This is a genomic window from Flavobacterium anhuiense, assembly GCF_001705175.1.
Classification (GTDB): domain Bacteria; phylum Bacteroidota; class Bacteroidia; order Flavobacteriales; family Flavobacteriaceae; genus Flavobacterium; species Flavobacterium anhuiense.
On sequence record NZ_CP016907.1, the window covers coordinates 4,613,716 to 4,671,386 of the forward strand.

Consider the following 57,671-nt stretch of genomic DNA (forward strand, 5'->3'; position numbering starts at 1 on the left):
TATTATTTCTACTCAATGTATTTTTTTATAATAGATGCCCATAACAAATAACCTGGCCCTAAAAGATGCAGTCCGTCATTTGTGTAAGATTTGCTCAGCTTTCCATTTTGGTCCAAGAAATATTGAAAAAGGTTTATAAACTCAACCTTATTTTCTTTAGCTAACTTTTCTAATTCAATATTGATTTCCTTTATCATCTGCATTTTTCCTTGATGATTTTTGAATGTATCAAACTCATCATTTGTGGGCAAAATACTCTGAATATAAACTCTCGTTCTAGGGCTATCATTTTTTAGTTTAAGTATTATATTTTGATAATTTTCTAGAATTTTTTCAGGACTTATCTTTTGGGCTATGTCATTTATCCCTATCAGGATAAATACTTTTTTAGGTTTAGATCTTACAATTTCATCCATTCTGTCTAGAACTCCCAACGTAATGTCACCAGAAATTCCTCTGTTTTTTACCTTCTTATCTGGAAAAATTTCTTCCCAATTTGCACAATTAGTTATACTGTCACCTAGTAAAATAATTTCGTTTTTATCTGTTGGCATTGACTCAAAAAATGAACGTCGCTGGTCATAGAAATAATTATGAAAAATCTGTTTGTTTTCTTGAGCAAAAAGTCCCATACAAACAGTTGAAAAGAAAACATAAAAACTTTTGAGCATTTTATTTTTTATTAGTTTTTATACTTCCAGAAAAATCAATTTCTTTCTCAAACGCGTGCAGGCTTTCTTCAATTAAAACTGCTAAATCTCTTTTGTTTATTGGCTTTGCCGAAAAATTTCCTTTCTTGATTTTTGCACCCGCTTTTACCAAAAGATCAACTGCTTCCTGCTCTGTAAGAATTGAAGTGCTTTTTACAACTTTATTCTTTTTATCAAACTGATTTAAGCCTTCTGTAAATTCTTGTACTGAAATGTTTTTCTCTGGATAGAACCAAGTTCTGTTAGCCCATTTATAGCTTTCTCCTTTTGTTTTTAAAATTCCTGTAGCACTAATTTTTTGAATGCTTTCAAATGCTGGATCCGTAGGTTTTACATCATATAGCGGCATGATATACGCTTTCTGATTTAAAAGTGATTGCTGCACTTCTCTCACCGAAACCTTTCTCGGTTCTACTTGATTTTTTATGGCAACTCCAGCCAAAGTACCTGCTGCCTGACCTGTCAATAAAACTACAGGCTGTAAACGTGTTGCACCATTAATTAAATTAGAAACTGAAATTGCTTTATCAGAAACAATAAATCCATCAATTTTTTCAGGAATTAGAGATCCTAGCGGTACATTGTAGGATGGTACTGCCGGAAATCCTAAATCTGGAGCATCAGGATTTTGTTTGTGATGATGATCAACAGGATAATCTCCAACAGAAATTCCCGTTTTGTATAAAGCGTCTTTCTGATTGTATGGATCTGCGACGTGATTATAAGTTAAAAACGAAATGCCTTTTACTCTTCTTCCTTCACGGTAATAAGGAGCATAAGCCAATAAATCTGAAGTATTAAATTCGTCATCAGCTAAACCAAGATTCTTATATCCTAGTTCATTTTGTATATAATAAACAAACTGTAAAGTGTAATTTCTGGCTTTTAATAATTCTTTATTTCGGTCTTCTCTCGATAACTCAACCACATCCAGATAAATATCATTTCCCTTTTTAGGCCAGTTAATCATGTACTTATTATTTGGCAATTTTCCGTAGGACAGCATTTTGTCACAGTCAATTTCTTTGTGATCGACTGTTTCCATGCAAGAACCTATGAAATTTGAAGCTGAATAATTGCTTGGTTTTGCAATAGTTTTGTCAGTTCCTTTGCCATAATCTTTTAAGATAGCAACCCAAGTAAGATCCTGAACAATATTATTGGCTTTTAATGGCGCATTGGCTTCTTTGGTTTCTTTTTGAGAATCCATTCCTAAACGGTATGCCGCTCCTGCCATTTTCAGCGTTTCACCAATATCAGTGGCATCGATTGTAATTTTTGCTTGAACTTCTAAAATTTCATTTTTATCATTTTTGAAAGTGGCACCTTTAACTGCGTTTCCAACTTTCAAGATGCTTGCCACATAATAACCGTGAATAATTTGAAGATTTTTTTCTTTTGCTGCAATTTGATTGAAAATTTTATTTCCAACTGAAGGCTCAAAAAGTGTGTTGCTTACCCAGCCTGTTTCAAGAGCTGCAGCTCCGCCGTAATACTCTCTCAACGCGCCTCTGAATTCATTCCAGATACCAGAATCTAGATTATGGTTGCCATCACACGCACCGACTCCCTGCAAAGTAAACATACCTCCTATCCATGGAGATTCTTCAACAATTAATGTATTAGCTCCTAATCTGGAAGATGCAATACCAGCAGAAGTTCCGCTGGTAGAGCCTCCAATTACTAAAACGTCAACCGTCTTTTTGGTGATATTCTGCGAATATCCGTAACAAAATAAAAAAAATGCAATTATTTGAATTTTCATAATATGTAGTATTTTTAATAGCTATATTGAATTTTTAGGTTCTCCAAAACCATTTCTTTTTGGAGAAAAAAATCGTTATCAAAACGGCAAGCATCGTAAGTAATAAGCCTCTTAGAAATCCCGTAAAGGCATTTTCGTTAAATACATCGAAATACTCTGTAATAGTGAATAGAGTTAAGATTGGCATTATAACCAACGATGTGGCAACGTACGCAATCATAGGATTTTGTCCTGTTAGAATCAAAAATTTTGTAGTCCTTATGCATTTGAAATAATCACAAACCACAGAGAAAAAAAGTATTGCAAAAAAAGCCAATCCTGATGTTACAAAATAGTAACTATAGGTCGAAGAATCTTTACGTATTCCGCCTTCATAAGCTTCTAGAAATAACCCTAACATCAAACAGTACCCTCCTGCCGAAAAAAGATTTTTCCAAAAAACACCAAATTCTGAGGCATTTGGTTTTAAAACAAAATAAATTAAAACCAACAAGCCTAAAGTAACGACAACATTCATTTCTAGTTCACGTACAAATAAAAAATAAACGTTGCTTACAATAATTGCTAAAGAAATCAGACTTGCCACAATTGCCTTTTTATCATTTTCTCGCACTCCATTTTGCGGCGCTACAGTCCATTCTTTTATATATTCTCCGGCAAGAGTTCCTGGAATTACTATAAAGAAATATTTTATGTAATAAAATTTATAAGCCCACGCAAATGGACTAAAATCATATAATTGTTTTACCCAACCTTCATTTGTACTGGCTAAAAAAACAGCCATAATAAATGGCAGAACCAATAATCTGTAAATTGGCTTTTTGAAAGTAAAAATATAAATCAAGCTCGCCAAAAAAGCCATATTAGCAAGCACTACAAGAATAATATCGCTGTAATAAATATCAAAATTATGATTGTCTTTTCCCTGATAATTTGTTAAAAGCATTAACGCAAATCCTAGTGCAAATGCAGCAAATTTTATGTAAGAACTTGTTTTCGGTTTTTTAAAGTATCTCGAAAAAGAATCTGTTGCAAACATTCCAAACATTAAAGCAAAAGAACTCAAAGAAATAATACAGGCTTTAATGTCAACTGGACTACTGATAACAAATGGTTTCATGTGCATAAAGAAAATAGCAAAAAATACTAATTGTATTCCTCTATAAAATGAATCTAGACAAAGGCTCCATTTATGTACACCATTTTCTAATTTGCTTCCTAATGAAAAAGGAAAAGCGGCACCCATTGAAAATAAAAAGAAAGGAAAAACAAGATCTACCCATGTAATTCCGTAAATATTCGGATTAAATGATGAGTTAGGCGGCACTTGAGCGTGTGCCATCCAAGCAGGCAAATATGTAAGGATCATTTGTCCAGAAAGAATCATTGCAATAATAGCAAAGCCTCGTAAAGCATCAATAGATAAAGCTCTTGTTTTCATATACCGATTTTAATCAACTATTTTTGAGACAATTTTACCCTGTCGTTATAACAACAATCTTCTCATTTAGTATTTTTTATATCTACTTTTTGCTATATTCTTTAGAAAAATAATCTGGAAAAGCTTTCAGACCTTCATAAAAAAAGAATGACTCTCCTTTTACTCCAAGCTTTCTGTTTGTATCAATCATTTGCTTTAAAAAATCAGGCTTCGGATTTACGCCATTGACCTGAAGCAAAACCCCAGAAAAGAATTTATCTTTCTGATCTTTTTTAAGGAATTTGATTTGGTCCTCTAAAGTGGCAGTGTAACTCTCAATTGTTTTTCTGTAAACCTGCGGAATTACATAATCACAATATCCTTTGTCAAGCCAAGTTGGCCAATCTTGCAAATATTCTTCTTTTGCCCAAGGGTGAATGCTAGGAGCCATACTTACGATCAATTTAGGTTTGATCGTTTTTAATTCCTTATAAAGTTCTCCAAGAAAAATGGTCAATTTATCAGCGCGCCAAGTAAGCCAATCTGCATTTTTATAATCTTGGGGAGGATTATTGCCGTTGTGTTCTTTTTTATATAGAGATACCGTGTAAGGATCATAACCTCCAAGCGATGGCATTGCTGGCAAACGATCATCGCCTTGAATTCCGTCAACATTATAATTTTTAACAACTTCGACAATCAAAGATTTTATAAAATTCTGAACTTCTGGGTCTATGACATTCATCCATTCAAAACCATTTTTTGTAACCAGGTTTCCTTTATTATCTATTGCTTTCCAATTTGGAAATTTTTTCAGGATAGCACCTCCATTCTCTCCGTAAGAAGAAGCAAAGCCAAACTCAAACCATGCGTGAACTTTAATATTTGCAGTGTGTCCGGCTTCAATCATTTCTTGCAAAGGATCTCGATCACCAAAACGTTCCATAATTGGCTTACCAAATAAATCCTTCATTATCTTGCTTGGATACAAAGTCGTTCCTCTATTCCAAACCACCACATAAATGTCTGTAATACCCGATTTTTTACAAAGCGCTACCGCCTCAATAATATTTTCTTTAGAATCTAAAGCTTTTGACGCAACATTGGTTACCCACACTCCTTTAACTGGAAAAATTGGTGTAGTAGCATTTGTATTTGGAGTTCTCGCACAACAAAAAAGCGAAAACAATGAAATTGGCAATAAGGTTATTTTTAAGATATTCTGCATTGGTTTTAGGTTTTATTTTGGACAAATATATAAAATTTTACTAACCACAACTTAGTTATTAAATTTTTTTATTAATTAATTATTAAATAATTTTAATAATTAGTCGCGACTATATTTGAATTTCTCAGGAAATACAGCTCATGGAACAAAAAAATATATTTGAATTATTTTTATTTATTTAAGGATATATTTTTTCAAAAAGAAAATAATTCGCACAAATAAATTAAATTATTCATTTTAAAATAAAATAAACACGTAATTATCATCAATCGATGAGATAATCGTTATATACATCTGACCTTATCTACAAAGTGAACTAGAAACAAAAGATTTTTAAAAATTTAAAAACTTCAGAGAAATAATTTTGTGTAATTACATTAAAAAGAAGCATAAAAAAAACTCTATAAATATTTATAGAGTTTTTTGAAAGAGTTTCGCAAAAGAATCAGCTATTTAAAGAAAGGAGAAAGCATCTTTTCTTTTACAATGCAACAGGCACCGATTACCCCCACACGATGTCCTAATGTTGATTTTTTTAATTTCATGTCACGATTTACCAAACCAAGCGAGTGTTTTTTAAGTGCAGACTGAATTGGCAAAAGCGCAAAATCTCCAAGCTGAGAGAAATCTCCTCCAATAACAAGCAGATCTGGATTGAATATATTAAGTAAAATTGATAAATAACGTCCCATTTTTTCACTTTGTCTAGTAACCAATTCTATACAAAGACTGTCTTCTAAATTTATTGCTCCAGAAATAATATCTAAATGCTGTAAATCTTCATTTTCATTCAATTCAATTTTAGAATGCTTTCCTTCTTTCAGAGCCTCTTTAAATTGCCTTACCAAAGACCAGCCTGAAATTTCAGTTTCTAGACACCCTAGTTTCCCACATTGGCAAATGATTTCATTTTCAAAAATGGTACTGTGTCCAAATTCGCCAGAATAGCCAGACTTTCCATAATAAAGCTTTCCATCAGTCATTATTCCAATAGCTACTCCCCAACTATAATTTAAGAAAATTATATTTTGTTCGTCATCAACAACACCTTCGCAATATTCACCAAAAGCCATTGCGCGAGTATCATTTTCAAGATGTACAGGAAGCCCAAGTTGTTCAGAAATGATTTCGGTTAGAGGCCTGTTTTCACTAAAGAAATAATTATAACTAAAGCCTTCCATAGAATTAATACGCCCAGAAAAGTTAATACAAATCCCAACAATTAATTTTTTCTCTACAGAACTTTCTTCAATATAATTATTTATAAGTGAGCAGAATTCTAAGAGAGACTCCTGAGAATTTTTTAAAGCAAATGGAACACGCAGATCAAGACTTATAAATTCATTTTTTATATTCTGCAAACCAATAGACATATGAGTTCTTCCAACTTCCACTCCTAAGAAAAAAGCGCAAGTCGGGTTGATACTATATAAAGAGGGTCTTCTACCTCCACTATTGGTTATTTTTCCCATATCGACCACGTTTCCTTCCTGTAAAAGCTCATTGACCGCTTTAGTAACCGTAGGAACGCTGGATTGCAATTCAGAACTTATTTCTGCGATTGTAGCATTTCCCGCAGAAAGCAAGCGTTTTACTATTGACTGTCTTAGCATATGCCACTTTTGTCCTGAAAGACTATTGTCTTTACTAATATCAAGTAAATCTTTTAAATTCATTTATCTTCGATTTTGGTAAATTCTTCTACAAACATAGTTCATTTTTAACTTAACCGCTTCTTTTTTTTATTGTAAAAATCAAAACGCAGGCTTTCAATCTTACTTCTTTAATTTCGAGTCCCTAAAGCACAAAAAAGCGTCTTTTCGTACCCAGATAAGAAAAAACCTCTTAAAAATATGTATATTTTATTTTTAGTCAGCTATTTAAAAAAAATATAACTTAATTAATATTCAGTTATTAAATATTTTTAAAAATAAAAGTAAATATATTAATTTTTTATTATTTTAGCAAACAACTAACTGATTGTCAAACCTATTAAAATTAACCAACCATGAAAACCCAAAAACTATTTTTTATAGTTATTACAGCAATTCTTACTTATGCCTGTTCAAATGAGGATTCTACAGACAAAACCACCGAAAAATTCGTTATTCAGAACGAAGGAAGTAAAACGGCAAAAACGCAATTAGCTTTAAATTCATTAGTTTCTTCTGATTGGACTTCGGGGACATTATCCACTTCTATTGTTCCTCCTCAAGAGTTAAAACATTTAAGCGGTAATTTATCCGAGAAACCTATTTGGAAAAGCAACAATCCTGAAATTATAAGAGGAAATGGATGGCTTATGCAAAATGCAAGAGTTGATTCTAACAGAGGCGGTTCTTCAAACCCACTTTCTGGAACTTTTGGAATTTATTTGTTTCACATTAACCAGTCTGGTTCTACAAAATACCTTCACGTCTTAGTTTCGAATCCACAAACTACAGCACTCACAATTAGCGGAAAAGGATCTACTTACACAAATGCAGAAAAACCTTTAAACGGTAGCGCCACAGGACAGAGCTATTTTGTCTCTAAAGATTGGCTACAAGATACCCCGCGTACGACTTTTAGCAATGTCACTATCAACCCCTCTAAGGTTTATGAAGTGTACAGAGCAACATTATCCAACAATAACATGGTAGATGGGTCTTATGAAATAACCGCTTCGCAAGGCGTTTATGTTTATACTGTTGTAACCTCAACTGGAAATATAAATGATGCTGTAACCGCCACTCAAACTGCCGCCGCGGGCGATATTTATACCGAAGGCACAAACGCTTATGGCCGAGAAGCTGGAATCTACACGCAATCTGGCTGGTCAGGAACTACAGATATAGATTTACCTTCAGGGCCATCATATATGGGATTGTGTCTAAATACGAGTTCGAAATTTGCGGTTGGCGGAGTTTATCTCCAAAATCAAAATGCTCCCTACTCCTATAAATTAAACGGCGCTTCGCAAAATACGTATGGAAATTATGGCCACAAATACACCTTGACTTTAAAGCTGAATAATCCAAATAGCACTGCAAAAAATGTATCGCTTACATTTGCTTCCAACTTTACATCTGGAACAAATTCACCTTCATTTACCTTCAACGGACCTCTTTATTTAAATGGAGCTTTAAAAAACATTTACACTACTCCAACGCAACCAGCTCAGAATCTGGCAACTTGGAGCATTCCTGCAAATTCATTTTTTAATGCTACCATTACATTTTATGTCCCAGGCCTAATTACGACTGGACAGCAATTGATTTTAAAACAAACGAATTAATTTTATTATTTTGCCAGATACTTAAAAATACATTAAACACCATTACGGCAAAGATTTAAAAGAGTTTAAAGCTTGAAGAAATCAAACAGTATACAAATAAAGTAACAATCAATTTTAGACCCATTTTTAATTTCAGGGTTTAAAATATTCTTATCGATTTTTTATTTTAATTAATTTTTAAAGGCTGTCTTGCAGACAGCCTTTTTAGTTTCAAAATCATCTTAAAAAGCCTCCATTCAAATCTTTTCAGTAATGATTTAAATTTTAACCGTACTTAAAAGAAAACTTTTCATTTGGCCACAAACTCCACCACCCCCTTTCATCCGCTAAAAACAAACTAAAAATCTGCAACAATTAGAACAAGCAAGTTTTCGATACGTGAGCAAATATTAACTATTGACTTATGATTTCTTTTCTAAAATGACTACCCCAATTAATCAATTCGTCTAACATTTTTCTCATAGACATTCCTAATGGAGTTAAAGAATATTCAACCGTTAATGGCATACTGTCATAGAGGGTACGCCTAATAATCTTATTCATTTCTAAAGCTTTTAATTCCTGTGATAGCATTTTTGGAGAAATATCGGATATGTCTCTCTGTATTTCGCCGAACCTTTTCTTCCCACTTATCAATGAAATAATAATTGGCAACCTCCATTTTCCTTGGATAATTTCTAATGCATCTCTCGAAACCATTAACTTAAATTGGCAACCTTGCTCTTTTTGACTCATATCTAACTGATTTACAAACCACTTTCCTTTATGTAACTACTTACCAATAGGTAACAGCTATATTTTAGATAGCAAGGTTAATTAATTTTGTGCAATAAATAAAATTAAAAATGGAAAATTCAAAATCTTGGGTAATAGACCCTTTGCACTCTGAAGTGCTTTTCAAAATTAAGCATTTGGCTATTTCAACTGTAACCGGCTCTTTTAGAAAATTTGATGGAACAATCATTACTGAGAAATCCGATTTTAACAACGCTAAAGTATCCTTCTCAATTGATGTAAAAAGCATTGATACTAATCAATCACAACGGGATGAGCACTTACAAAATGATGATTTTTTCTCTTCTGACTTGTATCCCAAAATAAATTTTGAATCCACCTCATTTACAAATGTTAGTGGAAAGAATTATAAAATGAGCGGAAATTTAACAATGAAAGGCGTCACTAAAAATGTAGAATTAGATGTAGAATATGGCGGATCAGAATATAGTGCCCAAGGTCAATTAAAGCATGGTTTTGAAATTACTGGAATTATTGATCGAAAACAATTTGGAGTAGCATGGAATATCCCTATAAGATCAGGTATTTTGGGATTAGGAGAAGATATCAAACTAATAGCAAACATTCAGGTCTCTGAATTGGCTTAATCAAAAATTAATAAAAAACATTAAGACAAATTGACTAATAATCTTTTTGTCTTTTTTTTTATTAATAAACATAAAGCTTACTTGGGGCTTAAATTCAAAGAAAAAGGCCTATTTCTTTAAATCACAGCCAAACTTTTAAAAATACAGCTAATATTTTTTCTGAAAATAAAGATAATTAGTCGTTGCGCCTACATCTCGCAATCGTATCTGCGAATTGTTAAATTCAAACAGCTTCCAATTTAAATTTAATTTAGAAAGCACTCCAGAATTAAAACTTATTTTTACTTCTCTCACACCGTTTTGAATTGAACTTTCCCACTGTCCGGTTTCTGAAACTCCTGCTTTGTTGGCAATTACAGATTTATCGGTTTGAAATATAAAGGTATAGCCACTGTAATTTGAAGTATTAACAGCACCATCATAAAAATAAGGTATTTCCCAAGAACCTTTTGTGATAGCTGCAACAAAATCTAATGTCACAAGATTATTTTCCGGACAGTAATCTATTGCATATTTTATTGCATTTTCGAACTCCGTATTGTTTGAAATCGATTTTATCTGGTTATTGTAATCTACAATTGTAATAGGATATTTTAAAGAAATGTACTGGTTTTCATTTAAATTTTTAATGAAATTAAAAAAGGCCTGATCACTTACTATAGATTGAGAACTCGCTGTTTGGTTAGTGCTGTTATAGCTATTAATTGTTATCGGATAATTAATGTTTAGTCCGTTGATTTTAGACAGAAGATCTGGATAAAGATTCCAGTAATCAATCAAAGTGTCAAAATCTGCTTGATTTGGAATTAATTTTTCGATGTAATTATAATATACCATCGTTACAGGAAAATCTATTTTTACAATATCATCATCGTAATTGCTGGCGTTGATATTATCTAAAACTTTTTGATAATCGGCTGTGGTATTAACCGCAATCTGCTCATTGTTTACTGTAATGGTATACGGGAGTTTTATGGTGCAATAACTCGATCCGTCTATCATATTATCCTGTACGGTTTTAACCATGGCAACTCTTTGCAGATAAGTAGTAAGCGGAGAAACAGTACTAATTGTTCCCTGCGAATTATTGTTTTCTTCCTCCATTTCACTTTGACAGGAAAACAGTAAGAAGAAAAAAACTGCAATTGATAAATATTTTTTTAAAAGTAACATATTTATGTTTTTACAAAGGTAAATAAATTTTAAAAGAAACTATTTTAAATAACCTAACATCAAGCATTTCATAATTTTCTTCTATAATAAATTATCAAAAACCAATAATATTTTATTCTTCTATAGAACAATCCTCTTTACTTTTACCCTACTTAAATTAAAAACAAATACATTTACGTTGAAAAATTGAAACTCTAAATGACAGATCAAAACCAATCCAATACTTGTGATGAAATCATTTTTTCGTCTTTCTTCAAAAGTCATGCAAAAGCACTTCGAAATTTTCTTTTTTACAAATTTGGAAATGCAGCACAAGCAGAAGATATAACTCAGGAAGCATTTGTTAAGCTTTGGCAACATTGTGCTTCTGTCCCTCTAGAAAAAGCCAAATCCTATATATACACCATTGCCAATAATAGCAGTCTAAACCAAATTGCGCACCAAAAAGTGGTTTTAAAATTTGAAAAAAACTTTACTGGTTTGGACAAGACAAATGAAAGCCCGGAATATCTTCTCGAAGAAAAACAATTTCAGACAAAACTTTTAAAAGCAATCGAAAACTTAAACGAAAAACAGCGCATTGCTTTTTTGATGCACAGAATTGATGGAAAAAAATACAGCGAAATTGCTGAGGAGCTAAACATTAGCGTAAAGGCAGTTGAAAAACGCATTCATGTGGCTCTGTTAAGCTTGCGCAAAGAAATTGATTTGTAAAAGGTAGGGTAAATTTAGTTCCAATTGTTTTAATTAAATAATACGATAAAATGAAAAAAGATCGCTTATTAGCAAAATGGCTCAACGACGATTTGTCTCCAGATGAATTGACAGCATTTGAGGCAAGTCCCGATTTTGAAAAATATCAAAAGATAAAAAAATATACCGCTCACCTCGAAGCAGGCGATTTGGATGAAAATACTATGTTGTCTAACATTTTAAGCCAGAAAAAAGCAACGCCAAAAGTAGTGCCTCTATATCAAAAATGGATACTTAAGGCTGCCGCTATACTTGTTCTCGCTCTCGGAATCACTTTTGCGATGAAAGCTTTTATGCCACAAACGGAAACTGCCGATTTTGGAAAAAAGACTGCTTTTTCACTACCCGACAATTCTGAAGTGATTTTAAATTCAGGCTCCGAAATACACTATAAAAAATGGAATTGGGACAACAATAGGCATTTGGAACTAAAAGGAGAAGCCTATTTTAAAGTTGCAAAAGGCAGAAAATTTGAAGTGCAGACCAATCTAGGAAAAGTAACCGTTCTGGGAACCCAATTTAACGTTAAAGCCAGAAAAAACAAGTTTGATGTTGTGTGCTACGAAGGCCGTGTAAAAGTAACTTATTCCAATGCTGAAATTTTATTGACTCACGGACAAAGTGTTCGTTTTGAAAATGGAAAAGAGATTAAAATGACAGTAAGTGCATTAAAGCCAGAGTGGATCGACAACCAGATATGTTTTTATAAAGAAAACATAAGAGCACTTTTAGATGAAGTTGAGAGACAATATAATATTAAAATTGACTTAAACGCCAAAGACACTGTTTCGCTCTTTACAGGAAAATTACCTGCTAAAGATCTAAATACAGCTTTACAGATTATCAGTACAACGTATCATTTGGAAGCAAAAAAAGTTTCGAACAACAAAATAATTTTTGACGAAAAATAAATGTTACGCCCCAAGCAATTTCATTTTTTGTTTTTTCTCTTCTTTCATATCCTGAATCTTTCTGCTCAGGATAAAGGAAAAGCTATGCCTTTCAAAAAAATAATAATTGCTATTGAAGAACAGCATGCTGTAAGTTTTAACTATACTGAAGATAATATTGAAGGTCTCGAAATCAATCCTCCTAAGAAATCACTTTCGTTAGAACAAAAACTAGAATATCTGAGAAAAAAAACCGATTTATCTTTTGAAAATATTGGCAACAAATTTATCAATATCTATAAAAAAGATACAGCCTCAAAAATGATTTGCGGTTATGTTTTATCTGCAACTGATAAAAAACCTATTGAGAATGCTAACATTAGTTTAAATAACAAAAATCACTTTACAACCGATTCAGAAGGATATTTTGAGTGCCATAACGAAAGTAAAAATACATTTGTAATTAGCCACATCGGTTTTGCATCAAAGAGAATTACGGCAGGAAATACAGATGCTAAAGATTGCGTTAAAATTCTATTAGAGCCTGAAATTACCGAATTGCATGAAATAAAAACTAATGCCATTCTGGCTTCGGGCATTTCAAAAAATACTGATGGATCTTTTGAAATTAAACCTAAAAAATTCGGTATTCTTCCTGGCCTTATTGAACCAGATGCGCTACAGACCATGCAGCAGATTCCGGGAGTGAACAGTCTTGATGAGAGTGTATCCAGTATCAATGTTAGAGGCGGTACACACGATCAGAATTTATTTCTGTGGAATGGAATACGAATGTTTCAAACGGGACATTTTTTTGGTTTAATATCCGTTTTCAATCCAAATCTTGCTCATACAATTTCGATCTACAAAAACGGAAGTTCTGCCTTTTATGGGGAAAGCGTTTCAAGTGTAGTCTCGATTTCTTCTACCCCGGAAAAAGCAGAAAAAAATTCATTCAGTGCCGGAATCAATATGATTAATGCTGATGTTTACGCCAAGTATAATCTTTCTAAAAAAAGTTATATCGAGATTTCGGCGCGTAAATCGATTACCGATTTTGTGGAAACGCCTACCTATAAAGAATATTTCAACAAAGTATTTCAGAATACTACTATAACTGATTTTTCGCAAAGCCAAAATCTTAATTATAAAAGCGATAAAAAATTTGGTTTTTATGATGCTACGATAAAATATGCGCAAAAAATAGGAATTAAAGATCAAATAATACTTGATTTGATAACCATAAAAGATAATCTGGAAGTCACTAAAAGCGCCGCTTCATACACTATAAATAAATCACAAAACAATACTTTACGTCAGCAGAATTATGGCGCAAACTTGTCATGGAAAAGAAACTGGAATAACTTCAACACTAGCAAAATTAATGTTTACAATTCTTCGTATGAACTTTTAGCCAATCAAAAGACAACTTATGAAAACCAAAGTGTAATTCAGGAAAATACGGTAAACAACAATGGAGTTAATGTAGAAAACAATCATATTTTAAATTCTAAATTTACTTTTAGCGACGGTTATCAATTTAATGAAATTGGAGTAACCAATTTAGAACAGGTAACGAATCCTGATTTCTATCGTAAAGTAAAAGACGTTTTAAGGACTCATGCTTTAATTTTTGAAGGAAAATATAACGATACCATCACCCGTCTATATTTTAAAGGCGGAATGCGCCTTAATTATATTGAAAAATTCAAGAAATATATTGCAGAACCTAGAATTCAATTGGGGTACGGAATTAACAAAAGTCTAACTTTAGAACTGCTTGGCGAACTAAAAAGCCAAAACTCCCAGCAGATTATTGATCTGCAGAAAGATTATTTTGGCATTGAAAAAAGGCGATGGATTATCTCTAATAACAGCACAATTCCCATACAAAGAAGCAGACAGTTATCATTAAACTTGTTTTATCAAAAAAACAATTGGCTTTTGGACATCGAAAACTTTTATAAAAAAGTGACAGGAATAACAACCTCAAGTCAGGGGTTTCAGAATCAACTGGAATTTGTGAGAACTACTGGCGATTATGAAATCTGGGGAACAGAAATGCTAATTCAGAAAAAAATAAATCACTTTCTTACGTGGTTAAGCTACACCTACAATGAAAACAATTATGATTTTCGCAATTATGAGTACCCTCGTTTTCCAAATAACTTTGAGCTGACCCATACTTTATCTTGGGCGGGAATTTACGAGAAAAACAATTTCAAGATTGCTTTAGGAACAAAATGGTCTTCTGGAAGACCCAAAACATCTCCAGATTTATCCAGAATTGATCTTTCTAATCCAGAATTGGTCTATAACAAACCCAATAACAGTAATCTGCACACGTTTTGGCAGGTTAATCTTTCCTCGACTTACAAATGGGAAACCGCAGAAGGAATTCAATACAAAATAGGAATTTCAATCTTAAATATTCTCAATAGAAAAAATGAAATCAACGAATATTATAGAATAAATTCTTTAACCAATTCTGTAGAAGAAATCAATACTTTTTCATTGCAAAGAACTCCAAATCTGAGCTTTAGAGTCTCATTTTAACATCACCTCCCTTAAGAGTTCTTAAACTCTTATTCCTTCTTTTTATTTTTTTTTTCAAAAAATCACAATTCTTTGGTAGGGTAATCTGCACCAAGGCTGTTTCACTATAGAATCATCATTTGGTTTGAGACAGTTTTAAAACATTCAAATAGAAAAAAAAGCGGACTGATTTTTTACGCATCAAAAACAAAACAAAACAAAACAAAACATGAAAAGAAAAAAAACAATAATTGTAACCGCCGTATTACTAGTAATGATTTCTGCCAGCATTTACTTTTATTATGGAGTCATCTTTAAAGAAGCCCGTAATATAGCATCAGAAGCTCCTGATTATAGTGTAACGGCCAAGAAACTTATTGAAGACTATAATGCAAATCCTAAAAAAGCAGATGCATTGTATCTCAACAAAACTATAGAGATAACAGGCAAAGCAACCAAAGAAACCGATTCTGTAATTGTACTTGAAAACACTGTTTTCTGCCTTTTCAAAGAAAAATTGAAAGACAAGATTATCCGCAACAATATAACAATTAAGGGCAAATGCATTGGTTATGACGAACTATTTATGGAAGTTAAAATAGACCAATGCAGTGTTAAATAAACCAACTCAATAATAATTAATTTATGAAGAAAATTCTAGTTCCGTTCTGCCTGTTTTTAGTAACATTGGCCTATTCTCAGGATGATTTACTAAAGAGCCTTGATTCTACTCAGATAGAAGACAGCTATTCTACAGCAACCTTTAAGGCTTTACAGCTCGTAACCTTACAGACCACAAAAATGCCAGCTAAAAAAGAGTTTTATTTTGTGGTTTCGCACCGTTTTGGGTCTGTAAAAGATGGTTTTGACAGTTTTTTTGGACTTGATAATGCTACCACAAAACTGGGAGGAATTTATGGTGTTACAGACTGGCTCTCGGTCAGCCTTTCGAGACATACTTTAAACAAAATGTATGAGATCGGATTGAAGTACCGCATGGCAAGACAAAATGATAATTTTCCTTTGGATATTGTTGGATATAGCGTTGCAGACATTAATACTTTTTTAGAAAAAGACCAATATCCAGGCTTAGAATTTAAACATCGCATGACGTACGTGCAACAGCTATTAATATCCAGAAAAGTCAGCGAAAAATTCTCATTGGAATTAGTGCCATCCTTTATACACAAAAACCTGTACACTCCAGAAATCGAAAGAGACAATCAGTTTTCTTTTGGCGGCGGCGGGCGCTATAAAATCACGAAAAGATTATCTGTCAATTTAGAATACATGCACAATTTTGACAAACCTGACTTTTACAAAAATCCATTGTCTGTAGGTCTTGATATAGAAACAGGCGGACACGTATTTCAATTAATTTTTACCAATTCACAATCCATGAGTGAGAGCGGATACCTAACTAATGCCTCTGGTGACTGGGGCAAAGGAGATTTCTTTTTCGGCTTTAACTTATACAGAGTATTCTAATAATTAAAACAATAAATCATGAAAAAAACAATCGTACTTACAATTTTAATGGCTGTATTTGCAAGCTGTAGCGATTCTGATACAACTCAGGAGATCGAAACACCAACAACTCCAACGAACCCAACGGATCCCACAGGTACAGTTACGTACAATAAAGATGTAAAATCTATTATTGATGCCAATTGCATAAGCTGCCATTCCAGCGGAAGGTCAGCTAGTTTTAGACCTCTAACTACTTTTGCTCAAGTGAAAGCTGCAGTGGAAAGCGCTGGATTATTAGGAAGAATTCAACTTCAAAACGGCCAGCAAGGAATTATGCCTCAAGGCGGTAGAATGTCTCAGGCGAATATTGATATCATAGTAAAATGGAACACCGATGGTTTAAAAGAAAATTGATTGTTATGAAAAAATCATTCATAAATTTCTTTGCATTATTGCTCGTTATAGCCGCAAACACTGGTGGATTTGCACAAAAACTAATTACAAAAACAGGGAATATTAAATTTCAAGCTTCCATGCCATCTTATGAAGAAGTTGCTGCCGAAAGCAAATCAGTGTCAGCTGTTTTGGATCAGACAACAGGAGATTTTGCCAGTCTCGTTCTCATAAAAGGTTTTCGATTTAAAGTAGCGCTGATGGAAGAACACTTTAATGAAAATTATATGGAGTCTGAAAAATTTCCAAAAGCAACTTTCAAAGGTAAAATAGAAGATTTTGACAGTTCAAAAATTACAGCTTCTCCTAAAAATTTTACATTAAAAGGAGATCTTACCATTCACGGAAAAACAAGACCAGTCTCAGTGATTGTAAAAATCTCCAAAGCTCAAAATGGAGTTAAAACCATTGGCTCATTTGAAGTAAAACCTGAAGACTTTGCTATTGAAATACCGAGTCTTGTAAGAAAGAAAATTGCCGACAAAATCGAGATTGATTACAATTTTTTATTAATTAAATAATCTCCTTTAAGAATCAGCTCTATTCAGATTCGAATGAAACATGACGAATGTTCTGTAGGCCGGTGTGAACTTATAGCGCCGGTCTCTTTTTTTAAACCTTAAAATCAAATTAAAATGATCTGTAGAAATTACATTGTTACCGGAGAAGATGTAAATGATTATATGGTTATGGAAGATACCGCATACATCTCATATACCCTCCGATTGTTATATCATTTTTTGTTCAATAACGGATTTTCAAAAGTAAAACTCAACTATATGCATTTAGATTTACAAGAAGGAAATCATGAGTTAGTCTGCCATAAAGATTTGATGTTTACCCAATCTTTTTTAGTTGAAATGAAATATTGCCATATACAAGACAATATCAATTTCAAAAGTTGCTTTTTTAACTCAAGGAATGAATGTTGTGCAGAAGTTATAAAAGAAGTAAAATGGTTTGATCCTATAAGCAAAGAAGTTATCAGAACTCCAAAAAATATTCTCAAGCAATTCCACTATAAAAATATTTCTGCTTAATTAAAAAATATTTGCCGTGTAATCAAACTTTGCATATCACGGCTTTAAATCTAAACGTTTCAAAATAAGCTCCCTTAAACGCGCCTCATGTTCATCTCCCCAATTTCCGATAGCAGAAATTACTGGAATTAATGTTTTTCCAAAATCAGTGAGACTATATTCAACTTTGGGAGGCACAACAGGGAAAATAACTTTTGAAACCAATTCATGCTCCTCTAATTCTTTCAACTGAATATTTAAAACCCTGCGTGAAGCGTCTGGTATTTTGCGTTGCAATTCACTTGGCCTTTTATGGCCTTCATTGATAAACCAAAGCAAACGTATCTTCCATTTGCCGTAAAGCACTTCCCCTATCAGGTCAAGTCCACAATTCAGGTTCGGGATTATTTTTCTTTCATACATATAACAAAAGTAAGCCTATGTACCGATTTATGCAATAGGGGAAAAATTTGTCCCTATCTGAATCGTAATTCCGTACTTGTGAGAAAGTTACATACTTCTGAAATTTGTACAAAAGAAATTTAAATCGAATTAAGATGGATTATCAAAATGAATTATCAGGCAAAATTGCTTTAGTCACAGGAGGCACTAAAGGAGCTGGACGAGCAATCGCAGAAAGACTTTTGCAAGCTGGCGCAACGGTTATTATTACTGCAAGAAACACACCCGAAAAAGAAAACAGCAAACTGCATTTCATTCCTTCGGATTTAAGTAAGGCAGAGGGAACCCAAAAAGTAATCAATGAAATACTGTCAACTTACGGAAGACTGGACATTCTTGTGAACAATCTTGGCTCTTCTGTAACGCCTGCTGGTGGCTTCGCAGCATTAAGTGATGAAGACTGGGAATCAACTCTGCAGGCTAATCTGCTTGCTCCTGTTAGATTGGACAGAGGATTTTTACCACAAATGATAGAGCGAAAAAGCGGTGTTATCATTCACATAGCATCTATTCAAGGCAAACTCCCTCTCTTTGATTCTACTTTGCCTTATGCGGCAGCAAAAGCAGGCTTAATTAATTACAGCAAGAGTTTATCAAATGAAGTTACACCAAAGGGTGTTCGCGTGCTGGCTGTATCGCCAGGATGGATAAATACAACAGCATCAACAGCGTGGCTAGGTGAAATTGCGAGAAATTCTAATATTACTGTAGAAGAAGCCCAGCAAGGAGTCATGAATGCATTAGGTGGGATTCCGTACGGCAGACCCGCAGAGCCAGAAGAAGTAGCAGAATTAGTCGGTTTTCTTGTTTCACCAAGAGCCAGCTATCTGACAGGAACAGAATTTGTAATCGATGGCGGCACCGTGCCAACAATTTAATAATCTTAAAAACAATAGAAATGAATTTGCCAAAAGTAATAGAAGACTTAGTTAATGCACAGAACAGCTTTGATAGCGTTTCTTATGCCAATTGTTTTTCCGAAAATGCGGTGGTATTTGATGAAGGTAAAACACATAACGGAAGACCTGAGATCTTGGATTGGATTGAAGAATCAAACCAAAAATACAAATCAGTGATGAAGCCTCTTGAGTGCGCTGAAAACGGGACTGGAATTGTCTTATCAGCAGAGTGCTCCGGTACGTTTCCAGGAAGTCCGATTACATTACAATTTCATTTTGATATTACTGATGGATACATTCAGTCTTTAAAAGTAACAGGATAAGAACTAAGAAGCGATTGATTTGCAGAAATCATTAAATAACAAAGCGCCAGTTTTCAGAAGAAAATCGGCGCTTTGTTATTCACGCAAAATTTTGCTGTTTTAAGGTTTTATTTTTATTAATTAATTGCTGTTTTCTAAACTGAAAAATTGAACCGGCAGCAAAGAACAGCAATAAGACAAGAAGCGTATTGCCGATTACAGGATCTTTAATATCCTTCGCTAGCGGATGCCCTAATGGAATTCTAGTAAAAGTTTCATTAACAGTTGGAACCAGAGATAGAAAAAAACTAAAGGACAACCAGAAATTTTCAAAATAACGGGCTCTGGCGCTGTTTTTTCTTTTCGAATTAAGGAAATAGGCTCCCAATACCAAAAAGATTATAAAAATAGAAAAGGCATGCCCTGCATTAAATCCGCCATGTTTGGAGATCCCCAACGAAGTTAATGAGGTGACGATTGTTCCGTAAAAATATATTTTGCCGGATAATGTGTTCAAATTGATTTTACCGTATCTGATAAAATCTACAGCTGCCGCGACTATTGCTGCAACGCCTACGATTGTGTGAAAAATTCCTAAATTTGACAATCCCATTTTTTATGTTTTAAATTTGTTTGAAAATACACAGCAAACTTCCGACAGATCAAGAGGAATGTTTTTGCCAAATAGTCCATTTTTTTGGCAATTTGGTTCACAAAAAAAGCATCCTAGATGAATCCTAAGATGCTTAAAATTTAAAAAAAGACTATATTTTACAATTGCTGACTATTATTTAGTTTCTGCCGATAATTTGTTGGACTGACATGGTATTTGCTGGTAAAGCTTTTTGTAAAATTCGCCAAGTCATTAAATCCACAGTCAAAAGCTATTTCAGTGATACGTTGATCAGAAACCTGAAGTAATTCGGCCGCTTTTTCCAGCTTTTTCATTTTAATATAATTGGCTGGCGTATCGTGGTATATTTTTGCAAATTCACGCTTGAACGATGATACGCTCAAATTATTTTGCTGCGCTAGTTCTTCGATGGTGAGTTGTGAAAATAAATTTGCTTCAATAATTTGCTTGAAAGTATAAGCTGCAGGAGAAAAAAGCTGCGATAATATGAGCTGGATCGATTCTGAATTTTGTGTTTGGGACAAAAGAAGTATAATTTCTTTTACTTTCAGCACCAAAATATCCTCACTAATCAGAGATGGATTTTCAAAATAAAACAATAAACCTTCAATATACTTTTGAATCAAAAAATCACTGTTTATTATTTCACTTGATTTATTGGATATTGCATTCTTAGGTTTTTGAAGCAGCTGCGGAAGTTCCCTTTCGTATATTTTTTTTAATATCTCGGGATAAAACGTAAGGATTACAATTTCACAATTGCCGTTTTGATTTGAATTGCGCATCTGCTTCCCTGAATCTATACAATTCAGCAATAGGGAATAATCGGTTGCAACCTTTATTTGCTCACCATCAATCTGATAATCAACCTCTCCTGCTTTCACATATAAAAAACAAGCCTGTTCCGTTACAGGAAAATCAAATTTAAACGGCGGCGCTAATTCAATTTTCTGAATCAGCGTTTTGCCATATAAATCGTGTTTTTTATAGTCGGTTATCATGATTTTCCCTTTTGACTGATATTTAACTGCTGGCTGCTCACTCTTTTTCAGAGCTATTCTCATTAACTAAGCAATTTTAAATTTTAGATTAACCATCACTTTAGTACATCTACCCACTACTAACAAAAGTAATAAACGACATTATAACTTTTGTCCATCTTAAAATATTTTATTTCATTCGTCCTATGCTGCCAATTTCTAACACATCATTTATTCTTTTCTGCCAAAAAAACTGACTCTGCGTATGCATTTTTTGTTCCATCTGTGAGATTTTTGGCTACGCCGTTTATCCACAATTTTGCTACATATCGATCTACATCATTTTCTTCATATCCAGCTATATAAATGTTATTATTGTGTACCACAACCGCATTGGCATCTGCATTATTTGTGCCATCTGTAATGTTTGTTGCTTTGCCGTTTATCCATAATTTTAGTACACTTTTTTGGTTAATGCTTTCGTTTCCTACCACATAAACATTTCCTTTTTGAACAAATACAGAAGAGGCAACAGAATAATTTGTGCCGTCAGAAAGGTTTTGGACTTTCCCATTTTTCCATAACTTAGCGATATATTTATCGTTTTCAATTTCATAGCCCGCAACATACACGTTGCCATTTTCTACAAATACAGAAAGTGCATATGCATTATTGAGACCGTTTGTAAGGCTTTGTGGCGTTCCATTTTTCCAAACTTTTGCCACGCTTTTACTGCCATTATTTTCATTTCCGCAGATGTACACATTTCCTTTATCAACATAAAATGAGTTGCCATCTGTATCATTTTTCCCATCTGTAATATTAGAAGAAATGCCATTTTTCCAAACTTTTACAATATAATGAGAATCTCCAAACTGCTCTCCTAAAATGTAAATCATCTTATCTTCGACTATTATCGATTGAATGTGAGCCGTTTTTTTGCCATCGGTTAATTTTTGAATTTTCCCGTTTTTCCAAATTGCGGCTACATATTCTTCGCCAGACATAATAGAACCTCCAACATATATATCATCGTTATGCACAAAAACCGAATTTGCATCGGAATAATGTTCTTTCTCTTCTAAGTCTATGTTTTTTCCATTTTTCCATAATTTCGCAACGTGTTTCATGCCCACTTCATCTGCAATTTCTTCTATAGAACTTTCAAACTTGCTGTCATTATATTCGTATCCAGCAACATAAATATCGACCTCATTTGAAATTTTGTCTTTTGCAATTGGAATTTTGCTCGTATTACAGCTTAAAAAAAGTGTCGCAAATAAAGCGGTTATTATAATTTGTATATGATTTAGATTCATTCTTTATTTGATTTAAATAACTATTTTAGAAATATTCCTGATAAAAGCAAATTTTCGTCAAAAACTAGTGATACTTCGTATGATGCATTTTTGATGATGATGTAATTTGCAAAACGTAATTCACCTTCATTTTTTATCGTTTTTACAATTATTTTTTTATCCAGTATTTTTAATGCATCTTCAAATTTCATTCCTGCTTTTAGACCATTTTCAAATGATATTTCAACTTTTTTCAAATCATTTAGCGAATAGCTTTTCATACTGTTTGCTTTTTTATTTTCAAGATCTTTCGAATTGACTTTAAAATAGAAGTAGAAATCATGATATTCATCCTGATACATAATCTGATTCATTTCTCCAGAACTACCATTAATTTCTTCTATCCGCTCAAAATTTTTGCTGATTGGAGATTTCAAAAAATCCTCTTCGCTTGATTTTCCAACGATTAGAGTGTTTAAATGCCAATTTCTATCGATTTTTACAACTGGTTTATTTTGAACATCTTCAGGTTTGGTACTATTTTTAATTAATTCTTTGGTATATTTTTCGTTATCGCAACCTCCAAAATCGATTAACCCATTAAAGATGTCCCAATAGCAAGTTTTGGATAAATTTGTACTGTTTAAAATAATAAGCCGGTCATAATCTGGCGCGAAGAAAATGTATTTGTTTTCTTCTTTTACATTCCAATATAAACCATTATCTGTATTTGGATTTTTTGTACCCTTGCCGTATTTCAGCTCTATTTTCTTTAAGATTTCCGATTTCAAATTCGGATCTTCTATCGCTATCCTTACTCCGTAAATATTACTTTCTGCTTTAAAATTCCTTAAAGCATTCTTTAATTCATTTCCGTTTTTAATTCTCTCTAAATCAATGTGAGCACCACCAAATCTTGAAATGCTATCTGTTCTAAGTTTTTCTGAGTTTATTTGAAAAATAATTTTGTGCTCATTCAGATCGATTCCATCAAAAGTATATTTTTGAGATTTTTCTACTTCAGCAAATAAACAAAACGGATACTCAACCGTTTCAACGCCAACAAGTAAACTATCTTTAAATTCTATCAGATTTATTAAAGGTTCATCCAATTTTAGTTTTAATAAATCTATTTTTTCTGGTTTAGTGCAGGAAATCATAAATGGTAAAATGGCAAGTAAAAATAAATGTCTTTTCATAAACAAATTATAAAGTATAAGAATCAATATCAATCAAAATATTCAAGAAAATCAGAATTCAAAACTGCATCCAAAACAACAACGTATCGAAATTAGATCTTTATTGCTTTTGTTAAGATGTTTTGTTTTATCCTTTATTTTGAATTTCGTAATTCTAGTGTAAAATACTCAGGTTTCATAGCTGTATTTTTATTACGATTAGATTATACGTAAACTAAATCTCACTACAAATTTTCAAAAAAAGATAAAGAGAATTGAAGCAGATATAAATTAGCCAGAAACAATTCGATATTCGTAAAGATATTTTATAAATGCGTATTAGAGGTTCTTAACCTATTAAACTTCGAATTTCCAAATATTATGTCTAAGGAAACTTCAATTATTCTCCAAATTCTTCAGATTGTAACATCCCGTACCCTATAAGCCTACAATTACACTTTTCCTCTAATGCAATGACCTATTTTTCAGTCTCTACAAAGACTTCAATATTATTTTTTTGGGCATATTATATAAATCCAAAATATAATCCTGTAAAATCGCCATTACCTGCTTTGCTACTTTTAGCTTATTAAAAATCTAAAAATCAAAGCAATGGAAAATAAAAACACGATAACTAGACGCTCAGCTATTACAGGAATGGGTGCTATCTGCCTGACTACTGCCTTTACCCCTGTTCTTGGTGCAGATTTCACGGGAGACGAAAAATCAAACATCCTTCCAGAAGACCCTAAGACAAAATATCCTCGTCCGCCTTTCAAAGAACAGAAGCAACCTTGGCCAGGACTTGTGAGCAAAATGGATCCCCGTCCCGACCACGGTGAGAAAAGCTATAAAGGATCTGGCAGACTTAAAGGCCGTAAAGCGCTCATTACAGGAGGAGATTCAGGAATGGGTAGAGCCGCAGCAATTGCTTACGCGAGGGAAGGCGCAGATGTCGCCATCAATTACTATCCAACAGAAGAGGAGGATGCCAAAGAAGTCATCCAGCTCATTAAGGCAGAAGGCAGGAAAGCTATTGCCATTCCTGGGGATTTAAGAGACGAAAGCTTTTGCAAGTCGTTGGTGGAAAAAGCCGTTAAAGAACTTGGAGGATTGGACATCGTTATTAACAATGCTGCCAGACAGCAGACTCATGACTCCATCTTAGACATTTCCACAGAAGATTTTGATGCGACAATGAAAACCAACATCTATGCTCCCTTCTGGATTATAAAAGCGGCACTTCCTCATTTAAAACCAGGCTCGTCAATAATAGGAACAAGCTCCGTTCAGGCTTATGCTCCCACCGAGGACCTCTATGATTACGCACAAACCAAAGCGGCAACCACCAATTACATTAAATCGCTGGCCAAACAGCTTGCTCCAAAAGGAATACGAGTGAATGGCGTCGCTCCAGGCCCTGTATGGACGCCGCTGCAAGTAAGCGGAGGTGCCACAATGGAGAAGCTTAAAAATTTTGGAGGACAAACCCCAATGGGAAGACCAGGACAGCCCGTAGAGCTGGCTTCCATTTATGTGCAACTGGCTGCTGAAGATGCCAGTTACGCCACTGGACAGATCTACGGATCCAGCGGTGGGGAAGGAAATCCTTAATTACACCTACAAGCTGGACATGGCTATAGAATTCAAGCAATCTCAATTGCTACAAAAGAATAAAGTGAATAAAGACTAAAAGTAATCTACTATATCTTAAATACTTATGAAAGCTGTCATACTGCTGGCCACCCTCAAAAACAAAGGCCTTTCCAATACAGAAACGCTTACGGAATTCTTCTGCGGTTTTCTTTCAAAGCAAAAAATCGAATTTGAAATCATTAGACTTGCGAACCATAAAATTCTTCCTGGAACCTACATCCATTTGGAACAGGAGGATGACTGGCCTGCCATTTATGGAAAAATCCTTAAGGCAGAGATTCTGATCTTTGCCACTCCAATCTGGTGGAACAATCATTCCTCCGAACTTCAGCGTTGCATTGAGCGACTCGATGAAGTATTTGACATCATCAATTCTGGAGAAAATTCTCCTCTAGAAGGCAAAATGGGAGCCGTTATTGTAACTGGGGATTCAGATGGCGTGGAGCATATAACTGGAAATATAGCCAATTTTTTCACCTGCACTGGTCTTACCCTTCCTCCCTACGCTTCTTTGGGTGTAATCTGGGAAGGTCACAGCAAGGATTCCAAAAAAACAAAAACCGAGCTCCTAGCCCACTATACTAAAAACTACAGCAAGGATGCTCAATCTATGGCAGAGTCACTGGCAAAAGCCTTAAAATAAAAATGAACTCAAGTCAAATAGCGGTCCGCAACACAGAATATTTAGCAGCATCATATGAAAAAGCATAGCATCCATATTGGAACTTCAGGATGGTCCTATAAACACTGGCATGGTACTTTCTATCCCGAAAACCTAAAGGCAAAGGATGAATTTTCCTATTACCGCAATTACTTCACGGCAGTGGAAATCAACAATACATTCTATAGGATGCCCACCGATGAAACCTTTGAGAACTGGGAGAGACAAGCTCCAGCGGATTTTGTGTATGTCATCAAAGCCAGCCGATACATTACACATATGAAAAGGCTCCATGACCCCAAAGAGAGCCTTCTTATCTTTATGGACAAAGTAAAGCTTTTAGAAAAAAAACTGGGCGCTATACTATTCCAACTGCCTCCATCCCTTGGAGCCGATCTTACTCTATTGGAGGATTTTCTCATAGCGCTTCCCGCCCACAACCGATATGCCTTTGAGTTCCGTAATAAAGAATGGGATATACCTGAAGTATATCAGCTTCTGGAAAAATACAATGCCGGCTTCTGCATATATGAACTTGCCGGCTACAAATCGCCACTGCAGGTCACCGCAGATTTCGTTTATGTCCGGCTGCATGGGCCAGCTGCCGAAAAATATCAGGGCAACTATACCGAGAGTACGCTTGAGCAATGGGCTGAGATATGCCTAGAATGGCTAAAAAACAAAGATGTATTTATTTTTTTTGACAACGACCAGCAGGGATACGCAGCATTTAATGCCCTAAAGCTAAAAGAGCTTGTCGAACAGAAAATGATGTAAAAACAATTGCAGATGATGCAAAGCAATTTGCGCTTCTTTGCCTAAAACTAAAACTATTAATAAACTAAAAAAGAAACTATGGGGAATCTATCGGATTATTTTGGACGAAACATTGACCGCAGAAAAATTGTCATTACAGGCGGAAGCACTGGTATCGGTAAAGCGGCAGCACTTCTGCTTTCTTCCCTTGGTGGAGATGTTTTTATCTTCGGAAGGGATAAGGATGACCTAGATCAGGCACTGGGAGAAATCCAAGCGCAAGCTGAAGGAAAAGTTTATGGCATAACAGCTGATATCGCCCTGAAAGAAGATATTGAAATGGTCTGGAAAGAGATAGACCAGAGATTGGGCGGTGTAGATATACTTATCAATAATGCAGCTCTGGGAGCTGATGGAATTACTGAGGAAGAATACGAAAATATCAGATATATACTAGAGACCAATATACTTGGATACATCTCCTTTGCCAAAGAAGCTGTAAAAAGAATGACTATACAGCAACGAGGACATATTGTCAATATCGGTTCTATGAGTGCAGAAACGCACGAAGAAACTGGAACGGTGTATGTAGCCACAAAGTCAGCTGTAAGAGGCTTCAGTGCAGCACTCCGAAAGGAGGTAAATCCATTGGGTATCAAAGTATCTCTAATTGAACCGGGTGCAGTGAGCAGCGATATGCAGCCAGGAACCAGAGAAGAACACCGCGGGAAAATACAAAAAATGGAAATGCTTGAAGCAGAAGATATCGCGATGAGTATTCTATTCTGCCTATCACAACCTAAACGATGTGATATTGTGAGCCTTCAGGCGCGCCCCCATCTTCAGATCATCTGACCGGACCCTAAAAACAGCCTTATCGAGGCAGGCCTAACTAAGCCTGCCTTTATAAATTAGGATTATAATGCTCTCGAACAAGATTTCTATTCTCATCCAACGCGGCATCAAAGTTAATGGTATTGTCTGCTGCATCAGAGAGTTGGCTGTCAGCATCAAATGCCTGAGCAACAAAACCTTCAAACAGCTCCTTCTCCTCGGCTCTTTCAAGTACTTTTGCTAATATGCTAAGCATACGGCAACTGGCCATATGGCTGTGCAGTATTTTCTGAAGCCAAGCAATCATTGCGGCATCACGCACTGGACCTTTAGAAGTCCGCTCCAATAAAGCAATCCACTCTCTTTGAAAGCCGACCGAAGAAAAATGTTCCTTCTGAAAACTTCCTGCCGAAGACTGTAGTGACTGCTTTACATATTCGACACGCCTCTTGGTCGCTGAGAAATTGCCTAGGAGAAAGGTAAGGCTGCGAGAGGAAGCTTCTTCCTTTAAATTTGCTATCGCCATCACTAGCATATTCATCTCTGAAAGCTCCTGAGATGCCAATGCATCATATAGTTGTTGCATACTTTGATGAGTTTTGCTTTTTTTTCTTTTGACTTTCATTGTGAACTATTTTAATAATTCAAATTTAGTTTCCGCAAAAAACTCATTCTTACAGTTTTACATTTCAAGATTATACAATCTAAAGCACAACTAAGGTTTATTTTATTCATCATTACTTTGAAAACAATCTGCAACATGGGAATTACAAAATATTTTCGAATAATTATATAAGAATCAGTATTGACATAGAGATACTTTAGCTCATACCAAAAACTGTTCAAAGCACCCAATCAAACTGAAAACACTCAGGCGCAATGAATTATTAAATAATAGAAGCCCCTAATCACAGCTTCAATTTAAAAACAAGATCTGTACATTTTATGTGTGGCAAGCTTTTCTGCCATGACAGACTATTTTTATATGATTTGAAATTTATGCGGCTGAGCCTTCTGCGCTTCAGCTAGAAGGTTTGGGTATTAATAGCAGGATTGAACTGCTTAAAAAAATGCAATATGGACAAACTTGACATAAAAACAGATCAAAATAATGAATTTCCAATAATCGGTATTGCCTGCTGTTCGGCCTCCTTAGAAAGTCTTAAAACTTTTGTAGGTTCATTAACAGAGACAACTGGTTCTTTTATCATATTTCAGGACCTATCGCAACCGCAGCAAAAAAACCTTTCAGAAATGTTGCAGCAGACTGCCATACTTCCCGTGCAGGAAATTGTCAATACTGCCGAGATGAAGCCCGGCTATATCTATGTAGTTCCGGAAAACAATTTCTTGATTCTGAATCAAGGCACCTTAAGTCTCAAACGCTTTACCAGAGAGGAAAAACCTTCAGAATCCCTAGACCAATTCTTTGGCGCATTAGCCGAGAAATTTGGCAACGATGCCATAGGCTTGCTCCTAAACTATCCCACAGGAGAAGGAGCTTGGGGGCTTAAAAAAATCAGGGCAAAAGGTGGCGCGACTATTGCTGTAGCTGATCTGACTGTTCTTCCCGTCAGCGATGTGACAGACACCACCTTTGACTATTACATCAGACCCACTCATACAGCCGATTTGCTGGCAACAATTCGTGCTGCCAAACTAGCTGTCCAAGACCAAAGTGCTGAAGCGCAGCAAGCGTATGAGGATATCATAAGACTAGCAGCCATAAAAAACAGAACAACTTTGGAACGCTTTAACCCTGAAATTCTAAAGCGTAAGATTGCCAAACGAATGGTACTCACCAGACAAAAGAGTCTTGCGGGCTATCTAAGAATGCTCAAGGACAGTCCGTCTGAGCAGGATTTGCTATTTTATGAAATCCTAAACAGTCCGACTTTTTTCTTCAACTCAACTGCATTTGATGTACTTGGCAATATAGCATTCTCTGCTCTTCTAGAAAATAGCTCCGGGAAAGAACTCCGATTATGGTCTCCAGGCTGCCGAAGTGGCGAGGAGGTTTATTCTCTTGCCATTGTTTTGCATGAATATCTGCAAAGTAGTGGCCATAATAATCTTAGCTTTAAGATATTCGCAACCGACATTTCCCTTAAAAACATCAAAAAAGCTAGAACAGGCATTTATTCCCAACAGGATATCAAATATGTCGATCAGGTAAGAATGGAGAAATATTTCATAAAAAAAGACAGCAAATGGCAGGTGGGCAGAATCATCCGTGACTGCTGCGTGTTTGCCGTTCACGATATCACAAAAGATTTTCCCTTGTCAGGAATTGATCTGATTTCTTGCCGTAATGCCTTGCCTCTCTTTAGCACAGAACTCCGCTTACAGCTTGCCGCTACGTTTCACTATGCGCTTAATCCAGGAGGCTTTCTGCTTATCGCGGAAGAAGATTCCATTCCACAGAGCGAAGAGCTCTTTCAAGCCACAGAAATAAAAGGGCTTTATATACGAAAAAACACCTATGGATGCATCCAAACCCGCGATTTACTAAATTCTGCTGTAGCTATAACAGAACATCAGAGCGCTACATCTATTAAACATGAGAGTGTGGATGCGGACACAAAAGATTTCAGGAAAATAACTGCCGAACTGCTGGCCGAGCAATATGCCCCAGCCGCAGTGCTGATCAATGAGCATTTTGAAATCGTACATTTTAATGGAGACACAAGCCCTTTTCTGCAGCCACCTGCAGGAACACCAAACTTTAATATTCTGAATATGGCACATCACGAGGTGCGTCTTATTCTTAAAAAAGCCATCTTAGATGCCAGATCTGAAAAAAGAAGCCAGCAACAGAATGCCGTTCTTTCTATTGGTCATAGCACTTACACTGCCTCTTTTGAAGTGGTATATCTGCCCATGCACAGCGAGCTCTTACTGGTGGTTTTCAGTCGCAAGCCAATCCTAAATAGTGACGAAACGCTGAAAGACTCTATAAAGGCAGAAATTCCACCCCATAACACTAATTCAAAAGAGCTTACTAGAAAACAGGAGCTTTATTTCGAAGAATTACAAACGACTAATGAAGAACTCCTACAACGCACCCAAGAGCTTGAGCTTCTTAACGAAGAACTCAAAACCACAGCAGAAGAGCTGCGATCTAATAATGAAGAGTTATCTTGTACAAACGATGAGCTTAAAGACAGACGTAACGAACTTTCTGCCTTACAGCAACTGCATGCCTCAATTATCAAAAATCTGAAAGAACCTCTTATTATTCTGGACCAGAACCTTATTGTACAAAGTGCCAATCCAGCCTTTTACCGCAGCTTTGGAATACAAGACGGCATAATCGAAGGGCTTTCTATCTTTGATGGAGCAAACTCTCAATGGATTTCGCCAGAATTTAAAGAATTAGTATTGCAAAGGATCAACCGCAAGGAAATGGTGCAGGATACCCGAATCCCTTTGGCATCAGGACCAACATTACGCAAATATATGGTTAATGCAATGGCAATTGAAAACGAACTGCAACAGTGCGTAATGCTTACCTTTAGAGACTTCACAGATTTTGAAGAGGCTAAAAAAGAGCTCTCATTCCAAAGACAGCAACAGCTAGAGCGTAGCACACAGTTGGAGCACTTCACCGCATCGGCGACCGATAAGCTGTTGGATCCAGTGCGCAAAATCCACATGTTTGCAAAGAAAATAGTCGACACTGAAAAGTCCCTTACACAGGGAAGCATACATAGTTTGGAGCGAATTTTAAACACCTCCCACAATCTCGAAAGACTCATTGAAGACCTTGTGATCTATTTAAGAGTCCATTTCGAGCAGAAAAAACCTAAAAAGACCGATTTGAATCAGATTTTAAGAAAGGTGCTCAATGAACTAAAGAGTCCCATCAGACAAACCAGTGCTATAATTGAATCCGAAGAGCTGCCGCTGATGCCGGTCATTCCTTGCCAGATTAGGCTGCTCTTTGCCCATCTCATCAGCAATACATTACGCTTTGCCAACGAAGCGTCTGCTCCTATGCTTAAAATCACACTACATCACATCAAGGATATTTCCCATGAGATTTCTGGCGCCTATCCAGAAAACGAATATATCAAACTTTCGTTCACAGATAATGGAAGAGGTTTTGAGCAGAATTATGAAACTCTAGTCTTTAACCCTTTCTATCAGCTGCATCGTAGCGAAAAAAACTATGGCTCTGGACTGGGTCTTGCTTTGGTGCGGCAGATTGCGCTGAATCATCACGGTATGGCAAAGGTCAGCAGCTCTCTGGGACAAGGTACAACAGTCAGCATCTATCTTCCTGTGACCGTTTCTTTTGAAGAACAGTGCAGCCCAAACTAAGATAGAACATTGTATTAGCTTATTTAATTCCAGCCTTATCGTACCGCCGGTCCTGAATTATCGGGCAAACGCACTACACCATTACCCTTACTGCTTTATAAATTAAAAACTTTAAAATTATGAAACCAATAAACACTAAAACCCACGGCTATATGGATTACATTATGGGCGTCTTTCTCATTGCCTCTCCGTCTCTTTTTAATCTGAATCACGAAAAGCCTGAGAGTAGTGTCTTTTATGTGCTTGGTGCAGCGACGATTATTTATAGTCTGATGACCGACTATGAGCTAGGATTTCTAAAAGTCATCCCCATGCCCATCCATCTGATAGTGGATTTTTTATCTGGGCTATTTCTGGCAGCCTCTCCCTGGCTTTTGGGTTTCTCAGAAACAGTTTACGGTCCGCATCTAACTCTTGGAATTATTGAAATTGGTGCCGCGTTGCTCACAAGCACTCAACCTCGAAGACAGATTCTCTAAAATAAATCGAAAGAATCATCAAACAAAAAAGCTGCCTTTTGGGCAGCTTTATTATTTAAATCAATTCGATCTAACTTAAAATCCTTCGGGCTTATCTTGTGCATCATGCCCATGTTGCTTAACCAACTTATTATAGATTCCAAGTAACAGAAATGGAGAGGCCCACTGCCCAACGAAAAGAGCAGCATGTCGCTTGCCTAGGCATTTTAAAGCTAGTGAAGTTCCCATTGCGGCGAGCGAGCCGTAGAGAAACAGATCTGAAGGCAGCTTTGAAGTTTGTTCTTCTATGGCTTTGGCCGCCGTTCCTTCGGTGTTTTCATTTTCAAATGTCATAACTATCAGTTTTTAAAATTAATATCCTGAAAAATACATCTTCATACTAAGGCATATTTACAGAATTCAAATTCAGTTTTACAAACTGAAAATCAATAGTTTTTAATCTTCAGATTAATACCAAACTCATATTGTCCATCAAATGCTCGCCAAAGCCTAAAACTGTAAAATCACGCGTAAAAGATATAACGGCGGCCAAGTAGCATTTCCTAACTTAATTCATATTTATGTTTAATTAAATCCCAAAGCAATGAAATTTAAAAAAGGAGAGCTGGTGCAACAGGAATTTGGAGGACCAGTAATGGAAGTCATTGGCTTTGAGCCGGATCTCATTGAAAACATCATCACTCAATGGGAGGATGAGAAAGGCACTATTATCAAAGCAAAATTTATGCAAGACACTCTTATTCCTGCATCTTCCATAAAAAAGTAAAATGGCAGTCCCAAGGCCATCAGAGAGCGGAATACTTTCCGCTCTTTTTTTTCTCCCTAATAGAGATTTCGCAAACAACAACTAAAATTCAGATCCAAGCTACTGAAAATTATATAATTCCCGTGCCTTTAACTATAAAAATAGGCTATTGGCCTCTGATACATTTGCTTTTCTTTCCAATCTAAACATTAGATCTGAGAGCTTAAAAGTCCCTAATGCAAATTATTAAAATCCATTATTATGATAAACAACTTAAAGAAAATTAGTAGAAGCGCCAGCGTACTAAACCAGCAAAAACCTCAGCAAGTGCAACATTATGATATGATTGTGCTGAGCCACCTTCGGTGGAAATTCGTCTACCAACGCCCTCAACATCTCATTAGCCGAATGGCACAAGATATGAAAGTGCTTTTTATTGAGGAGCCCCTACCCAATCCGGACAATAAAGAACCGGGAACCTTGAGCATCATCAGCGAAAATCTCCATGTACTGCAGCCCAATGTTGAGCGCATTGAAGATATTGCTTTAATTCTTCCCTCCTATACCGGCAGTCGAAATATAGGATCAGCTTGGTTCTATTCACCTGCCTTCTGCCCTATTTTGGAATCTTTCAAATTTGACACTATCATCTATGATTGCATGGATGAACTATCTTTATTTAAAGGAGCACATGAGCAGTTGATGGATCAAGAAAAATATCTGATGGCCAATGCAGACATTATCTTCACAGGAGGCAAATCTCTTTATGAATCCAAAAAAAGGTTCCATCGGAATGTACACTGCTTTCCAAGCTCTGTTGACCGCAGTCATTTTGAAGAGGCAAAAGGCGAGATTTCCATTCCATCAGATATCGGCGATATTCCAATGCCAATTGCGGGCTACTTTGGGGTTATCGATGAAAGGATTGATTTAGAATTGTTGCATGAAGTGGCAAAGAAACTTCCTGATGTATCTTTTGTCATGATTGGACCTCTGGCTAAAATTGAGCACTCTGACCTGCCGCAGACTCCGAATATCCATTATTTGGGAATGAAATGCTACAAGGAACTTCCTAGCTATCTAAAAGCTTTTGACATAGCTCTTATGCCTTTTGCGCTCAATGACGCTACAAAATTCATCAGCCCTACCAAAACGCTCGAATACATGGCCGCCAACAAACCTATTATCTCCACAAAGATTACTGATGTTGTGCGTGACTATGCCCACTGCGTACATCTGGTAGAGAATGCAGATGAATTTGCACAAGCTACCCGAGAACTCACCGATCCCAACAGCGGTTCACAATGGGAGTGCCAGTATAGGGAAATTCTGGATAGGACTTCTTGGGATGCCACGGCTCAAAAAATGAAATCCATCATTAAATCCTTTACCAGATGAAACAGACCGACATTTTAATTATAGGAGCAGGCATTTCAGGTGCAGTTCTAGCCGAACGCTATGCCTCTATTGGCAAAAAAGTGCTTGTAATTGAAAAGCGAAGCCATATCGCAGGGAACTGTTATGACTATACAGATGAAAATGGAATATTGGTCTCCAAGTACGGCGCACATCTATTCCACACCAATGATCAAACCGTATGGCGCTACGTAAACCAATTCTCCGACTGGTATCCTTGGGAACATAAGGTCAAAGCAAGAGTGGACGGAAAATCTGTACCCATTCCAGTGAATATCACCACAGTCAACGAACTTTTTGGGCTTTCCATCGAGGATGAACAGCAGATGAAAGTTTGGCTGGAAGAGAACCGCATACCAATATCTCGTCCGCGCAATGGCAAAGAAGCCGTTTTAAACCGAGTTGGAGCTGTATTATATGAGAAAATGTTTCGGCATTACACTAAAAAACAGTGGGATAAATATCCCGAGGAGCTCGATGCTTCCGTACTGGAGCGCATTCCAGTGAGAACAAATTTTGATGACCGCTATTTCTCTGACGAGTGCCAAGCGCTTCCTGCAGGAGGCTACACGCAACTTTTTGAGAATATGTTGGATCATCCAAATATAGAAATACTCCTTGATACTGACTATCTGGAGACAAAAAAAGAATACAGTGGTTATGAGAAGCTATTTTATACCGGTCCAATTGACCGCTTCTTTGAATTTACTGGACAGCTCACTGAAAAACTTGAATACCGTTCGATCTATTTTGCTAAAGAGACCATTAATGCAGAATATTTTCAGGAAAATTCCGTAGTAAATTACCCTGGAACCGATACCCGCTATACCCGCATTGTGGAATACAAACATTTTGGGAATCAGAAATCCTCAAAGACCACTATAGTCAAGGAGTACACTACCGATGAGGGAGAGCCTTACTACCCAGTTCCCAATCCCAAAAACCAGGAAATCTACAGCAGCTATAAAACGCTGGCTGAACAGCTCCCTGATATCCATTTTGTGGGAAGATTGGCCAACTACAAGTACTTCAATATGGATGAAGCCTTTAAAAACGCGCTGGATCTATTTGAAAATCTGCAAGATAAAAACACTTTAAAAACAGCTGGATAATGGAAAGATTCAATACTTTTTTTATGGCTGGTTTTGAATGCGCTGACCACATCAATAGAAGCGGGGAAAGAATCAACCTTTTGAAGGAGACCCAACACGATATCAGGACAGAAGAAGACTACAGGGCACTCAACGCTATAGATATCAGAACGGTACGCGAGGGCATCTGCTGGAGCGAAGTTGAAAAAGCATCTGGAGATTTTGACTTCTCGAATGTGCTGACTCGCATAAGAGCTGCAGAGAAATACGGCATTCAGCAGATCTGGGATTTAATCCATTTTGGATATCCTGACGGGCTTTACCCTACCCATCCGCTCTTTGCTGAACGTTTTGAAAAGCTCTGCGAGGCCTTTGCCTTGTTTTATAGAGCTAATGCCACCCAGCCCCTGATGGTAGTGCCTATCAATGAGATTAGCTTTCTGGCTTGGCATTCTGGCGATGTGAGAGGTACAGTTCCTTTTGCGACCAACTCTGGATGGGACATGAAATACCATCTCTGCAAGGCGGCTATAGCTGGAATCAAAAAACTTAAAAGTACCGATCCCAACTGCACTGTCATTCTGGTGGAACCTTTGGTTAGAATCCATCCCACACCAGAGCATTATTATGTGCTGGATATCAACGAACACCAGTTTCAAGCCATGGACATCATAGCTGGACGTATGTGCCCAGAACTAGGAGGCTCGGAGGACTATCTGGAAATTCTTGGCTTTAACTACTATTGGGACTGCCAGTGGGAAGCCGGAGGGAAACCACTTCCTTGGCCAGAAGAGCAGGCAAAGGAAAAAAGAACGCCCCTTAGCGAGCTGCTTCAGACTGCTTACTACAGATACCAGAAGCCTATTTTTATTTCCGAAACGGGGCATTTCGGACCGCAAAGAGCCTTGTGGATAAAAGAAATTGCCACTGAATGCCTCAAGGCTCAAGACAACGGTGTGGATCTTCAGGGCATCTGCTTATACCCCGCCACCGACCGTCCTGACTGGGATAATCTACAAAACTACTGCCAGTGTGGTCTTTGGGATCTTGACCATCACAAGGACCGCGTAGCCCATCAGCCCTATATTAATGCGGTTATTCAGGCTCAAAGCAAGTTCCAAAAACCTCAGAACGTACTGAAGCGCCTAGCCAGATTATTTGAATAATTGTCTCATTTAAAACCTAAAAAAATGAAAACCATAAAACCCATAGTAGGCATTACTTTCAGCGCCTTTGACCTGTTACACGCTGGACACGTGAGAATGCTTGAAGAAGCCAAATTGCACTGCGACTACCTCATTGTGGGACTGCAGACCGATCCAACAGTTGACCGTCCTGAAAAGAATAGACCAACACAGTCAGTTGTAGAGCGTTACATTCAGCTTAAAGCGTGTCGCTTTGTAGATGAGATCATTCCCTATACTACCGAGCAGGACCTCGAAGACATCCTACAGGCGTTCCCAATCAATGTGCGAATCATTGGAGAGGAATACCGCGAGAAAGATTTTACAGGAAAAAGCTATTGTGAGAAAATGAAAATCAAACTGATTTATAACAGAAGAAGACATCGCTTTTCCAGCAGCGGATTAAGAAAAGAAGTATACCAGAGAGAATCACTAAAACTAGTATGATATGATACATCCCGATACCGAAGTTCGTTTTATAAGCCCTGAGAAAGGATATGGCGTTGTAGCTACCAAACTGATCCCAAAAGGCACCATCACTTGGGTTCAAGATGATCTGGACCGTGTCTTTAAACGAAGCGAACTCCACAGCTTAAACCCGTTTATCAGAAGCCATCTGCACAAATATTCTTTTACCAACAGGCACGGAGATTTAGTGCTTTGCTGGGACCATGGAAAATTTGTCAACCATAGCTTCAATCCGAGTTGCTTTAGTACACCTTATGACTTTGAAATCGCCATACGAGACATCCATCCCGGCGAGGAACTTACCGATGACTATGGTTATTTAAACCTCGAGGAGCCCTTCAGCTGTATTGATGAAAACACCGATCGTAAGACGGTCTATCCTGACGATATTCTGCGATACCATCAACAGTGGGACGCACTGCTTTTGGAGCATGCGCGGGAAGTCCTTAAACTAGACCAAGCTTTGCTGGATCTGGTTCCAAAGAAAACTTGGTGCGAGTATATCAGTGCGGTGTACAACCCTTCCAAAATGCGCTCCATACTGGAATGCTATTATCAGCCCGAACCTTTGCTAAACGGCATGGCTCAGCGCTAAAGAAAGAGCCAAGAAAAGAACAATAGGAACTGTAAAACAATAAAAAGTATGCCTTCAGAAATTGTAATGAAATGCAGCGCTGCGCTGAAAAGAAAAAAATGGAATGTCTCCTTTGCAGAAAGCGTCACCGCAGGCCGTCTTGCCTCTGAGTTTTCAATGACCAAAAATTCCGGAGCTATCCTTCGCGGAGGAATCGTATGCTATGAGGCATTTGTTAAAGAACAACTTTTGCATGTGCCTCACGAGATGATTCAAAAGCATAGCGCAGAATCTGCCGAAGTCACCAAACTTCTCGCCCAACAGACAGCAAAGCTCTTTAACGCAAAGGTAACGGCCGCCATTACAGGACTTAGCTCTCCAGGAGGAAGCGAAACTCGCCAGAAACCAGTTGGCACCATATTCTTTTATATCATCACTCCTACAGAGCAAATACGCCACCGCGAGCTCTTTCATGGAACCCCAGAGCAGATAGTGATGCAGGCCGTAGACAAGACTGCTCAACTGATACATGACGCCATAGAAAGGTTATAGGAGATAAATATATTAAATAAAAAAGACCTGCAATCACATAGACTGCAGGTCTTTTTTTGCGCGAAAGCTCTTATTGCTCTTGCGATTCCTCTTCTTCCGAAGCGTCAAAATTAATGGTGTTGTAGGCGGCCTCAGTGAGAATGGTATCAGCCTGTTTCTCCTCTTCAAGAGTCTGCTGGAACAATTTTGCTGCCTCCTCTTCATTTAGAGTCAGGGCAAAAGCCGCAAGAGTTCCATAAGAAGCAATTTCATAATGCTCAATTTTTTGGGATCCCGCAATGATTCCCGCATCACGAACTGGACCTAGCTCAGTTTCCTCCATAATGCTTTCCCCTTCTTTAATGAGCCCTTCCATAGCTTCGCATTTTTTAGCGGAAGCCTTGACTCCTAAAATTTCAAAAACCTGCTCAAGCCTCCCCACTTGTTCTTGTGTTACAGCCAAGTGATCGTTTATAGCCGTGATCAAATTCTCCGAAGACGCATTCTTAGCCATTTTTGGAAGCGCTTTAGTAAGCGCTTTTTCCGCCCAGTAGATGTCTTTAAGAGAATCTACAAACAATTCTCTAAGCCCTTCAGCCGCATTGGATTTTGCTGGCACGGCTTTTCCTCTGCTCTGAGCCTGTTTTGCCGGAGCCTTTTTGGCAGGCGCTTTCTTTGCTCCTGTCTTTGCAGTATCTGCTGTTTTCATAATATGCAATTTTTCAATTAAACTATTCCAAATCTAAAGCCCAAAGCCAGCCCGCGCTTACAGAATTCTGTCTTAAGCTTATAAAATAAGCATCCATACCAAAAAGAGCATCATGGCAATTCTATAAAAATAAAACCTTACGTTGAAAAGATATCTTTGGACGACCAGCTACATTTAGCGTTTAACCGCAAAACAAAAAGAAATGATAGAGAAAATTGACGCCCCCGAAAATGTTGCGGCCTTTAGAGCGAAAGGCACTGTAACAGCCGAAGATTACAAAAATGTGTTAGCTCCTGAAGTGTCCAAACTTGCAGAAAGGATCAATGAAATAAACTTTCTATTTGTAATTGACACCGATATCGAAAACTTTACAGCCGCCGCTTGGATGCAGGATGCCCTACTAGGTCTTAAAAATCTGGGAAAATGGAACCGCGCTGCAATCGTCACGGACTCCTCTAGAGCCATATCTTTTACCAATGGCTTCAGCTATCTTGTTCCAGGAGAATTCAGAGGCTATAAAAAAAATGACTTTCATGAAGCGCTAAGGTGGGTAAGCACTGGAGAAGAACCAGAAAATAATTAAAAACAAATCAGTAACATCCTTTCACTAAGAGAGCTAGGCAAATAATTAGGATTGCACTCATCAAAAGATTATTGACTATTCGAACTTTCTAAAACTAAAAAACGTCTTTTCAGACGTTTTTTAGTTTTTATCCTCAATTCTTCTTCTCAGCAGCTCCTTGAAAGACTCCTCTGCCACATGTTGGAGTGTCGAATGGATAATTTCCGTAAAATTCTCCTCACTCCAGCGTGAGGACGCATAGGTTAGCGTGGGCCCCGTATAGACATCTACCACAAAACAGCGTGCGGATGAAATGGAAAAAAATAAGCACGGACAGCGTAACTCCCTAAAGAGTAGATAATCCGTCATTCTTATATTCTGGGCAAGCTGCATCACATTCACAAAAAGTAGAAAGGGATCCGTTCCTGCCTCAGAAAGTCTATACCCAGCCTCCCTTAACGATCCAAAACAGAGCAATACATTTCTCATCTCCAATTTTTTAAAAATCTTTTGGAACAAAACACAGTTTCCTTTGCTCCCATCAACTACTACCACAGGTCCAAGCTTATTCATAACTTCTGATTTTAGAATTGACAATCTAGACAAAACTGCAAAAATTGTCGTAATCATTTTTTTACAATCTACAATGCATTTTTACAGGATCACCATGCACTTTAAAACGCAAAAAATTCTAAAGCAACTTCTCTATGCAACTTCCTAAAAAGAATTGAAGTAACATGGAAATTATATAAATATGAATAAAAATTATGTAAGCAGCACTGTGTAGTGAATTTAAATTTGCCTTACCTAAATCCAACTACCTATGTCTAAAAAACAGCCTACTAAGCTCTTATGCTGCTTGTTAACATTTGGCGTTCATGCGAATGTGCTCCCCAGTACTGCGATGCTGAAGACTATGAAAAACACATTCATCCCCTAATCGATTACACTACTATACAACCCTAAATTACCCTTATGAACCTAAAAAAAACAAGCATCGTTCTGTATTTATTTATTCTTTATTCTTCTGCCCTTGTAGCACAAGGCGGTCCACCTCCCCCAGGGCTTCCCGATGACACTCCTGATCTGCCTATCGATGGGCAGTGCACTTTGCTGCTGGCGGCGGGCATTATATTGGGTCTAATCGTTACCGTAAAACGCCGAAAATCCCACTGAGACTTATTTTTTTTGTATTTAAATCTTAACCCGAAACTGCACATGAAAAAACTGTCTACTCTTTTTTTGATGGCTGTGAACACTAGCTGCTTTTCCCAGCTATATTTGGCAACAGGGGCAAGCCTTTATGCCAAAAACGAAGTGCTTTATGTCAAAGAAAATCTTCAGCTCAATGCTAATTCCAATCTCTATTTAAGAAATGAAGCCCAGCTCATTCAAGGAGCCAGCCTCTCTAACAATGTTGGTCTGGGCTCTCTTTCAGTTTACCAAGAAGGCACATCAGATAATTTTGAATACAACTACTGGTGTGCCCCTGTCGGAATGCCTTCCAATACAACGGGAAACTCCAGTTTTGGCATCACCATGCTCTCACGTCCTGAAACGGCGATTCTTTCGACCTCTGCGTCGATTCTTCCACAGGGAAGCTATGACGGCACTGCATCGCCTCTCGCAATCGCTTCCTCATGGATCTATAAACTTACCAATGCCAGCAGTTATTCACAGTGGAGCGCAGTTGGAGCAGCCACTTCTTTAGCTCCAGGCGAAGGCTTTACCATGAAAGGAACCTCTGGCACAGATCTTTTAGATCCTCTAGGACTCGGAATACCTAACAACCCTGGAGGTGCACAGCGCTATGATTTCAGAGGAAAGCCTAATAGCGGCAATATTAGCGTTACTCTAACAACGGGCAACGCCACACTCACCGGAAACCCCTATCCATCGGCTCTGAATCTGAATGCCTTTCTTTTGGATCCCGATAACCTGGCCATAACTGGAGGAACGGCCTATTTCTGGCAACAGGATAGAACCGTAAACTCCCACTATCTGAGCGCCTACCGTGGGGGCTATGGCTCCTATTCACCTGTGAATGCGAATTCTGAAGGAATCTATGTGCCAGCGGCCTTTAACGCCTATAATCAGGATGGTACTCCAAACGCTGGCCCAGGATCTGGAACAGGAACTATTCTGCAACGAAGATATTCTCCGATCGGTCAGGGATTCTTGCTGAATGGAACTTCCAATGGCACGGCAACCTTTAAAAATGTCCATCGCATATTTTTTAGAGAGGGTACTGGAATCTCACAGTTCGAAAAAAAGACGCCACAATTACAAACGCAAAAGCAGGCCGAGGAGATAGAACCCCTATCCTATTTGAGAATAAATAGCATAATCAATGGCCAATTTACCAGACAACTTGCCTTGGCCTTTCTTTCTCAGGCCACAGATGGACCAGATCCTGGAATTGACGCGTTGAACATGACCACTGATCTGCCTGAAGACGTCAATTTCCGCATTGGCAATGCCTCCTACCTCATACAGGGAATCGCTTTTGATCCATCAAAAAAAATTCCTTTAGCCGTAAAAGCATCCAAAGAGACGACCTTTAAGTTTCTCATAACAGAAACAGCCCATTTTGATTCCTCACAACCGATCTTTCTCTATGACAGCTCTGATGACTCCTACCATGACATCAGAAACATTGCCTATGAAATCAAAGTCCCTGCCGGTAACCACACCAGCCGCTTCTCCATTGCTTTCAAAGATAATCATAACCTAAGTCTGGAAGAAAACCCAGATTCAGAGCATTTTATAGTTTATCAGGACAGATTATCCAAAGCCATTAAGGCATCTAATCCCCAGCTGCTTACTATTCGCTCTATGTCTCTATACAATATGGCTGGAGAAAAGGTTTTTAAAGCAAAAGAGTTACAAACCGAACTCACCTACAGTTTCACTCCTTCTAGACTACCAGCAGGTGTCTACATAATAGAGTTTCTTACCGATGATAATCGCAAGATCACCAAAAAAATCCTGCTCTCTACAGATGGAGATAAATGAGGATAGACGATTAACTAAACAAAAATGAAAACTAAAATAAACGATATGCATACAAAATCTACCCTATACCGAACAGCCCTAGCAATGCTGCTTTTTCTACTTCTGACCGAAGCAAATGCCCAAATAGGAATCGGAACGATAACCCCAGATCCTTCCTCCATACTGGATATCTCCTCCACAGCTCAAGGAATGCTGGCTCCTAGGATGAGCACCGCACAGCGTACTGCTATTGCCAGCCCAGCTGAAAGTCTGCTGGTGTTTGACACCACCGACAAAGCGTTTTATTTCTATAATGTTGCAACTTCGGCTTGGATTAAAATGGCCAATGAAAGCACCTTAAAAAGAACCAATTACAAGCTGGTAAAATCAGCTGCTGATCTTGCGCCCGAGCTTGCTGCAGGAGGCGGAACATCATATTTGCTCAACACCAATACATTATATGAAATCAACGGAACCATTTCTCTTACACGTCCCATCAACATCAACAATGCATATGTCTCAGGCCTTGATGCCAACGAAGATGTGCTTTCCTATGCCGGTGTAATTTTTCAGGGTAATACAGGAGGCAGCATTCGAAACCTGACCTTAAGAGGTGCCACTGCCTTTGCTATTACGGGGCCAGGCGCGGCGACGTCTTCTTCCCTTCTGGTTCAGAATGTCGTTATAGACGGGATGAGTTCTAGTGTGGGTAGCATATCGGGTATCGGACTCTATTTTGGCAATATCATCCAGTTTGTCAACAATGCGAACGGCATTACTTATTCCAATATCGGCAATCTACTCCTAAATAACCAAGCTTGGGCTTCCAGCAACAATGGAACTTTCGAAACCTTCACGGGCACTTTTGGACTGATACAAAAAAACAGTGGTTTCAGCACCCTAAATGGCGCTGATGTAGCCATAGATGTGAGCAGTGCAACACTTAGCGTAGGAACAGGAGTATTACTTGGCACTGTCTTCTCTGGCACTACAACAAATTCTTCAGGCTACATTAATCGATATGCTGCCGCGTCGACCTACCCTGGCTACAACTTTAGCACAGCTTGGACCGTTGATGCGCCTGGCATACCAAGAGAAGGCGATGCCGATGCAACAGGCGATATTAATCTAGATGCCGCAGTTGGAGCCGGAACCACAACTTCCTTTACCGGAACAGGCACGGCCAGCAGGATAAAGCTTAACGGTACCACGACTTCAAACAATCTGTTCCGATTCACTAAAGATGGTAATAACAGAATCACCTATAGAGGAAACAAAACCAGATATTTTCAGGTAAACGCATCGGTATCTTATCAGGGAACAGGCTCTGATATTACCCTTATTCTTTATATAGCCAGAAACGGCGTTGTGCTTACTGACACTAAAGTCTATGGTAGGCCTTCTACGGGATTCTTATCCACTGCCGGCATCCTTGCGCTTCCGGTTGTAGGCACCATGCAACTCAAAAAGGACGATTACATTGAAATATGGGCTGAACGCTACGACGGAACTGGTGGCATGTCCACTGTATCTTTAAACTTAAGCGCCAGATAGGCCTTTCTGCATATCACATTAAAGTAAAAGCTCCGTTATGGGGCTTTTACTGTTCTTGAACCTACATCTGTAAAGCCACGACTTTCCGCATAATGCCAAGAAACTGTCCATAAAACGTAATCTCAGATCTTCCGCTTTAAATATCTTTAAGGAAATCTCAAATCCAAAGAGCAAGGAGAGGCCAAATTTATAAATAGACTCCTAGGTCATTTCTGAGATCAACAGCACGGTTATAAAAGTAATAATAGACAAAACCATTACATTAATTATGGTGTCTTTTCTTTTTCTTGATTTAATGGCAGAGGCGTTTTTATATACTTTGTATTTTTTATCTTTCTTCATTTTATCTTTTTCAATTAAGCATTCGAACACAGAAAAATCTGTTGGTAAGCATCTTTTTCGATATGATACTACTGCCACTTTTTATTAAACTTTGATAAGTTTATTTAAAAGCGAACAATAATAACAATTTCTTCCAATCGTCATTTAAATAAGATCGCTCAGTTCTGAAAGCTAAATTATAACAGCTCAAAAATTGAGACTCACACAATTTCAGGTTATCATTATAAAATTCCCACAACTTTGAAATAGTCTTGCAATAGAAGTCTTCTTCGCTACAAATGTTCTGAGAAGCTAAGCAGTTATCCTTTCATTTTCAAACAAATAGCCCATCAATAAAATCTCATAAAAACAAACTTTAGCGCTTTTGTTCGTATCTAACACAATAAGGTTTGAAAATCAAAACCAAAACACAATAATTTAAAAACCAGTATATTAACTATATAAAAAAGGGGAAAATTCCCCTTTTTTGGTAGCTTCTCATTTATCTAATTTAGTCCAATCTTAAAAGCACCGTTAGAAGCCTAATTTTCTAATTACATTCTCCGCCCTAAATCTTATTTCTTCCAATAAAATTTCATTTAGTATTTATAATAATTTTTATCAAAGATGATTTTTGAAGTAATACAAATAATTACAGAACAAGTAAACAACTATCTCGAAGAAATTGGGTTAGATAAATCTGTTGTTCCTGAAAATATTGCTTTTCTAGAATCTCAAAATGATGAAATTACAGACGCGTTAAAAAATGCTGTGGCACTTACAATAATCAATTTAGATGAAGAAGCTACTTTAAAAAACTTCCCAAATCATAGTATAGAAAATACGAAAACCATATATAAGAATAGTGTTATCAATTTAAACTTGTATCTGCTTTTTAGCGCTAACAGAGATAAATATGTCAATTCGCTAAAAGATATTTCAAAAATTATTGAGTTTTTTCAAGGGAAAAAGCTTTTTACTCAAGCCAATACCATCTTTAATAGAAATAGCAGCGCTATGAGTAATGTAGACAACTTTAGGTTTACGGTTGAACTCTACACTCCCACTTTTGAAGAATTAAATTATATCTGGGGAACGCTTGGCGGAAAACAGCTTCCGTCGGCTTTATATAAAGTCAGCATGATCCAAATCGAACGCAATATTGCACAAGCAGAAGGACATCTTATTGGTGAATTTACAGGAATAACTAAAAAGAAAGAACAGTCATGAGTTATTCTTCTACATATGGTTTACTGTTTCAAGTGACGCTTCTTCATAATTATTTTTTGAATAATGGAGAAGAGACTTTTGCAAGCATGACAGATGATAAAAAAGAGAAAATGCTGCAGCAATTTAGTGCCGATGCATTTATAACAGTAACGCCAACTTTAGAAACCAATATTGTACTTAAAAACTACAAAATGGTATTTAAAAAAAACAAAACAGGTTTCGGAGTATATGTGAAAGTGAAAGATGAATCGGTCCCATTTATTAAAGTCCCTGCCGATTTGAACTTAAAGTTTTTAATTAATATTAATGATTATCAATTTGAAAATTATACTAATCTTGATTTTGCTCTTACTCGAGCATATCTTTTCAGTAATGTAAAGCCATTGACTGAACCCGTTTCGTTTAAATATCTTCCAAAAATAAGTGACAACAAACTGATTTCAAATGCCTATCTAGTATCTGAAAAAACTACTGCCGACTTACTTTCAACACTACAGTCGCCAGAACAGCAAAATGTCTTTGGAATTATTTCGCTAACCGCTAAAGGTGACAACAGCTCGGAAGATATTATAGACAATTCGGATAAAATGTTAAGCCCAAACTTTAAAATTCATTTTGACAATAGAAAAACATTTTGGAGATACATCGACCGTAAAGCAAAAACTGTAATTAAAACCAATACCGCAAAACCGCTAACGCGATCTGGTTTTGTAGAAATTGATCCGCTTACAGATTTTACGCCTTCACAACCGGCAGAAAGTCAATATCCAAATCCATCTGTAAAATCAATAACAAAAATCGATAGTGATTACTATTCGGAAATATTTATTTAATAATTAAAAAACAAATCAATTATGGCAACAACTTACAAAACGCCTGGAGTATATGTTGAGGAAATCGTAAAGTTTCCCCCTTCTGTTGCCCAGGTAGAGACTGCGATTCCATGTTTCATTGGCTATACTGAAAAAGCCACGAACAAGATTAATGGAGATTTGAAACTGAAACCAACAAGAATAACTTCTCTTTTAGAATATGAGCGTTTTTTTGGTTTTGCAAAACCAGAGACAACAATTAGCGTTACCATTAATGACGTTTCAACTGAAAATGGAGACACAAGATCTATTGTTGTGGATCAGCCAACTGCAAAACAGCCTTTTTTGATGTATTATTCATTGCAGCTGTTCTTTGCAAATGGCGGTGGCCCTTGCTACATTATTTCAGTTGGGCGTTATGGAAATGATTTAGATGAAGAAGACATTCCAGTCACAACAATCACTAACAGCTCTAAATTGACCGACGGATTGGCTGAATTGGAAAAGGTAGACGAACCAACACTAATTCTATTTCCCGATGCTACAAGAGTGGATGCAATAACTCCAACTGATTTCTATGGATTGTACAATAGCGCATTAATGCAGTGTCAGAATCTTCAAGACCGATTTACTTTAATTGACACTTTAGGTTATGATGAGTCAAGCCCTACAGATCCAAATATAGATGCTTTGAGAGGCGAAATTAGTGCTGAAAAAGACACTATTAAGTATGGAGCTGCGTATTATCCGCACTTAGAAACTATTTTGGACTACGCCTTTGACAGCAGTAAAATTATATTAAAACATTACTCCTACACGGCAAAAGCATATGATAAAATTGCTGAAAGTCTAGTAGCCATCGAAAGTCCAACGCTGGGAATTGATGCAACTGTAGCTAAATTAGTTGATGTTACGACTACTCCTGGAGATATTTCTGGACAAATAAGCGATTTGTTTTTACAGATGTACAGCAATGATGCAACTGGTTTTGATTTAGGCGGGACTTTTGTCAGCAATCCTGCTAAAAAAACAGCATTCTTGGAAAAATTGAATATTCTGCTTACTTCTTTAGAAAGTCTATCCCTTTTAAGAAATTCATTAAACGACGAAGCAAATGCTGCAATCAGCACAATATCTGACGAAGATATGGTTATTGCAAATAACATCACAAGCGCTTTGACTACTTTTAATTCAAATTTTACCACTGCAAATAAAATTGACTCTGTATATAAAAATTTAAAGACGTTAAAGAAAAAAATACAGGACGAGAACACAACTGCTAAATTGCTTAAAATTGTATCGACTGACACTGTAAGTTTTGATAAAGAATTAAAAAAACTTGTAGAGTATGCTCCTTTAAATAGTCAAACTGCAATTACAGTATCTACAAATAATTTTTCCAATATAAAAGCTGACCTTCTTGCACTTTTAAATGCTATTAAATCTGTGAGCGGAAAAGATGTAAACAATGGGGCTTTAAACGGAAGAAAATTAAGCACTTTAGAAAGCATCGACAATGCAACTTACAACAAAATCCTTACTGAAATTTACAACCTGCCAATAACTCTTCCTCCAAGCTCTGCTATTGCTGGGGTTTATGCAAGAGTTGACAGAGATAGAGGTGTTTGGAAAGCTCCTGCAAATGTAAGCTTGAATTATGTCATAAAACCAACAGTTAAAATAACAAATACCATTCAGGACAACTTAAATGTTGATACTGTCGCAGGTAAATCTATAAACGCTATCAGAACATTTACCGGTAAGGGAACCTTGGTTTGGGGGTCAAGAACCTTAGCCGGTAACGATAGTGAATGGCGTTATGTACCTGTTCGCCGCTTCTTCAACATGGCTGAGGAATCAATTAAAAAGGCGACCGAACAGTTTGTTTTTGAACCTAACGATGCCAATACTTGGATAAGAGTAAGAGCTATGATTGAGAATTTCTTAATTCTTCAATGGAGAGCTGGAGCTTTGGCTGGAGCAAAACCAGAACAAGCATTTTACGTAAGAATCGGTCTAGGACAAACCATGTCTGCTATGGATATTTTAGACGGTAAAATGATTATCGAAATCGGTATGGCAGTAGTTCGTCCGGCTGAGTTCATCATTCTTCGTTTCTCTCACAAAATGCAGGAATCTTAATTAAAACATCATTAAAAAATATAAATCATGAGTTATCCGTTATCAAAGTTTCATTTCTCAGTTGACTGGGGTGGAACAAAAATAGGCTTTACAGAAGTTTCCGGATTAGATGTAGAAACTGAAGTTATTGAGTACCGTCAGGGCGCTAGTCCAGAGTACAGTAAAATCAAGATGCCTGGCATGCAAAAGTTCTCTAACATTACGATGAAAAGAGGCACTTTCAAAAGCGACAATGAATACTACGCTTGGTGGAATACAGTAAAACTAAACACCATCGAAAGAAGAGATATTACCATCAAATTACTTAACGAAGAGCACGAACCAGTGATTACTTGGAAAGTAAAAAATGCATGGCCGACAAAAGTGCAGTCAACCGATTTAAAAGCTGATGGAAACGAAGTAGCCATCGAATCTATTGAATTGGTTCACGAAGGTTTATCTATTCAAAATGACTAATCATGGCTAATTATTATCCACCCGTAGGCTTTCATTTTCTGGTTGAATTTGACCAACTAGGCACAAAAGAAAAAGACCATCAATTTCAGTCAGTATCAGGACTTTCCGTAGATCTTGAAACAGAAGAATTTGTTGAGGGTGGAGAAAACAGATTCAAACACAAGCTTCCTGTAAAAACCAAATATCCCAATTTAGTTTTAAAAAGGGGAATTCTTATTGATTCTGATGTAATTGAATGGTGCAGAAAAGCAATTGAAAACTTCGAATTTAAGCCTGTTGATTTAACGGTAAAACTCTTGAATCAAGATCACGAACCGTTAATGCATTGGAAAGTGGTACATGCTTATCCGGTAAAATGGGCTGTTGAAGATTTCAGTGCTTTAGAAAGTAAAATTGTTGTTGAAAGCTTTGAGCTTGCTTATAATCATTTCACCCTTCACAAAAAATAATGTAGCCATGCCAATTGAAATCAAAGAGCTTCACATCAAAATAAATGTGAACGAAAGTCCAAGTTCGGGTGCAAAACCAGCTTCGCCATCTTCTTCTTCTTCTGCAGAAAAAGATAATCTAGCTGAATGTGTCGAGCAAGTAATGAAGATTATCGAACGAAAAAAAGAACGCTAATATGACAACTGGTGAATTAAAAAAACTGAAGATTATTGCCTATAGCGATCCACAATTCAACAGTCCCATTTCGGATATTGAAGAGTTCGTTACTTTGATGAATCCCGAGAAATATACTTTTCATTACAAAATAGAACAAGATACAACTCAAGCCGCTGGAACAAGCAGCCCTGCGCCAAGATTTACAGCAATTGCTCCTGAGGAATTAGAATTGGATTTTGTTTTTGACCGAACTGGTGTTATTGCTGGCAAAGAAAGTACTGAAAACGGTGTTATTGAAGACATTGAGCATTTTAGAAAAGTAATTTTAGAATATAATGGTACAGAACATAAGCCAAATTATTTAAAAATTGCTTGGGGAAGTCTGCTTTTTAAAGGATCTCTTACCGAAATGACCATTGAATATAAACTTTTCAGACCTGACGGAACACCGATCAGAGCTATTGCAAAAGGAAAATTCAAAGGAGTTGTGGAAGATGAGTTAAGAGCCAAACAGCAAAACAATCAATCTCCTGATTTAACACACACTAGAACTGTAAAAGCGGGAGATACGCTTCCGCTAATGTCTTTTAAAATCTACGGCGATTCAAAATATTATCTCGAAGTAGCAAGAGCCAACAAGCTTATCAATTTCAGAAAATTAAAAATTGGTCAAAAAATATTTTTCCCTCCACTGCAAAAACAACAATAGATGAACAATAGTGACGTCATACAAACCAGTAAAAGTGCCGATTTAGTAACGCACAAATTGCTCATTGAAGGAACTGAGCTGTCTGGCGTTTACCAAGTAATGAGCATTGTAGTTCATAATGAGGTAAACAGAATACCTATGGCGCAGATTATTTTGACCGATGGAGATGCCGCTTCAAGAGATTTTAAATTAAGTAATGAAGATTTGCTTATTCCAGGTAAAAAGATAGAAATAAAAGCGGGCTATCACAGCGACGAAGAAACTATTTACAAAGGAATCGTGGTAAAACATTCTATAAAAATAAAAGACAATTCGTCCCTATTGATTGTAGAATGTAAAGATGAAGTCATAAAAATGACCATTGGAAGAAAGAGCAAATATTTTTATGATGTAAAAGACAGTGACGCTTTTGAAGACATTATTGGCACTTACGGATTGCAAAAAGATGTAGAAAGTACAAATTATAGCCACAAAGAGTTAGTGCAATACAATACCTCCGATTGGGATTTTATTGTGTCTCGCGCACAGGCCAATGGAAAATTGTGTTTTGTTGAAAATGGAAAAATCTCCGTAAAAAAACCAGATTTGGCTTCAGAATCAGTTGAAACGGTTGCTTTTGGCGCCACAATGCTCGATTTTGATGCCGAAATTGATGCTCGAAATCAGTTTGCTAAAGTTTCATCTTACAGTTGGAATGCATCGAATCAGGAATTATTAGAAATTGAAGCCAAAGATCCGAGTGTAAGTCTAAACGGAAATTTATCTGCTTCAGATTTATCTGATACTGTAAAACTGGAAAATTTAGAATTACGTCACGGAGGCCATGTTACCGATACCGAATTGCAAGATTGGGCTGATGCTAAATTATTATTTCAACAATTGTCAAAAGTTCGCGGAAGAGTAAAATTTCAAGGTATTCCTGCTGTAAAACCCAATACCATTATCACACTTGAAGGTGTTGGAGACCGCTTTAATGGCAAAGCATACGTTACTGGAGTTTTCCATGAAATAGCAAATGGTAACTGGACTGTAAATGTGCAGTTTGGACTAAATCCTGAATGGTTTTCTGAAACGTATGATGTCAATACGCCCTCGGCTTCAGGAATAATTCCGTCCATAAAAGGATTGCATATTGGCATTGTAACACAGCTTCAAGACGATCCTGATGGCGAGGACAGAATTTTGGTCAAAATCCCAATCATCAATAACGAAGAACAGGGAATTTGGTGCAGAATCGCAGCATTAGACGCAGGAGACAACAGAGGCACATTTTTTAGACCCGAAATTGAAGACGAAGTAATTATTGGTTTTATCAATGAAGATCCGAATGACGCTATTGTTTTAGGAATGCTCCACAGTAGTGCAAAACCAGCTCCGTTAAAAGCATCTGACGATAACCATCAAAAAGGGATTTTTACCAGAAGTGAAATGAAAGTGCTCTTTGACGATGAGAAAAAATCGATAGCTATTGAAACTCCTGCAGGCAAAAAAATAACGCTGGACGAAGACAAAGGCTCTATAGTTGTTGAAGACGAAAATTCGAACGTGATTACAATTGACAGCGCAGGAATAAAAATGGAAAGCGCCGGCGATATTTCAATAAAAGCGACAGGCGATGTAAAAATTGAAGGCACCAATGTAAACTTAAAAGCAACTGCCCAATTTAAAGCCGAAGGAAATGCTGGAGCAGAAATGTCATCGGCTGCAGTAGCGATTGTAAAAGGAAGCATTGTTCAGATTAACTAATTCATTATCTGAAATCTATTATCCAAAACTTAAACTAAAGGTTAACTATAAAAAATAAGTAGTTATGGGAGCACCAGCCGCAAGAATTAACGACATGCATGTTTGCCCAATGGTAACGGGAACTGTGCCTCATGTCGGAGGACCAATATTGCCGCCAGGTTCGCCTACAGTATTAATAGGCGGTCAACCTGCAGCTTGTTTAGGAGATATGATTGTTTGCACAGGACCTCCAGATAGTATTATAGCTGGTTCAAGCACAGTGCTGATTGGAGGAAAACCAGCCGCAAGAATGGGAGATTCAACTGCGCATGGCGGAACAATTGTATTGGGATGTCCAACTGTTTTAATAGGCTGATTATGGAAAATAAAGAAGCTTTTTTAGGAACTGGATGGAGTTTTCCGCCAGAGTTCAAAAAGAACAATAAAGCAGTCGTAATGACATCTGACGAGGCAGACATCAAAAGCAGTCTGGAAATATTGCTTTCTACCAAAATCGGCGAGCGCATTATGCTTCCCAGATATGGTTGTAACATGGATGAACTGCTTTTTGAAACATTAGACAGGACACTCAAAACTTATGTTTCAGAACTTATAAAAACAGCGATTTTATATTACGAACCGCGAATTGATGTTGAAAAAATCGATATCACGCAAAGTGATGATTTAGAAGGAGAATTATTAGTCATAATTGATTACAAAATAAGAAGTACAAACTCAAGAAGCAATCTTGTTTATCCTTTTTACAAAGAAGAAGGCACTAATGTTTAAAAGTTTATAAGCAATGAGCACCAACGGCAGCCAAATAGACAATGTTATTTTTAAAAGAAATGGAGTGAACCAGGAAGAACGCTTTAGTGACGCTCTAGAGCCTAGCAATCTAAAACTTCATGATTTTACTATTGAAGACTGGCTGTTATTTGCTTATAATTTTGCCAAAGAAGTCAACTTTTTTGACACAAATAATGATAAAACCCCAGAAGGCAATTGGCAGGAGTTTTTTAGCTATTTCGACTTTTCAAAAGATAATCTTCCAGATGGCATTTCAAAAAGAACAGAGAAAGAATATGCGTTATTAAAAGAAAACATCACCAAAACATTATCAGTAGCTAATATCAATCAGGACCTTACTCCTCATCTTACTTTGTTTGTGTGCTTCTTGAAATTATTGGAATTATCTCAAAACAAACTTAATCTCATTACAAAAAAGCATTTAGATTTTTTCTATAAAGACATACTTCAAATTGAAAAACTGCCTGCAAAAGCAGATAAAGTCAATATCATTTTTGAACTGGCAAAAAAAGTCGCTGAAGAAAAAATTGCCGTAAACACAGAACTTGATGCAGGAAAAGATCCCAACGGCAAAAAATTAATATATAAAACCACAGAAGAGTTTATTGCCAACAAAGCCAATATAGCATATTTAAAAAGTGTATATAATGACGTTGATCGAGGCGAAATAAAACAGAGCGAAATTGCCAATTCTCTAGACGGAAAGGGCGAACCTTTAAAAGAAGATTCTCCTTACTGGTTTCCATTTGGATATACTTCCAATGAAGAAAAATATACAGAGCTAGACGATGCCAAATTAGGTTTTGCAATAGCTTCGGAACTATTTAATCTTAAAGAAGGTGACAGAAATATTGATATTACAATCACTTTTGATGATGTTTTAACTTTTCACAATCCATTTAACGTAGATGATCTTTTAGCTAATATTAGTATTTTATATAGCGGAAAAAAAGGATGGGTTGGAAATTTTAAATTGAGCGAAAGTCTTCCTTTTAAAGCTGAAAATAGATCTTCAAGCATTAGCGGCAATCATTTAAAACTGGTTTTTCAAATATCAAAAGATAATCCGGCAATTGTAAACTACGATCAGACAATTTTAGGAGAATTTTTCTCAACAGAATTACCTGTGATTCGATTTTTAATTAATACACAAGATCCAAAAGGCCATACTCTTTTTAGAAGCCTAGTTACAAAACCTATAAATAGTATTAAAGTAAAAGTTGAGGTTAAGGATGTAAAATCTTTAGTATTAGAAAGCGATACTGGTCTTCTTAATACCGCGAAACCTTTTTTCCCTTTTACAACTCAACCCGAAAAAAATAGCTCATTTATAATCAACTATCCTGAGATTTTTTCTAAAAAATGGACAGACGCAGATATTAACATAAAATGGAAAAATACTCCACTATCATTTGAAACTCATTATGCCGCTTACAAAAGTAGTTTTATAGAAAAAATAAGCAAAAAGATTTTTATTGATGCCATTTTTATCAAAGATAATATTGAGGCGAAAATGAACGTCAATCAACCTGAAGATGGAATTGCCAAAAAAAACAATTCAGAAATAGAAGCCGTTTCAGAAGCTAACCATTCACTTGAAATAAATCCAGACAATCCAATTGTAACAAAGGATTATTTTAAAGCAACATTATCCGTTTTAAACAAAGAAGTTTGGCACGAACAAAATAAAACAGTCAATTTATTTGATGCTGATGAAGGTAATGTATTCGAATCAAATATCCACGTAAAAGGAGATTATGAACTTGGCAAAAGCGGTCCCATTCGATTGACCCTAAATCAGTCATTTTTACATTCACTATTTCCAAAAATATATACTTTGGCGATAATGAATGTGGCGACAGATCCATCAACGCCAATTCCAAATGAGCCTTACACACCTGTTGTAGAAAGTATAAGTTTGAATTATTCTGCAGAGGAAACTATTGATTTTGGTATTTCTGCCTACGAGTCAAACCGAATAAAATTGTTTCATGAAGCTCCTTTTGGACAGCGCGAAGAACATTCTTATTTGAAACAGCAAGCCATCAATAAAGAAATTTTAGAAGTTGAACCAATTACCAATTGTCTGGTTCCTGATTATTGCAATGGAGGCGAATTTTACATCGGTCTTCAAGATGCCGAAATATCACAACAGATTTCATTATTATTTCAAATATTGGAAGGGAGCGAAAATACCGGCGTACCCACCTTTACAGGAAAACAAAAAGTAGAATGGTACATATTGTGCGATAATTACTGGAAAAATCTTGACAAGGATATTTTAGCAAATGGGATAGACAACTTCTTAAAATCAGGAATCGTAAAATTTGGCATTCCAAAACAGGCATCCAATGACAATACATTGTTTCCAGCCAATACCATTTGGATAAAAGCCAAAATGCACAAAGATTATGATGCCGTTTGCAAAGTTATCGATGTGAAAACTCAAGTTGTTACCGCTCAATTTTTTAATAACAACAATAATTTAGCACATTTAGAGAGCACATTACCTGCCAAAACAATATCTAAATTAATTACACGAGTTCCGCAGATTAAAAGCATAGAACAGCCATTTAATTCGTTTGATGGAAAACCATTAGAATCAGATCCCTCCTATTATCTGCGTGTGAGCGAACGCTTGCGCCACAAAAATAGAGCTATAACGCTTTGGGATTATGAGCATCTTATTTTACAGGAATTTCCAAGTGTTTTTAGAGTAAAATGCCTTAATCATACTTTTATTTCGGGTACAGAAACCTCATTTTTATCTCCAGGAAAAGTAACGCTAGTCGTAATTCCAGATATCGTAGACAAAAATGTATTCGATATTTATGAGCCAAGAGTTAGCACAGCCACATTAAACAGCATTGAAAGCTTTATCAATTCTAAAAATTCCATGTTAGTATCTGCTAAAGTCATTAATCCTGATTATGAAAAAGTTATAATCAAACTGGATGTAAAGTTTTATCCCGAATTCGATGAGAATTTTTATAAAAAACAGCTTAATGAAGATCTTATCAAATTTTTATCGCCATGGGCCTTTGATACCTCAAAACAAATCATATTTGGAGTTGAACTGCAACGAAGCATTGTAATCGAATACATCGAAAACCTATACTATGTAGATTTTTTATCTACTCTGGAAATGGCAATCTATATCGATAAGAAAACAGATAAGGAACATCTTAAACCATTAGAAGACACAGAAAACAATAAAGACAATATTCATCTTTTAGACTTTCAAACCACATTATCACCATCAAGCCCTAAGAATATTTTAGTCTCTGTTAAAAACCACATTATCAGCACCAACATCATAACCTGTAAACCAACAACTCACGAAGAACCTGAAAAATGTCGCTACTAAACCCACATATCACCATTCCTAAAAAATCAGCATCAGAAGATGATTTGGATTTCTTTTATCTAAGAAAAAAAGGAATCGAATATATTGAGTCTTTTGGCAGCAAATTCTGGACTGATTTTAACGAGCATGATCCAGGTATTACAATGCTCGAGATGCTTTGCTATGCTGTTTCAGATCTGGGCATGAGACTCAATCTTCCTATAGAAAATATATTAGCATCTGATGACATCAATAAAGACATTCCAAAGCAGTTTTTTAAAGCTTCAGAAGTATTGTCTTCTAGCCCTGTTACCCAAAATGATTACCGAAAACTATTTATAGACATAGATGGGGTTAGAAATTGCTGGCTCGCCAAACATGAGAAAACGGTTTATGTAGACAGCAAAAAAAATCAGCTTTCTTATGATGTTAACGATTATAATAATCTTGCAGCAACTCCGAACTTAAGAAAGTCTTTCGAACTAAATGGTTTGTATGATTTGTATGTAGATTTCGAAAGTTCAAAACCATCAGAAATAGAGATCGTTAAAGAAAAAATAAGAAAGCAGTATCATGCCAACAGAAACCTTTGCGAAGATCTTGTCGATATCAAAAAAGTAGTCGATTATCCTATAAAAATATGTGCTGATATTGAAGTAAATACAGAAGCCGATGAAGAATTGGTTCATGCCAATGTTCTTCATGCCCTTGAAAGTTACTTATCGACAACGGTCAATTTTTATTCGTTAAAACAAATGATTGACAAAGGATATTCGACTTTGGAAATTTTTGATGGTCCATCTTTAGAGAATGGTTTCATTGATACCAAAGAATTGCTTAAAGCCGATTTGAGAAACGAAGTGCGTCTTTCAGATATCATGAGAATCATCATGTCGGTGCCAGATGTAATCTTAATTAAAGATATTTCTTTAGGAAACTGCGGTGGTGATGACTTGGAAAACAAATGGCTTATCTGCCTTGCGCCTTATCAAAAACCAGTTATTTGTGCCAAAAGTGTTTTCAATTACAACAAAGGATTATTGCCTCTGAATATCAATCAGGCACAAGTAAAAATTTATTTAGATGCCATAAAAGCAGAAAAAGATAAAGCTACAACCAACGCCAGCCAGAATAAAGAATTAGAAATAC

At 36.6% G+C, this 57,671-nt stretch carries 57 protein-coding genes (1 of these 57 running past the window's edge); 40 read left to right on the plus strand and 17 right to left on the minus strand.

From position 1 onward, the window contains the following. Window positions 1-8: 8 nt before the first annotated feature. From BB050_RS19435 to BB050_RS19455, 5 genes are all read right to left on the minus strand, one after another. Window positions 9-632, minus strand: coding sequence for a GDSL-type esterase/lipase family protein (locus BB050_RS19435; protein ID WP_236940368.1), 624 nt, complete (start codon window positions 630-632; stop codon window positions 9-11). Between the two features lie 40 nt (window positions 633-672). Continuing rightward, window positions 673-2,475, minus strand: coding sequence for an FAD-dependent oxidoreductase (locus tag BB050_RS19440; protein ID WP_066034766.1), 1,803 nt, complete (start codon window positions 2,473-2,475; stop codon window positions 673-675). Between the two features lie 34 nt (window positions 2,476-2,509). Beyond that, a complete protein-coding gene (locus tag BB050_RS19445) occupies window positions 2,510-3,916 on the minus strand; it encodes a DUF5009 domain-containing protein (protein ID WP_066034767.1) in 1,407 nt (468 codons plus the stop codon). 82 nt (window positions 3,917-3,998) lie between these two features. Next, window positions 3,999-5,123 (minus strand): glycoside hydrolase family 10-like protein, encoded by a 1,125-nt coding sequence (locus tag BB050_RS19450; RefSeq protein WP_066034768.1) that lies wholly within the window; start codon window positions 5,121-5,123, stop codon window positions 3,999-4,001. 449 nt (window positions 5,124-5,572) lie between these two features. Further along, a complete protein-coding gene (locus BB050_RS19455; protein WP_008463657.1) occupies window positions 5,573-6,799 on the minus strand; it encodes an ROK family protein in 1,227 nt (408 codons plus the stop codon). 332 nt (window positions 6,800-7,131) lie between these two features. Here BB050_RS19455 and BB050_RS19460 point away from each other — a divergent pair, with 332 nt between their 5' ends. Continuing rightward, window positions 7,132-8,400, plus strand: a complete 1,269-nt coding sequence (locus BB050_RS19460; protein ID WP_008463656.1) for a DUF3370 family protein — start codon at window positions 7,132-7,134, stop codon at window positions 8,398-8,400. Window positions 8,401-8,793: 393 nt separating this feature from the next. Here BB050_RS19460 and BB050_RS19465 read toward each other — a convergent pair whose 3' ends face one another. Beyond that, window positions 8,794-9,135 (minus strand): winged helix-turn-helix transcriptional regulator, encoded by a 342-nt coding sequence (locus tag BB050_RS19465; RefSeq protein WP_066034769.1) that lies wholly within the window; start codon window positions 9,133-9,135, stop codon window positions 8,794-8,796. 110 nt (window positions 9,136-9,245) lie between these two features. Here BB050_RS19465 and BB050_RS19470 point away from each other — a divergent pair, with 110 nt between their 5' ends. Further along, the gene (locus tag BB050_RS19470) at window positions 9,246-9,782 is read left to right on the plus strand and encodes a YceI family protein (protein ID WP_066034770.1); all 537 of its coding nucleotides are present in this window, start codon (window positions 9,246-9,248) and stop codon (window positions 9,780-9,782) included. A 147-nt stretch (window positions 9,783-9,929) separates the two neighbouring features. Here BB050_RS19470 and BB050_RS19475 read toward each other — a convergent pair whose 3' ends face one another. Next, window positions 9,930-10,886 carry a hypothetical protein gene (locus BB050_RS19475; RefSeq protein ID WP_236940369.1) on the minus strand — a complete coding sequence of 319 codons (957 nt, stop codon included), beginning with the start codon at window positions 10,884-10,886 and terminating at the stop codon, window positions 9,930-9,932. A 267-nt stretch (window positions 10,887-11,153) separates the two neighbouring features. Between BB050_RS19475 and BB050_RS19480 the strand changes: the two genes are divergently transcribed. The 8 genes from BB050_RS19480 (at window position 11,154) to BB050_RS19515 (ending at window position 18,096) form a co-directional block, all read left to right on the plus strand. Next, a complete protein-coding gene (locus BB050_RS19480) occupies window positions 11,154-11,669 on the plus strand; it encodes an RNA polymerase sigma factor (protein WP_066034772.1) in 516 nt (171 codons plus the stop codon). A 50-nt stretch (window positions 11,670-11,719) separates the two neighbouring features. Next, the gene (locus BB050_RS19485) at window positions 11,720-12,619 is read left to right on the plus strand and encodes a FecR family protein (protein ID WP_066034773.1); all 900 of its coding nucleotides are present in this window, start codon (window positions 11,720-11,722) and stop codon (window positions 12,617-12,619) included. A gap of 84 nt (window positions 12,620-12,703) precedes the next feature. Beyond that, a complete protein-coding gene (locus BB050_RS19490; RefSeq protein ID WP_236940370.1) occupies window positions 12,704-15,154 on the plus strand; it encodes a TonB-dependent receptor in 2,451 nt (816 codons plus the stop codon). A 208-nt stretch (window positions 15,155-15,362) separates the two neighbouring features. Next, complete coding sequence (locus BB050_RS19495) at window positions 15,363-15,755, plus strand: OB-fold protein (RefSeq protein WP_066034775.1); 393 nt, start codon at window positions 15,363-15,365, stop codon at window positions 15,753-15,755. A gap of 23 nt (window positions 15,756-15,778) precedes the next feature. Next, window positions 15,779-16,621 carry a DUF5777 family beta-barrel protein gene (locus tag BB050_RS19500; protein WP_066034776.1) on the plus strand — a complete coding sequence of 281 codons (843 nt, stop codon included), beginning with the start codon at window positions 15,779-15,781 and terminating at the stop codon, window positions 16,619-16,621. A gap of 18 nt (window positions 16,622-16,639) precedes the next feature. Further along, window positions 16,640-17,017 (plus strand): c-type cytochrome, encoded by a 378-nt coding sequence (locus BB050_RS19505; RefSeq protein ID WP_066034777.1) that lies wholly within the window; start codon window positions 16,640-16,642, stop codon window positions 17,015-17,017. 5 nt (window positions 17,018-17,022) lie between these two features. Next, window positions 17,023-17,577: a YceI family protein gene (locus BB050_RS19510; protein ID WP_066034778.1), complete on the plus strand. Its 555-nt coding sequence runs from the start codon at window positions 17,023-17,025 to the stop codon at window positions 17,575-17,577. 114 nt (window positions 17,578-17,691) lie between these two features. After that, window positions 17,692-18,096 carry a hypothetical protein gene (locus BB050_RS19515; RefSeq protein ID WP_066034779.1) on the plus strand — a complete coding sequence of 135 codons (405 nt, stop codon included), beginning with the start codon at window positions 17,692-17,694 and terminating at the stop codon, window positions 18,094-18,096. A gap of 36 nt (window positions 18,097-18,132) precedes the next feature. Here the strand turns inward: BB050_RS19515 and BB050_RS19520 are convergent, their stop codons facing one another. Further along, complete coding sequence (locus BB050_RS19520) at window positions 18,133-18,498, minus strand: winged helix-turn-helix transcriptional regulator (protein ID WP_008463640.1); 366 nt, start codon at window positions 18,496-18,498, stop codon at window positions 18,133-18,135. Between the two features lie 134 nt (window positions 18,499-18,632). Between BB050_RS19520 and BB050_RS19525 the strand changes: the two genes are divergently transcribed. After that, complete coding sequence (locus BB050_RS19525; RefSeq protein WP_008463639.1) at window positions 18,633-19,415, plus strand: SDR family oxidoreductase; 783 nt, start codon at window positions 18,633-18,635, stop codon at window positions 19,413-19,415. Between the two features lie 20 nt (window positions 19,416-19,435). Further along, window positions 19,436-19,759, plus strand: coding sequence for a nuclear transport factor 2 family protein (locus BB050_RS19530; protein WP_066034780.1), 324 nt, complete (start codon window positions 19,436-19,438; stop codon window positions 19,757-19,759). A 79-nt stretch (window positions 19,760-19,838) separates the two neighbouring features. Here the strand turns inward: BB050_RS19530 and BB050_RS19535 are convergent, their stop codons facing one another. The 4 genes from BB050_RS19535 to BB050_RS19550 form a co-directional block, all read right to left on the minus strand. Further along, window positions 19,839-20,351, minus strand: a complete 513-nt coding sequence (locus tag BB050_RS19535; protein WP_066034781.1) for a hypothetical protein — start codon at window positions 20,349-20,351, stop codon at window positions 19,839-19,841. Between the two features lie 158 nt (window positions 20,352-20,509). Then, complete coding sequence (locus BB050_RS19540; protein ID WP_236940371.1) at window positions 20,510-21,436, minus strand: helix-turn-helix domain-containing protein; 927 nt, start codon at window positions 21,434-21,436, stop codon at window positions 20,510-20,512. Between the two features lie 143 nt (window positions 21,437-21,579). Beyond that, complete coding sequence (locus tag BB050_RS19545) at window positions 21,580-22,671, minus strand: Kelch repeat-containing protein (RefSeq protein WP_066034782.1); 1,092 nt, start codon at window positions 22,669-22,671, stop codon at window positions 21,580-21,582. A gap of 20 nt (window positions 22,672-22,691) precedes the next feature. Beyond that, window positions 22,692-23,849, minus strand: coding sequence for a hypothetical protein (locus BB050_RS19550; protein WP_066034783.1), 1,158 nt, complete (start codon window positions 23,847-23,849; stop codon window positions 22,692-22,694). Between the two features lie 591 nt (window positions 23,850-24,440). Between BB050_RS19550 and BB050_RS19555 the strand changes: the two genes are divergently transcribed. From BB050_RS19555 to BB050_RS19570, 4 genes are all read left to right on the plus strand, one after another. After that, window positions 24,441-25,442 (plus strand): SDR family oxidoreductase, encoded by a 1,002-nt coding sequence (locus BB050_RS19555; RefSeq protein ID WP_066034784.1) that lies wholly within the window; start codon window positions 24,441-24,443, stop codon window positions 25,440-25,442. Window positions 25,443-25,548: 106 nt separating this feature from the next. Next, window positions 25,549-26,127 (plus strand): flavodoxin family protein, encoded by a 579-nt coding sequence (locus BB050_RS19560; RefSeq protein WP_008463630.1) that lies wholly within the window; start codon window positions 25,549-25,551, stop codon window positions 26,125-26,127. 54 nt (window positions 26,128-26,181) lie between these two features. Next, a complete protein-coding gene (locus tag BB050_RS19565) occupies window positions 26,182-26,922 on the plus strand; it encodes a DUF72 domain-containing protein (RefSeq protein ID WP_066034785.1) in 741 nt (246 codons plus the stop codon). Between the two features lie 78 nt (window positions 26,923-27,000). After that, window positions 27,001-27,756 carry an SDR family oxidoreductase gene (locus BB050_RS19570; RefSeq protein WP_066034786.1) on the plus strand — a complete coding sequence of 252 codons (756 nt, stop codon included), beginning with the start codon at window positions 27,001-27,003 and terminating at the stop codon, window positions 27,754-27,756. 49 nt (window positions 27,757-27,805) lie between these two features. On the opposite strand, the gene BB050_RS19575 is transcribed toward BB050_RS19570, so the two are convergent. Beyond that, on the minus strand, window positions 27,806-28,360 hold the full coding sequence (locus BB050_RS19575; RefSeq protein ID WP_066034787.1) for a DUF892 family protein: 555 nt from the start codon (window positions 28,358-28,360) through the stop codon (window positions 27,806-27,808). 452 nt (window positions 28,361-28,812) lie between these two features. On the opposite strand from BB050_RS19575, the gene BB050_RS19580 reads away from it, so the two are divergent. Next, window positions 28,813-32,058 (plus strand): CheR family methyltransferase, encoded by a 3,246-nt coding sequence (locus BB050_RS19580; protein ID WP_066034788.1) that lies wholly within the window; start codon window positions 28,813-28,815, stop codon window positions 32,056-32,058. A 119-nt stretch (window positions 32,059-32,177) separates the two neighbouring features. After that, window positions 32,178-32,537 (plus strand): SPW repeat domain-containing protein, encoded by a 360-nt coding sequence (locus tag BB050_RS19585; protein WP_008463624.1) that lies wholly within the window; start codon window positions 32,178-32,180, stop codon window positions 32,535-32,537. A 75-nt stretch (window positions 32,538-32,612) separates the two neighbouring features. On the opposite strand, the gene BB050_RS19590 is transcribed toward BB050_RS19585, so the two are convergent. After that, on the minus strand, window positions 32,613-32,870 hold the full coding sequence (locus BB050_RS19590) for a hypothetical protein (protein ID WP_008463623.1): 258 nt from the start codon (window positions 32,868-32,870) through the stop codon (window positions 32,613-32,615). Window positions 32,871-33,120: 250 nt separating this feature from the next. On the opposite strand from BB050_RS19590, the gene BB050_RS19595 reads away from it, so the two are divergent. From BB050_RS19595 to BB050_RS19625, 7 genes are all read left to right on the plus strand, one after another. Next, complete coding sequence (locus BB050_RS19595; protein ID WP_008463622.1) at window positions 33,121-33,303, plus strand: YodC family protein; 183 nt, start codon at window positions 33,121-33,123, stop codon at window positions 33,301-33,303. Between the two features lie 240 nt (window positions 33,304-33,543). Continuing rightward, window positions 33,544-34,680 (plus strand): glycosyltransferase, encoded by a 1,137-nt coding sequence (locus tag BB050_RS19600; RefSeq protein WP_066034789.1) that lies wholly within the window; start codon window positions 33,544-33,546, stop codon window positions 34,678-34,680. Beyond that, a complete protein-coding gene (gene glf, locus BB050_RS19605) occupies window positions 34,677-35,810 on the plus strand; it encodes a UDP-galactopyranose mutase (protein WP_066034790.1) in 1,134 nt (377 codons plus the stop codon). Before BB050_RS19600 ends, glf begins: the two co-directional genes overlap by 4 nt. Next, a complete protein-coding gene (locus tag BB050_RS19610) occupies window positions 35,810-36,955 on the plus strand; it encodes a glycoside hydrolase family 1 protein (RefSeq protein ID WP_066034791.1) in 1,146 nt (381 codons plus the stop codon). Before glf ends, BB050_RS19610 begins: the two co-directional genes overlap by 1 nt. Window positions 36,956-36,979: 24 nt before the next feature. After that, entirely contained in the window at window positions 36,980-37,420 is a 441-nt protein-coding gene (locus BB050_RS19615; RefSeq protein WP_066034792.1) for an adenylyltransferase/cytidyltransferase family protein, read from the plus strand. 1 nt (window position 37,421) lies between these two features. Then, window positions 37,422-38,036 (plus strand): SET domain-containing protein, encoded by a 615-nt coding sequence (locus BB050_RS19620; protein WP_008463614.1) that lies wholly within the window; start codon window positions 37,422-37,424, stop codon window positions 38,034-38,036. 48 nt (window positions 38,037-38,084) lie between these two features. Continuing rightward, window positions 38,085-38,567, plus strand: coding sequence for a CinA family protein (locus BB050_RS19625; RefSeq protein ID WP_066034793.1), 483 nt, complete (start codon window positions 38,085-38,087; stop codon window positions 38,565-38,567). A gap of 70 nt (window positions 38,568-38,637) precedes the next feature. On the opposite strand, the gene BB050_RS19630 is transcribed toward BB050_RS19625, so the two are convergent. Beyond that, window positions 38,638-39,255: a YciE/YciF ferroxidase family protein gene (locus tag BB050_RS19630; RefSeq protein WP_066034794.1), complete on the minus strand. Its 618-nt coding sequence runs from the start codon at window positions 39,253-39,255 to the stop codon at window positions 38,638-38,640. Between the two features lie 202 nt (window positions 39,256-39,457). Between BB050_RS19630 and BB050_RS19635 the strand changes: the two genes are divergently transcribed. Then, a complete protein-coding gene (locus BB050_RS19635) occupies window positions 39,458-39,838 on the plus strand; it encodes a SpoIIAA family protein (protein WP_066034795.1) in 381 nt (126 codons plus the stop codon). 120 nt (window positions 39,839-39,958) lie between these two features. Here the strand turns inward: BB050_RS19635 and BB050_RS19640 are convergent, their stop codons facing one another. Next, on the minus strand, window positions 39,959-40,390 hold the full coding sequence (locus BB050_RS19640) for a hypothetical protein (protein WP_066034796.1): 432 nt from the start codon (window positions 40,388-40,390) through the stop codon (window positions 39,959-39,961). A gap of 645 nt (window positions 40,391-41,035) precedes the next feature. Here BB050_RS19640 and BB050_RS19645 point away from each other — a divergent pair. Beyond that, entirely contained in the window at window positions 41,036-42,832 is a 1,797-nt protein-coding gene (locus BB050_RS19645) for a T9SS type A sorting domain-containing protein (protein WP_236940372.1), read from the plus strand. A 24-nt stretch (window positions 42,833-42,856) separates the two neighbouring features. Continuing rightward, a complete protein-coding gene (locus BB050_RS19650; protein ID WP_083219882.1) occupies window positions 42,857-44,365 on the plus strand; it encodes a hypothetical protein in 1,509 nt (502 codons plus the stop codon). Window positions 44,366-44,566: 201 nt separating this feature from the next. On the opposite strand, the gene BB050_RS21930 is transcribed toward BB050_RS19650, so the two are convergent. Continuing rightward, window positions 44,567-44,707, minus strand: a complete 141-nt coding sequence (locus BB050_RS21930) for a hypothetical protein (protein WP_157498517.1) — start codon at window positions 44,705-44,707, stop codon at window positions 44,567-44,569. Window positions 44,708-45,313: 606 nt separating this feature from the next. Between BB050_RS21930 and BB050_RS19660 the strand changes: the two genes are divergently transcribed. The 12 genes from BB050_RS19660 to BB050_RS19710 form a co-directional block, all read left to right on the plus strand. Next, entirely contained in the window at window positions 45,314-45,916 is a 603-nt protein-coding gene (locus BB050_RS19660) for a Pvc16 family protein (protein WP_008463605.1), read from the plus strand. Continuing rightward, entirely contained in the window at window positions 45,913-46,749 is an 837-nt protein-coding gene (locus tag BB050_RS19665; protein ID WP_066034798.1) for a hypothetical protein, read from the plus strand. Before BB050_RS19660 ends, BB050_RS19665 begins: the two co-directional genes overlap by 4 nt. Window positions 46,750-46,770: 21 nt before the next feature. Next, window positions 46,771-48,870 carry a phage tail sheath C-terminal domain-containing protein gene (locus BB050_RS19670; protein WP_066034799.1) on the plus strand — a complete coding sequence of 700 codons (2,100 nt, stop codon included), beginning with the start codon at window positions 46,771-46,773 and terminating at the stop codon, window positions 48,868-48,870. 27 nt (window positions 48,871-48,897) lie between these two features. After that, window positions 48,898-49,326, plus strand: a complete 429-nt coding sequence (locus tag BB050_RS19675; RefSeq protein WP_008463601.1) for a phage tail protein — start codon at window positions 48,898-48,900, stop codon at window positions 49,324-49,326. Window positions 49,327-49,328: 2 nt separating this feature from the next. Then, complete coding sequence (locus BB050_RS19680; RefSeq protein ID WP_066034800.1) at window positions 49,329-49,775, plus strand: phage tail protein; 447 nt, start codon at window positions 49,329-49,331, stop codon at window positions 49,773-49,775. 7 nt (window positions 49,776-49,782) lie between these two features. Then, window positions 49,783-49,950: a DUF5908 family protein gene (locus BB050_RS21935; RefSeq protein ID WP_164085598.1), complete on the plus strand. Its 168-nt coding sequence runs from the start codon at window positions 49,783-49,785 to the stop codon at window positions 49,948-49,950. Window position 49,951: 1 nt separating this feature from the next. Further along, window positions 49,952-50,641: a CIS tube protein gene (locus tag BB050_RS19685; protein ID WP_066034801.1), complete on the plus strand. Its 690-nt coding sequence runs from the start codon at window positions 49,952-49,954 to the stop codon at window positions 50,639-50,641. Further along, on the plus strand, window positions 50,642-52,387 hold the full coding sequence (gene vgrG / locus BB050_RS19690; RefSeq protein ID WP_066034802.1) for a type VI secretion system tip protein VgrG: 1,746 nt from the start codon (window positions 50,642-50,644) through the stop codon (window positions 52,385-52,387). 64 nt (window positions 52,388-52,451) lie between these two features. Beyond that, window positions 52,452-52,742, plus strand: a complete 291-nt coding sequence (locus BB050_RS19695) for a PAAR domain-containing protein (protein WP_008463595.1) — start codon at window positions 52,452-52,454, stop codon at window positions 52,740-52,742. A gap of 2 nt (window positions 52,743-52,744) precedes the next feature. Next, window positions 52,745-53,155, plus strand: coding sequence for a GPW/gp25 family protein (locus BB050_RS19700; RefSeq protein WP_008463594.1), 411 nt, complete (start codon window positions 52,745-52,747; stop codon window positions 53,153-53,155). Window positions 53,156-53,168: 13 nt separating this feature from the next. Beyond that, the gene (locus BB050_RS19705) at window positions 53,169-56,543 is read left to right on the plus strand and encodes a baseplate J/gp47 family protein (protein WP_066034803.1); all 3,375 of its coding nucleotides are present in this window, start codon (window positions 53,169-53,171) and stop codon (window positions 56,541-56,543) included. After that, a protein-coding gene (locus tag BB050_RS19710; RefSeq protein WP_066034804.1) for a hypothetical protein crosses the window boundary here: on the plus strand, window positions 56,531-57,671 show its 5' portion. 1,568 nt of this gene lie beyond the right edge of the window; 1,141 of the gene's 2,709 nt are visible here — the first part of the coding sequence; its start codon is at window positions 56,531-56,533; its stop codon lies off the right edge, out of view. The genes BB050_RS19705 and BB050_RS19710 overlap by 13 nt, the downstream gene beginning before the upstream one ends.

Coding starts and splice junctions, on each gene's coding strand:
- BB050_RS19435 (WP_236940368.1), bottom strand. CDS start 632: ATGGGACTTTTTGCTCAAGAAAACAAACAGATTTTTCATAATTATTTC.
- BB050_RS19440 (WP_066034766.1), bottom strand. CDS start 2,475: ATGAAAATTCAAATAATTGCATTTTTTTTATTTTGTTACGGATATTCG.
- BB050_RS19445 (WP_066034767.1), bottom strand. CDS start 3,916: ATGAAAACAAGAGCTTTATCTATTGATGCTTTACGAGGCTTTGCTATT.
- BB050_RS19450 (WP_066034768.1), bottom strand. CDS start 5,123: ATGCAGAATATCTTAAAAATAACCTTATTGCCAATTTCATTGTTTTCG.
- BB050_RS19455 (WP_008463657.1), bottom strand. CDS start 6,799: ATGAATTTAAAAGATTTACTTGATATTAGTAAAGACAATAGTCTTTCA.
- BB050_RS19460 (WP_008463656.1), top strand. CDS start 7,132: ATGAAAACCCAAAAACTATTTTTTATAGTTATTACAGCAATTCTTACT.
- BB050_RS19465 (WP_066034769.1), bottom strand. CDS start 9,135: ATGAGTCAAAAAGAGCAAGGTTGCCAATTTAAGTTAATGGTTTCGAGA.
- BB050_RS19470 (WP_066034770.1), top strand. CDS start 9,246: ATGGAAAATTCAAAATCTTGGGTAATAGACCCTTTGCACTCTGAAGTG.
- BB050_RS19475 (WP_236940369.1), bottom strand. CDS start 10,886: ATGGAGGAAGAAAACAATAATTCGCAGGGAACAATTAGTACTGTTTCT.
- BB050_RS19480 (WP_066034772.1), top strand. CDS start 11,154: ATGACAGATCAAAACCAATCCAATACTTGTGATGAAATCATTTTTTCG.
- BB050_RS19485 (WP_066034773.1), top strand. CDS start 11,720: ATGAAAAAAGATCGCTTATTAGCAAAATGGCTCAACGACGATTTGTCT.
- BB050_RS19490 (WP_236940370.1), top strand. CDS start 12,704: ATGCCTTTCAAAAAAATAATAATTGCTATTGAAGAACAGCATGCTGTA.
- BB050_RS19495 (WP_066034775.1), top strand. CDS start 15,363: ATGAAAAGAAAAAAAACAATAATTGTAACCGCCGTATTACTAGTAATG.
- BB050_RS19500 (WP_066034776.1), top strand. CDS start 15,779: ATGAAGAAAATTCTAGTTCCGTTCTGCCTGTTTTTAGTAACATTGGCC.
- BB050_RS19505 (WP_066034777.1), top strand. CDS start 16,640: ATGAAAAAAACAATCGTACTTACAATTTTAATGGCTGTATTTGCAAGC.
- BB050_RS19510 (WP_066034778.1), top strand. CDS start 17,023: ATGAAAAAATCATTCATAAATTTCTTTGCATTATTGCTCGTTATAGCC.
- BB050_RS19515 (WP_066034779.1), top strand. CDS start 17,692: ATGATCTGTAGAAATTACATTGTTACCGGAGAAGATGTAAATGATTAT.
- BB050_RS19520 (WP_008463640.1), bottom strand. CDS start 18,498: ATGTATGAAAGAAAAATAATCCCGAACCTGAATTGTGGACTTGACCTG.
- BB050_RS19525 (WP_008463639.1), top strand. CDS start 18,633: ATGGATTATCAAAATGAATTATCAGGCAAAATTGCTTTAGTCACAGGA.
- BB050_RS19530 (WP_066034780.1), top strand. CDS start 19,436: ATGAATTTGCCAAAAGTAATAGAAGACTTAGTTAATGCACAGAACAGC.
- BB050_RS19535 (WP_066034781.1), bottom strand. CDS start 20,351: ATGGGATTGTCAAATTTAGGAATTTTTCACACAATCGTAGGCGTTGCA.
- BB050_RS19540 (WP_236940371.1), bottom strand. CDS start 21,436: ATGAGAATAGCTCTGAAAAAGAGTGAGCAGCCAGCAGTTAAATATCAG.
- BB050_RS19545 (WP_066034782.1), bottom strand. CDS start 22,671: ATGAATCTAAATCATATACAAATTATAATAACCGCTTTATTTGCGACA.
- BB050_RS19550 (WP_066034783.1), bottom strand. CDS start 23,849: ATGAAAAGACATTTATTTTTACTTGCCATTTTACCATTTATGATTTCC.
- BB050_RS19555 (WP_066034784.1), top strand. CDS start 24,441: ATGGAAAATAAAAACACGATAACTAGACGCTCAGCTATTACAGGAATG.
- BB050_RS19560 (WP_008463630.1), top strand. CDS start 25,549: ATGAAAGCTGTCATACTGCTGGCCACCCTCAAAAACAAAGGCCTTTCC.
- BB050_RS19565 (WP_066034785.1), top strand. CDS start 26,182: ATGAAAAAGCATAGCATCCATATTGGAACTTCAGGATGGTCCTATAAA.
- BB050_RS19570 (WP_066034786.1), top strand. CDS start 27,001: ATGGGGAATCTATCGGATTATTTTGGACGAAACATTGACCGCAGAAAA.
- BB050_RS19575 (WP_066034787.1), bottom strand. CDS start 28,360: ATGAAAGTCAAAAGAAAAAAAAGCAAAACTCATCAAAGTATGCAACAA.
- BB050_RS19580 (WP_066034788.1), top strand. CDS start 28,813: ATGGACAAACTTGACATAAAAACAGATCAAAATAATGAATTTCCAATA.
- BB050_RS19585 (WP_008463624.1), top strand. CDS start 32,178: ATGAAACCAATAAACACTAAAACCCACGGCTATATGGATTACATTATG.
- BB050_RS19590 (WP_008463623.1), bottom strand. CDS start 32,870: ATGACATTTGAAAATGAAAACACCGAAGGAACGGCGGCCAAAGCCATA.
- BB050_RS19595 (WP_008463622.1), top strand. CDS start 33,121: ATGAAATTTAAAAAAGGAGAGCTGGTGCAACAGGAATTTGGAGGACCA.
- BB050_RS19600 (WP_066034789.1), top strand. CDS start 33,544: ATGATAAACAACTTAAAGAAAATTAGTAGAAGCGCCAGCGTACTAAAC.
- glf (WP_066034790.1), top strand. CDS start 34,677: ATGAAACAGACCGACATTTTAATTATAGGAGCAGGCATTTCAGGTGCA.
- BB050_RS19610 (WP_066034791.1), top strand. CDS start 35,810: ATGGAAAGATTCAATACTTTTTTTATGGCTGGTTTTGAATGCGCTGAC.
- BB050_RS19615 (WP_066034792.1), top strand. CDS start 36,980: ATGAAAACCATAAAACCCATAGTAGGCATTACTTTCAGCGCCTTTGAC.
- BB050_RS19620 (WP_008463614.1), top strand. CDS start 37,422: ATGATACATCCCGATACCGAAGTTCGTTTTATAAGCCCTGAGAAAGGA.
- BB050_RS19625 (WP_066034793.1), top strand. CDS start 38,085: ATGCCTTCAGAAATTGTAATGAAATGCAGCGCTGCGCTGAAAAGAAAA.
- BB050_RS19630 (WP_066034794.1), bottom strand. CDS start 39,255: ATGAAAACAGCAGATACTGCAAAGACAGGAGCAAAGAAAGCGCCTGCC.
- BB050_RS19635 (WP_066034795.1), top strand. CDS start 39,458: ATGATAGAGAAAATTGACGCCCCCGAAAATGTTGCGGCCTTTAGAGCG.
- BB050_RS19640 (WP_066034796.1), bottom strand. CDS start 40,390: ATGAATAAGCTTGGACCTGTGGTAGTAGTTGATGGGAGCAAAGGAAAC.
- BB050_RS19645 (WP_236940372.1), top strand. CDS start 41,036: ATGAAAAAACTGTCTACTCTTTTTTTGATGGCTGTGAACACTAGCTGC.
- BB050_RS19650 (WP_083219882.1), top strand. CDS start 42,857: ATGAAAACTAAAATAAACGATATGCATACAAAATCTACCCTATACCGA.
- BB050_RS21930 (WP_157498517.1), bottom strand. CDS start 44,707: ATGAAGAAAGATAAAAAATACAAAGTATATAAAAACGCCTCTGCCATT.
- BB050_RS19660 (WP_008463605.1), top strand. CDS start 45,314: ATGATTTTTGAAGTAATACAAATAATTACAGAACAAGTAAACAACTAT.
- BB050_RS19665 (WP_066034798.1), top strand. CDS start 45,913: ATGAGTTATTCTTCTACATATGGTTTACTGTTTCAAGTGACGCTTCTT.
- BB050_RS19670 (WP_066034799.1), top strand. CDS start 46,771: ATGGCAACAACTTACAAAACGCCTGGAGTATATGTTGAGGAAATCGTA.
- BB050_RS19675 (WP_008463601.1), top strand. CDS start 48,898: ATGAGTTATCCGTTATCAAAGTTTCATTTCTCAGTTGACTGGGGTGGA.
- BB050_RS19680 (WP_066034800.1), top strand. CDS start 49,329: ATGGCTAATTATTATCCACCCGTAGGCTTTCATTTTCTGGTTGAATTT.
- BB050_RS21935 (WP_164085598.1), top strand. CDS start 49,783: ATGCCAATTGAAATCAAAGAGCTTCACATCAAAATAAATGTGAACGAA.
- BB050_RS19685 (WP_066034801.1), top strand. CDS start 49,952: ATGACAACTGGTGAATTAAAAAAACTGAAGATTATTGCCTATAGCGAT.
- vgrG (WP_066034802.1), top strand. CDS start 50,642: ATGAACAATAGTGACGTCATACAAACCAGTAAAAGTGCCGATTTAGTA.
- BB050_RS19695 (WP_008463595.1), top strand. CDS start 52,452: ATGGGAGCACCAGCCGCAAGAATTAACGACATGCATGTTTGCCCAATG.
- BB050_RS19700 (WP_008463594.1), top strand. CDS start 52,745: ATGGAAAATAAAGAAGCTTTTTTAGGAACTGGATGGAGTTTTCCGCCA.
- BB050_RS19705 (WP_066034803.1), top strand. CDS start 53,169: ATGAGCACCAACGGCAGCCAAATAGACAATGTTATTTTTAAAAGAAAT.